At 60.2% G+C, this 46,184-nt stretch carries 32 protein-coding genes and 7 pseudogenes; 22 read left to right on the plus strand and 17 right to left on the minus strand.

The annotated features are described in order from the left end of the window. Positions 1 to 241: 241 nt before the first annotated feature. Together P775_RS29765 and P775_RS06370 are read right to left on the minus strand one after the other, a co-directional pair. Positions 242 to 379 carry a hypothetical protein gene (locus P775_RS29765; protein ID WP_425439890.1) on the minus strand — a complete coding sequence of 46 codons (138 nt, stop codon included), beginning with the start codon at positions 377 to 379 and terminating at the stop codon, positions 242 to 244. Beyond that, a complete protein-coding gene (locus P775_RS06370) occupies positions 330 to 1,211 on the minus strand; it encodes an IS5 family transposase (RefSeq protein WP_425439891.1) in 882 nt (293 codons plus the stop codon). The genes P775_RS29765 and P775_RS06370 overlap by 50 nt, the downstream gene beginning before the upstream one ends. Positions 1,212 to 2,258: 1,047 nt before the next feature. Between P775_RS06370 and P775_RS06380 the strand changes: the two genes are divergently transcribed. The 3 genes and pseudogenes from P775_RS06380 (at position 2,259) to P775_RS06390 (ending at position 4,366) form a co-directional block, all read left to right on the plus strand. Continuing rightward, on the plus strand, positions 2,259 to 2,945 hold the full coding sequence (locus tag P775_RS06380) for a hypothetical protein (protein ID WP_143520834.1): 687 nt from the start codon (positions 2,259 to 2,261) through the stop codon (positions 2,943 to 2,945). Between the two features lie 109 nt (positions 2,946 to 3,054). After that, positions 3,055 to 3,515 (plus strand): annotated as a pseudogene (locus tag P775_RS06385) (IS5 family transposase); the annotation flags it as partial. Between the two features lie 93 nt (positions 3,516 to 3,608). Then, positions 3,609 to 4,366 (plus strand): annotated as a pseudogene (locus tag P775_RS06390) (IS5 family transposase). A gap of 709 nt (positions 4,367 to 5,075) precedes the next feature. On the opposite strand, the pseudogene P775_RS06395 reads toward P775_RS06390, so the two are convergent. Both P775_RS06395 and P775_RS06400 read right to left on the minus strand, forming a co-directional pair. Continuing rightward, positions 5,076 to 5,350 (minus strand): annotated as a pseudogene (locus P775_RS06395) (transposase); the annotation flags it as partial. A 236-nt stretch (positions 5,351 to 5,586) separates the two neighbouring features. Then, positions 5,587 to 9,375 (minus strand): glycoside hydrolase family 99-like domain-containing protein, encoded by a 3,789-nt coding sequence (locus P775_RS06400; protein WP_099910205.1) that lies wholly within the window; start codon positions 9,373 to 9,375, stop codon positions 5,587 to 5,589. A gap of 260 nt (positions 9,376 to 9,635) precedes the next feature. Here P775_RS06400 and P775_RS06405 point away from each other — a divergent pair, with 260 nt between their 5' ends. Next, positions 9,636 to 11,177, plus strand: coding sequence for a sulfotransferase family protein (locus tag P775_RS06405; RefSeq protein ID WP_099910206.1), 1,542 nt, complete (start codon positions 9,636 to 9,638; stop codon positions 11,175 to 11,177). A 42-nt stretch (positions 11,178 to 11,219) separates the two neighbouring features. Here the strand turns inward: P775_RS06405 and P775_RS06410 are convergent, their stop codons facing one another. After that, entirely contained in the window at positions 11,220 to 12,611 is a 1,392-nt protein-coding gene (locus P775_RS06410; protein ID WP_099910229.1) for a phosphohexomutase domain-containing protein, read from the minus strand. A gap of 326 nt (positions 12,612 to 12,937) precedes the next feature. On the opposite strand from P775_RS06410, the gene P775_RS06415 reads away from it, so the two are divergent. Then, positions 12,938 to 15,274 (plus strand): rhamnosyltransferase WsaF family glycosyltransferase, encoded by a 2,337-nt coding sequence (locus P775_RS06415; RefSeq protein WP_245875595.1) that lies wholly within the window; start codon positions 12,938 to 12,940, stop codon positions 15,272 to 15,274. Positions 15,275 to 15,463: 189 nt separating this feature from the next. Here P775_RS06415 and P775_RS06420 read toward each other — a convergent pair whose 3' ends face one another. Both P775_RS06420 and P775_RS06425 read right to left on the minus strand, forming a co-directional pair. Further along, on the minus strand, positions 15,464 to 16,150 hold the full coding sequence (locus tag P775_RS06420) for an ABC transporter ATP-binding protein (protein ID WP_099910207.1): 687 nt from the start codon (positions 16,148 to 16,150) through the stop codon (positions 15,464 to 15,466). Between the two features lie 20 nt (positions 16,151 to 16,170). After that, positions 16,171 to 17,406: a KpsE/RkpR family capsule polysaccharide export protein gene (locus P775_RS06425; RefSeq protein ID WP_245875596.1), complete on the minus strand. Its 1,236-nt coding sequence runs from the start codon at positions 17,404 to 17,406 to the stop codon at positions 16,171 to 16,173. A gap of 110 nt (positions 17,407 to 17,516) precedes the next feature. Between P775_RS06425 and P775_RS06430 the strand changes: the two genes are divergently transcribed. Then, positions 17,517 to 18,335 (plus strand): ABC transporter permease, encoded by an 819-nt coding sequence (locus P775_RS06430; protein ID WP_099910208.1) that lies wholly within the window; start codon positions 17,517 to 17,519, stop codon positions 18,333 to 18,335. Between the two features lie 83 nt (positions 18,336 to 18,418). On the opposite strand, the gene P775_RS06435 is transcribed toward P775_RS06430, so the two are convergent. Next, positions 18,419 to 19,516, minus strand: coding sequence for a ParB/RepB/Spo0J family partition protein (locus P775_RS06435; RefSeq protein ID WP_099910209.1), 1,098 nt, complete (start codon positions 19,514 to 19,516; stop codon positions 18,419 to 18,421). A 34-nt stretch (positions 19,517 to 19,550) separates the two neighbouring features. Continuing rightward, positions 19,551 to 20,942, minus strand: a complete 1,392-nt coding sequence (locus P775_RS06440; RefSeq protein ID WP_099910210.1) for an AAA family ATPase — start codon at positions 20,940 to 20,942, stop codon at positions 19,551 to 19,553. A 492-nt stretch (positions 20,943 to 21,434) separates the two neighbouring features. Between P775_RS06440 and P775_RS06445 the strand changes: the two genes are divergently transcribed. Beyond that, a complete protein-coding gene (locus tag P775_RS06445) occupies positions 21,435 to 22,466 on the plus strand; it encodes a replication initiator protein A (RefSeq protein WP_099910211.1) in 1,032 nt (343 codons plus the stop codon). Positions 22,467 to 22,478: 12 nt separating this feature from the next. Here the strand turns inward: P775_RS06445 and P775_RS28460 are convergent, their stop codons facing one another. Both P775_RS28460 and P775_RS28465 read right to left on the minus strand, forming a co-directional pair. After that, a complete protein-coding gene (locus P775_RS28460) occupies positions 22,479 to 23,054 on the minus strand; it encodes an IS630 family transposase (protein ID WP_218967640.1) in 576 nt (191 codons plus the stop codon). Between the two features lie 16 nt (positions 23,055 to 23,070). After that, the gene (locus P775_RS28465) at positions 23,071 to 23,433 is read right to left on the minus strand and encodes a COG3415 family protein (RefSeq protein ID WP_218967641.1); all 363 of its coding nucleotides are present in this window, start codon (positions 23,431 to 23,433) and stop codon (positions 23,071 to 23,073) included. 186 nt (positions 23,434 to 23,619) lie between these two features. Here P775_RS28465 and P775_RS29770 point away from each other — a divergent pair. The 3 genes and pseudogenes from P775_RS29770 to P775_RS06465 all read left to right on the plus strand — a co-directional run. After that, positions 23,620 to 23,936, plus strand: a pseudogene (locus P775_RS29770) (DDE-type integrase/transposase/recombinase); the annotation flags it as partial. After that, positions 23,929 to 24,689 (plus strand): annotated as a pseudogene (locus P775_RS06460) (transposase); the annotation flags it as partial. The pseudogenes P775_RS29770 and P775_RS06460, both read left to right, overlap by 8 nt. 62 nt (positions 24,690 to 24,751) lie before the next feature. Then, on the plus strand, positions 24,752 to 26,173 hold the full coding sequence (locus P775_RS06465; RefSeq protein ID WP_099910212.1) for a mannose-1-phosphate guanylyltransferase/mannose-6-phosphate isomerase: 1,422 nt from the start codon (positions 24,752 to 24,754) through the stop codon (positions 26,171 to 26,173). Positions 26,174 to 26,231: 58 nt separating this feature from the next. On the opposite strand, the pseudogene P775_RS06470 reads toward P775_RS06465, so the two are convergent. Next, positions 26,232 to 26,441 (minus strand): annotated as a pseudogene (locus P775_RS06470) (transposase domain-containing protein); the annotation flags it as partial. A gap of 309 nt (positions 26,442 to 26,750) precedes the next feature. Here P775_RS06470 and P775_RS06480 point away from each other — a divergent pair. The 8 genes and pseudogenes from P775_RS06480 to P775_RS06515 all read left to right on the plus strand — a co-directional run bounded on the left by P775_RS06480 (position 26,751) and on the right by P775_RS06515 (position 34,098). Next, positions 26,751 to 27,915: pseudogene (locus P775_RS06480) on the plus strand (IS3 family transposase). Between the two features lie 109 nt (positions 27,916 to 28,024). Beyond that, positions 28,025 to 28,291, plus strand: coding sequence for a hypothetical protein (locus tag P775_RS06485; protein ID WP_143520835.1), 267 nt, complete (start codon positions 28,025 to 28,027; stop codon positions 28,289 to 28,291). 94 nt (positions 28,292 to 28,385) lie between these two features. Beyond that, the gene (gene rfbC / locus P775_RS06490; RefSeq protein WP_099910214.1) at positions 28,386 to 28,940 is read left to right on the plus strand and encodes a dTDP-4-dehydrorhamnose 3,5-epimerase; all 555 of its coding nucleotides are present in this window, start codon (positions 28,386 to 28,388) and stop codon (positions 28,938 to 28,940) included. Positions 28,941 to 28,943: 3 nt separating this feature from the next. After that, on the plus strand, positions 28,944 to 29,984 hold the full coding sequence (gene rfbB, locus P775_RS06495) for a dTDP-glucose 4,6-dehydratase (RefSeq protein WP_099910215.1): 1,041 nt from the start codon (positions 28,944 to 28,946) through the stop codon (positions 29,982 to 29,984). Beyond that, positions 29,981 to 30,832: a dTDP-4-dehydrorhamnose reductase gene (gene rfbD, locus P775_RS06500; protein WP_099910216.1), complete on the plus strand. Its 852-nt coding sequence runs from the start codon at positions 29,981 to 29,983 to the stop codon at positions 30,830 to 30,832. The genes rfbB and rfbD overlap by 4 nt, the downstream gene beginning before the upstream one ends. After that, positions 30,829 to 31,722 carry a glucose-1-phosphate thymidylyltransferase RfbA gene (gene rfbA, locus P775_RS06505; protein WP_099910217.1) on the plus strand — a complete coding sequence of 298 codons (894 nt, stop codon included), beginning with the start codon at positions 30,829 to 30,831 and terminating at the stop codon, positions 31,720 to 31,722. The genes rfbD and rfbA overlap by 4 nt, the downstream gene beginning before the upstream one ends. A gap of 7 nt (positions 31,723 to 31,729) precedes the next feature. Next, a complete protein-coding gene (locus P775_RS06510; RefSeq protein WP_099910218.1) occupies positions 31,730 to 32,668 on the plus strand; it encodes a glycosyltransferase in 939 nt (312 codons plus the stop codon). A 212-nt stretch (positions 32,669 to 32,880) separates the two neighbouring features. Then, positions 32,881 to 34,098, plus strand: coding sequence for a glycosyltransferase family 4 protein (locus P775_RS06515; protein WP_099910219.1), 1,218 nt, complete (start codon positions 32,881 to 32,883; stop codon positions 34,096 to 34,098). A 56-nt stretch (positions 34,099 to 34,154) separates the two neighbouring features. On the opposite strand, the gene P775_RS06520 is transcribed toward P775_RS06515, so the two are convergent. From P775_RS06520 to P775_RS06530, 3 genes are all read right to left on the minus strand, one after another. Beyond that, a complete protein-coding gene (locus tag P775_RS06520; RefSeq protein ID WP_099910220.1) occupies positions 34,155 to 35,438 on the minus strand; it encodes a hypothetical protein in 1,284 nt (427 codons plus the stop codon). Between the two features lie 56 nt (positions 35,439 to 35,494). Further along, positions 35,495 to 36,142 (minus strand): polysaccharide biosynthesis/export family protein, encoded by a 648-nt coding sequence (locus tag P775_RS06525; RefSeq protein WP_099910221.1) that lies wholly within the window; start codon positions 36,140 to 36,142, stop codon positions 35,495 to 35,497. Between the two features lie 157 nt (positions 36,143 to 36,299). Further along, complete coding sequence (locus tag P775_RS06530) at positions 36,300 to 38,795, minus strand: tetratricopeptide repeat protein (RefSeq protein WP_099910222.1); 2,496 nt, start codon at positions 38,793 to 38,795, stop codon at positions 36,300 to 36,302. Between the two features lie 963 nt (positions 38,796 to 39,758). Here P775_RS06530 and P775_RS06535 point away from each other — a divergent pair. Genes P775_RS06535 through P775_RS29370 form a run of 4 tightly spaced genes read left to right on the plus strand, consistent with a single transcriptional unit; the run spans position 39,759 to position 43,640 of the window. After that, positions 39,759 to 40,646 carry an ExeA family protein gene (locus tag P775_RS06535; RefSeq protein WP_099910223.1) on the plus strand — a complete coding sequence of 296 codons (888 nt, stop codon included), beginning with the start codon at positions 39,759 to 39,761 and terminating at the stop codon, positions 40,644 to 40,646. A gap of 3 nt (positions 40,647 to 40,649) precedes the next feature. Then, positions 40,650 to 42,248 (plus strand): GumC family protein, encoded by a 1,599-nt coding sequence (locus tag P775_RS06540; protein ID WP_099910224.1) that lies wholly within the window; start codon positions 40,650 to 40,652, stop codon positions 42,246 to 42,248. Positions 42,249 to 42,257: 9 nt separating this feature from the next. Beyond that, complete coding sequence (locus tag P775_RS06545) at positions 42,258 to 43,076, plus strand: CpsD/CapB family tyrosine-protein kinase (RefSeq protein WP_099910225.1); 819 nt, start codon at positions 42,258 to 42,260, stop codon at positions 43,074 to 43,076. A 21-nt stretch (positions 43,077 to 43,097) separates the two neighbouring features. Next, a complete protein-coding gene (locus tag P775_RS29370) occupies positions 43,098 to 43,640 on the plus strand; it encodes an acyltransferase (RefSeq protein ID WP_099910226.1) in 543 nt (180 codons plus the stop codon). Between the two features lie 33 nt (positions 43,641 to 43,673). On the opposite strand, the gene P775_RS06555 is transcribed toward P775_RS29370, so the two are convergent. Together P775_RS06555 and P775_RS06560 are read right to left on the minus strand one after the other, a co-directional pair. After that, a complete protein-coding gene (locus P775_RS06555) occupies positions 43,674 to 44,702 on the minus strand; it encodes an SDR family NAD(P)-dependent oxidoreductase (RefSeq protein ID WP_099910227.1) in 1,029 nt (342 codons plus the stop codon). A gap of 11 nt (positions 44,703 to 44,713) precedes the next feature. Continuing rightward, on the minus strand, positions 44,714 to 45,880 hold the full coding sequence (locus P775_RS06560) for a nucleotide sugar dehydrogenase (RefSeq protein ID WP_099910228.1): 1,167 nt from the start codon (positions 45,878 to 45,880) through the stop codon (positions 44,714 to 44,716). Positions 45,881 to 46,184: the final 304 nt, after the last annotated feature.

Genomic DNA, 46,184 nt, shown 5'->3' on the forward strand with positions numbered 1-46,184 from the left:
TGAGATGTGCCGCCCAAAAAGCCGAAGTGGTGCGCCGCGCACAGACCATGCCGGGCGTGGGACCTCCGGTCCGCGCATCGCCATGCCAGCCTGCGGTCACATCAGCGCCGCACACAGAGGCCTGATACCTGACCGCACCCGATCACACGCTTGCGCCGTTCGAAAATCACTTGCATCAACAGGGGCATCCATACATGCACAAATCAGCTGACGGACGGGGCTCCCCTTTCCCCAGACGGGTTTATCCAATGGCCTTGGTGATGGGGATGCCAAGGGCGGTGTAGCCGTTCAGGATCGCAACGCGCACCTGAACCTCGGCGACCTGGCGGTCAAAGTCGCGCGCCATTAGCCGCTGGCCCAGCAGTTTTACACAATGCATCTTTGTTTCGGCACGGCTTCTTCGGTGGTAGCCGCTCGAGTTCCGCCAGAGTGCGCGGCCCAGATATCTTGATGCACGCAGCGCGTCGTTCCTGGCGATGGCGCCGGCGGTGGTTGGCTTCCATGGCTGGGCATTTTTTCGCGGTGGGATGACCGCAGAGGTTCCACGATCGGCCCCTCTCATGCATGTAAACATGCACTGCCGGGCAGTGGATGGCGTTATGGCATCGGCGCGTGTCGTATGCGCCATCCGCGGTCACGCTGCCAATCTCCTGATCGTGCGGGATCTGGTTGAGTAGATGAAGTAGCATCGGTGCATCCCCGGTGTTGCTACCCGTGATCTCGACTGCTCTGATTTCCAGCGTTTGCTCATCAATACCGATGTGGATCTTGCGCCAGACGCGCCGTTTGGGGCCGCCATGCTTGCGGGTGTTCCACTCGCCTTCCCCTTCGACCTTGATGCCGGTGCTGTCGATCAGAAGATGTAGCGGGCCGTTCGCGCCGCGATACGGGATGTTGACTGCAAGCGTCCTTTGCCGTCGGCAGATGCTGCTGAAGTCAGGCACGGGCCAGTCCAGACCCGTCAGCCGCAGCAGGCTCTCGACGAAGACCTTTGTCTGGCGAAGCGCCATCCCGAAAAGCACTTTCATGGTCAAGCAAGTCTGGATCGTGGCATCACTGAAGGTCCGCGATCTGGCCCTCTTGCGGGAGGGTTTGGCATCCCAGTCCATCTCGGCGTCGAACCAGATCGTCAGTGACCCGCGGCGCTTTAACGCCGCGTTGTGATCAGCCCAGTTCGTCGTCTTGTAGGTCGGTGATGTCGGTTTGCTCATGCGGGCCAGCTACCACACCGGATTCACGACATGAATCCCTCACCCGCTTTGTGAAACAAAGCCGGCGCGAATACTCGCTGCGGTCTTACCTGTCACGCTGCAAGGGTGAGCACGGCTTTACTGCAACCCTGCCAGCCAAGGCAGATCAGTCGGCCCTTGAACTGCACTTTGGCGCAAGGCGTATCAAAGGAGGTGAGTTGCTCATCGTTGCCTGCTCCGAACCGCTTCGTGGATCGCGCATCCTGCGATACTAGCGGTGGCGCTGGTTCATCGAGTGCATGTTTGCTGACAGCAAAACAAAGGGGCCAAACCTCGAGGATACGAGGATGCAACTCTCCAAAAGGTTGAGCCTTCTGATGGAGGTCTGCGCGATCGCTCTCGCCATGGCATGTCACACAGCTTCCAGGCTCATGGGGTCAAAATATCTCGCCCGGAAAAAGCACGGGTACTGTTCAAAGTCGTGGTTCAGAACTGGTTTCGATGAACTGCGCCGCCGCCTTCGCACAAACGACACTCCCCTGATCACAGGCAAAAAATACGCCATCAGAAAACGCTTCAGACCGAGAATCGCTTAGTGTGACAAGACCGACCAGAGCTTCTCCGCCATGATCTACATCTCAGCCGGAATCATAAACGCACGCTGAATCTCAACAGGCCCTAGGACGTGCCTTTGCTGCCACCCTTGTCGATCCGGCAGATCGGGCAAGGCTCTGGCCCGCAGACAGCCCCGCAAGCATCCCTGCCGCCCGCGCCATCGGCCTAGCGGTGCAGACCCTGCGCGGCCCGCTCAACAAACTGCGCGATGGCCTGTCGTTCTGACGGGGCGGGATCTTTCTTAACCATTTCCACCTAGCGTTGGCGCGCCCGCAGGCTCTGCGGATGCGAACCTCGGGCAAACCCTCGCCCTGCTTTGACAATCCCTGGCGAAATGAGGATGGTTCGGAACTGACCTGCCAAGACACCTGCCCGCATCGACCGCCCATCCCTGCCAAACACGGCCCAATCATGACGCAAGACCCGTCTGAAACCAAAGACATACTGAACAAAATGAACCCAGAATTCGAAATCCTCAGGACACTGACCGTCATCAATCCCAGACAGCTCCAGTCCCGCATAGGAAACGAAACGCTGGTTGTGTGCGGCTCTCCCCGGGGCATGACATCGCTTGTGGCGTTCAGCATCTACGAACTGGGGTATTTCATCGGCCATCACCTTGGCGCCAAGAACTTCGAAGATCAGGATTTTCTGGGTGCCATTCCGCCCGCAACCTGGCTGCCTGTCTCGCTCACCAACCGAAAGAAGTTTGTGGATCTGGTGGCAGACCGAAATGCCAGCCACACGCGATGGGGATTCAAGCTGCCCCGTGCCTCTGAACATATCCCTGCGCTCAGAAAACATCTGCGCAATCCGATTTTTGTAGTTTGTGCCCGCAATCCAATGGGAATCGCCCGTTCCGTGCAGCGCCGGGAAGCTCAGTTCGACGGCACCCTGCGCGATCTGCTGACCATCGGCACACGCTATATTCAGGCCATTGAATTGTTGTCTCAGGACACGGAAACGCCGTCGATCATCGTGAATATGGACGAAGCGTCACATATCCCCGCAGTCTTTCTGCAGGAGTTGTCCGAAACACTTGGCCTGCAAGGGGACCTTGCGGCCATAAAGAACCGGATCACCGGCCGGGGCTATAAGGAAGGATCGCCGCGCGACGGTGTGACCTTCAAGAACCAGTAGCCTGCATCGCCTCCGTTGCCCGGCCCGCCTCTATCGCCTAGGTCCTGTTGAGATTCAGGATTCCCCATCGGTGTGATTTCTGATTCAAACTTCCAAAAGAGAGTTTTGAATGCGATCAGATCGTTTTGTCATCACGGATCGGATGTGGGCGCTTATGGAACCACGTTGTTTGGGTAAGAAATCCGACCTGGGTCGCACGGGCAGTGATGCCCGACTGTTTCTTGAAGCGGTTTTGTGGATTGCCCGCACCGACAGCCCCTGGCGGGATCTCCCACCGCATTTCGGCAAATGGAACACCATCTTTAAACGGTTTCGGGATTGGGTCAAAGCCGATGTTTTCAAAAGAAGTTTTGAGGCGTTGTCCGGTGAGCCGGACATGGAATACGTCATGGTTGACGGAACGATCGTCAAAGTCCACCGTCACGGTCAGGGCGCAAAAGGGGGACTCAAAGCAAGGCTATAGGCAGGTCCCGCGGTGGGTTGAGCACCAAAATACTGGCGCTGGTGGACGGGCTCGGCAACCTCGTCCGTTTCAGCGTGATGCCCGGTCAACGCAGCGAAACGACGGGGTCAGTGGGCTGATGGAAGGGATTAGGGCCCGTGGACATTCAGGATTCCCATTGGGCCTGATTTCTGATTCAAACTTCCAAAATGGAGGTTTGAATGAACGAGCATCGGTTTGTGGTGTCGGACGTCTTGTGGCAGCGGCTTGAGCCGCATCTTTCAGGTAAGGTCAGCGATGCCGGAGTCACGGCAAAGAACAATCGCCTGTTTCTGGAAGCGGTTTTCTGGCGGGTGCGCACAGGGTCGCCCTGGCGCGACCTGCCGCCTGCCTTTGGTCACTGGAACAGCCAGTTCCGGCGGTTTCGCCGGTGGGCCAGATCCGGAGTATTCGAGAGTCTTTTCAAAGCCATGAGCGAAGACCCCGACCTCGAATACGCGCTCATCGACGGAACCATCGTTCAGGTTCACCAGAAGGCAACCGGCGCAAAAGGGGGGCTCGAACTCAAGCCATCGGACGCTCGCGCGGCGGGCTGACGACCAAGATCGTGGCGTTAGTGGATGCGCTCGGCAATCTGGTGCGCTTCCTGCTGCTGCCGGGACAAGCGCATGATATGAAAGGCGTCGCGCCGTTGATCAAAGGCGTTTCTTTTGACGCACTGCTGGCGGACAAGGCGTTCGATGCGGACTGGTTGTTGCAAGACCTCGACCGGCGCGGTGCAACCGCTGTGATCCCTCCCGAAGCCAACCGCAGAATCCAGCGTGATTATGACGTGGAGGTCTACAAATGGCGGCATCTGGTGGAAAACTACTTCGCAAAGATCAAAGAGTTCAGAGGGATAGCCACAAGGTACGACAAAACCGACTGCAGCTACGCAGCGTGTTGGAACCTCGTCGCAGCACTCATAGCCTCAAGATGATTGTCCACAGGCCCTAGTTGCGCAGCCTTCCTCGCCGACAGGGCTTACGACGCGGATTGGCTGCGGGAAATGTTGACGTCACGTGGCATCGAGCACGTCATTCCCGCCAGAAAAGGACGCAAACACCCTGCGCCCCGCGATGAAGAGAAATACAAATGACGGCATCTGGTGAAAAACTACTTTCAGAAACTTTAAGAATTCAAACGCATAGCCACAAGGTATGACAAAACCGCAGACTACACTACACTGGGCACATGTTGCGGATTTTGGGGCTGGTGCCGACCGTCGAGATGGATTCTGAACACGAACTGTTTCCCTGCACACTGCGCCGCCGCCTTCGCACAAACGACACACCCCTGATCACAGGCAAAAAATACGCCATCAGAAAACGCTTCAGACCGAGATTCGCCAGTGTGGTGCTCGTCATTGGAAAGCCATTAGGCGTCCATCCGGTCTTTGGAAATATCGAGTCCAATGGTATCAGTCACTGTCTTTTCCTCACCTTGTCTTGTCATGCGGGCCCAACGCTGAAAACGGGGCCTAAGTATCCGTTCAGGTCAGTAGAAAAGACGGGTGCGACCATACTAATAGACGGCACACACCGGCCAAGAGGGTAACGGCCCGACCCCCGCCACTGCCGGGTAAAATGCCACGCCGGGCAGCGGCTCCAATCTCGCACAGGAGCCGACTTATTCATAAGACAAGAGGGGATCATGATTGTCTTGGGATCAGTGCTCTCGGCGGCCAGCCCACCATGATCCGGGCGAAAACCCCGTCATCGCTCCAGCGCTTGCAGCGATTGTAGAGGGTCTTCGCTGGTCCCTATTCCCTCGGTGCGTCGCACCACCGCAAACCATTGCGATTGATGAAGATAATGCCGCTCAGAATCCGCAGATCATCCATGCGTGGGCGGCCATGGCTCTTGGGAAAGAAGGGGCAAAGGCGCTCTATCTGCGCTTCGGTCAGCCAGAACAAGTTGCTCATCGATCAGGTCTCCTTTGCGGATCCTGAATCACGCCGAAAGCGTGAAATCAATTGGTCTGGAGCCTAGTTACGTCTTGCAAGCCATGGCCTTTAGCTGATCCTGTGTTCTTATGGGACAGATCCATCGATATGGGTCCAGCCGAAAAACCGAAACAATCGCGGCCGGACCTTCTCTGCACAAAGAGGGAGAACTGCAGAGGTACGCAGGCCCGGAACGAGGGCATGTTGGTTGACGATCATCCCGACGCAAAGAGCCCGCGACGCAAGGCGGCAAGATAGGCCCGTCCGTCTTTTTCGGTGGGCTCAAGGACAGCGCCTTCCGCCCACTCATTCCAGGCATTAACAAAGACTAGCGGGGCGGGAAGCTGGCCGTCGCGGTGCTTGCGGATGGCATGCAGGGCAGCCTGCCGCGTCCAGTCCTCGAATTTCCCGGGGGTGGAGCCCACGAGGATATTGGCCTGCCGGGCGCGTCGGGGCGAATTGTCCCAGTCCGGACAGATGCCGGGGGCAAGCTTTGGAAAGCTGTCGACCGCCTCAAGGCTCTGTACCGAGACCTGGTCATAGCTTTCAAAGAAATCTCCGCAGGCCTCGCTCGCCCCAGCAAGGCTTTCGCGGGCAAGCAGCCTGCGTTCAGAGCGCCGCGGAGTGCGATGCGGCGGGAACTGGGCAACAAAATCAACAAGCTCTTCCCATTCCGGGCGGAAGTCCGGATTCCAGGTTGTCCCCAGGACCATCTCAAGCCCGAGAGACTTGCGCAGACGCTCTCTCAAAAAATGAATCGTCCCCGGGGCGTCCGGCAGTTTGTTGAGCTGGTAGATCATCACCACCGGCTTGTCACCGATCCGGAAATACCGGCTGTCCGCGCTGGCCTCGATCAGATCCTGCGCGAAAAGGGACAGGGTATCCGTGCTGTAATCCTGCCGCAGGATCGCCTCGTGCGTCTTGCCGTCCCAGGCGCGTGTCCAGTCCTCGTTCGCCCAGCAATAAAAGAAGTTCGGCCCGCCCTCCGGCATCGAGAGCAACCGGTCGGTCACCGCCCCCATCAGCCGCTCGCTGCCGAAACGGTAGTAATAGACCGCCATGGCCGCGAGACCAAATTCCTGGGCGAGCTGCCCCTGCGCCGCCAGCGTTTCGGCTGTGCGCAGATCATAATAGCCAAGCTCGCCAGGAAGACGCGGCTGGGGATGCCCATTATATCTGGGACCGGCCTTGACAACATTGCGCCATTCCGAAAAGCCGGGACCCCAGGCGCGGTCATTGACTGCAAGCGGATGGAACTGCGGCAGGTAAAAGCCGACCGCCTGGGCACGGGGTTCGTGCCGGCAGGTGAGCGCCGGAAACCAGCTGCGCGCCAGCCCGAGTGCAGGATGGTCCTGCAGTTCCCGGACTGCCGAGGACAGCCGTTCCGCGCCGTGTTTGCGGACCAGACTTTCCCATCCAGACTGGCTGAGCACCAGCCGACGTTCGTGGCTGAAGCTTTTTGACTTGGCATGATAGACATAGGTAGACAGCGTGATGCCGCAGGTCATGCCGATATCGGAGAGGCGCAGGCAATAGTCGTTCTCTTCACCATAGCCCTGCGGGAAGGCCTCCTCATCGAAATAGCCGATCCCATCAATGACCCGGCGTTTGATCGCAAAACAAAAGCCGTTCACAATCGGGCTTTGATAGACCGCCGCTGCGGGAATGCGCTCGCAGAGGCGCGCCGCCTCGGCTAGCGAGACACCTTCGGGAAGCGCGTTGAGCGCAAAATCGCCTCTGGAATCCTTGGCAAGAGGCACCGATTGCCAGGTGGCCGCATTGGACAGCGGCCCCACGATCCCGACATCAGGATCGGCTTCGCCCGCCGTCACCAAAGCCCGCACCCAGCCGGAGGGGACAATCGTGTCGCTGTTGAGAAGGATCACATAATCTGCGCAAGAGGCTTTCAGCCCGGCATTGGCGGATCGCGTGTAGCCAAGCGCGATATCGTGTCGGATCAGGATGTCAGAGGGGCAGGACACCAGATGCCTTGCAATCACCCGGCGTGTCGCCGGTGCGGAACCGTCATCCACGATGAGCATCCGTGTACGACCGTCGCGCGCAAGGCGCGCCGAATGCAGGCAGCGCGCCACATCATCGGGGCTGTTGTGGACGCAGATGACCACATCTACTCTCAGCTGGTCACTGTCGGGGATCAGCTGGCCGGGCAAGCTTTCGCCCAGTTCGCGCAGAGGGTCGAGATGGGCGTGGCGCGTGCCGCCGTGATCGAGATAGGCAAAGCGCGGGTCCGCCCGGACCGAAAGCCCCGTGTCGATAAGCGATGTCTTTGCGGCACCGGCCTTCCAGCAGGCATAGTCGAAACTCAGCTGATCGCGACGGCTGTTGCCCTTGATCTCGCTCCACCAGATATCGAGCGCCTGTCGCGTCTCGGGCCTGCGCAAATCCATCACCATGAAGTTGGTTTCCGTCAACCCGCCATCATCGGGAAACCCTTCGGTGACATAGCGCGCCTGCTGGGCTCGCATGAGTCCGGGATCGTCCATCCTGTTGTGGATCAGCGCCGAGAGTTCCTCTGCCACGTTGGCGCGGTAAGGATGGGGCACCACGCCAAACGCCGCCCCGGCCCCGAGCGTCTGCACGATCAGCGGCGTGAGATCCCCCGTTGCGGCGATGTTTCCGTCGATCCAGACCGCGATATCGCAATCCTCAAGGACAAGATGCGGCTGCGTCTTGTGGCGGCGGGCAGTCCTGATCTGATCAGCTCCCTGAACCGCCAGGGGCCGCAGATCCCATTGCGCGCTTGGGCTAGACCCGGGTGTATCGGTGAAAAAGACGTAGCGCGCGCCGTCCACCAGGCTCTCGAAGGGAAGCGATCTCTCATAGCCTGCTGTCGCGCAGGTGAAGAAAGTGATCCTGAGCCCGGCCAAGGCCGGATTGAGCACGCTCGGTACATGGGCCATCTCACCCGTCTCAAGTCTGCGAAGACAATCAGAGGTATAGCGCGGCCCGTTAAGATAGCTGCGCGACAGCGAATGGGGTTTTTCGGCGCGGATCTGGCGGAAGGTAAAGCCGCGCCGGGCAGTGGCGAGCGGCAGCATCCGCTCGATGGCATGGGCCAGTGTCCCGTCAACCTGTCCTTCTTCGGCTTCAAACTCCGACAAGGTGAAGCCCCCCGCAAGCAGGGGCCGGATGGCCTCCGTCCGAGCGACAAAGAAGGACCCGGCCGGAAATGGGAGCAGGTCGGCTTCCGTTAAGGGGGAGGACTCTGCCCCAAGAAGCCGCAGCATTTCCTCTGCGACACGCGCGAAATTGCCCCCCCATTTAATCTGCTCGCTAACGCTCGGATGATAGACCGGAAAGGCCAGTCCAAGGCCGGGGGTATCGGCAAAGAGATTCAGAATCTGGGTGAAATGCGCTTTTGAGTGAAAGAGGTGGTGCCCCAGATGCAGGCCCCAGTCCCGCTTCGCGGCGGTATGGGCGCTTTTCTTGGAATGGAAATGGACGACAAGGTCATATCCGGCCAGACGCGGCCCAAAGCCGACAACCATCGGGGCGATGTCGCGTCCCCGGTTGGGCATAAGCTCGACATGAAGGCGCAGGAGACCCGGCAGGCTGCGCAGGGCTGCTTCGCACGGCCCTGCCGCATCCGCCTCGGCGACGCTTACATAAAGGTCGAAGGGAGCTTCTATCGACGCAAGCCAGATCTGGTACTGAAAGAGCATATCGAGATGGAAAAGATGCAGATGAACGGCCAGCCTGCCCTTAAACTGCAGAACAGGGTGCTCCTTCTCTTCAAGGGTAACCGCAGGGCCGCGGTGGCTCGATACGTGTTCGCCCAGGATCTCGAATGACGGCTGCGGTTCTACGTGGCCTCTGGCTGTCGCGGGACCCTTCGGGCGCCCGATGTGGCGTCCGATGCGGTGCCAGTGTTCTGCCGGACAGAGACCGCTCAGGGCGACGTCGGGGAATTGTGCGCCATACCAAGCCGCATCCAGGTCGGGATCAGCGTCAGCCAGAGCAAGGGGTTCAGCTGAATTTTTCATTTGGAAATATGCTCATGTCATGGGACAGAAATGACCTGAATGTCTGCTTTGTCGACAGTTCGCAGCGGCTGCCAGGGGCGGGTTCGTATTTTCCAGAGATTAGGAATTATCTGGTTAACGGGAGATTAAGAAACATCTGCTTAACGGGCTTGGTGAAGCCAATGTGGTCAGAAGAGCCTAACGGGATTGAAGATTTCAATCTGTCTCGTGCTGATCGGGCACAGAGCCTGCAACAGGGCGTGACAAGGAGTGACAGGGTAATGGCCAAGACCCCAAAGAGACCCGCCGCGAAACAGGACAAGCGCCGCGTCGCCGTCGTCATCCTCGGGATGCATCGCTCCGGAACCTCGGCGCTCGGGGGGGTTCTGGCGCAGCTCGGCTGTGATCTGCCTGCAACGCTCATGTCCGCACATGAGACAAACCCCAAGGGCTTTTTTGAATCCGCCGCGATCTGCCAACTCAATGACGACATCCTGGCTTCGGGCGGATCAGGGTGGAGTGACTGGCAGCCGTTCAACCCGACCTGGTTTGACTCACCGCGCGCCGAGGAATTTGCCGCACCCGCAGCCGAACTGGTCCACGGCGAATTCGCCAAATCCCATCTTTTCGTGATGAAGGATCCGCGCATCTGCCGCCTTCTGCCCTTTTGGACGGGGGTGCTTGAGGCGGAAGATGTCCGTCCGGTCGTCGTTCATATCCACCGCAACCCGCTTGACGTGGCAAACTCTCTGCGCACACGGGACGGGATGGAAGAGGACCTTGCCCAGCTCATATGGCTGCGCCATGTTCTAAGCGCCGAGCGCGACAGCCGCGGGTTGCCGCGCAGCTTTCTCTCCTATGACCAGCTGATGCAGAACTGGGCCGGGCTGACAGACCGCATCGCCCGCGACCTCGGGTTGGGATGGCCACGGCTTTCAGCCCGTGCGGCTGCGGATATCGGCGCCTTTCTCATGCCCGCGCTGCGCCATCATCTGCGGCCAAAAGAACAGCTTCTTGAAAACCCCTTCGCCTCCGAATGGATCCGCAAGACCTATGCCATTCTGCAGGAATGGGCCGAGGGGGGCGAAAACAGCGCCGACTATCCCAGGCTTGACCAGATCGCGCGGGAATTTGACCACAGCGCGCCGACCTTTGCCCAGCTGATCGAGACCGGACGTGCCGCGATCAGGACGGTCGGCAAAGCCGAAACCCAGCTTGCCGAGGTAAGGACCGAACTGGGCGCGTGTCAGAAGGCGCTGGACGACGGGCAGCAGGCGCATGCGGCCCTGACCGAGGAGAAGACGCAGCTTGAAGAGGCGGCCCGTAGAGCAGAGGCGGCGCACCTTGAGGAAGCCGAGGCTCTAGCCCGGGCCAGCCAGGAGGTCCGGGTACAGCACAACACGATCTCCGAACTGCAGAGCGCGCTTGCACAGCGTCAGCTTGAGGCCGAAGACTGGATGTCCGCCGCGCGCGCGGCGCAGGCAGCACTGGAAGAGCAGCAGCAAGCGGCGCAGGCAGCACTGGAAGAACAGCAGCAGGCGGCGCAGGCCCAGAGCGAAAAAGCCCTGGCGCGCAACCGCACCGCCGAGGCCAGCGTCACGCGCCTAACCACGGAAATCGCAGCCTTGTCCAAGATCCTCGTCGCGGTCGAGAACCGCGAGGCACAGCAGAAAGCCGCCCTTCAGCGCGACCGCGACACGCAGATGGCCGAGGCCGAGGCGGCACGCATCGCATGTGACGCGCTTCTTGCCAGCACCTCGTGGCGGGTGACTGCACCGCTGCGCCGGATCAGCCGGTGGCTCAGGCCATCCGGGTTTGGTTGAACTGAGGTGGTGATGCCCGGCCTATCCCTCCCTCGCCCTGAACTAGCGGCTCAGCAAGTCGCGCAGCACATCCAGACCCTTGTCCAGCGTCGCAAATGCCGAAGTCTGATCTTCGCCCTCGACATAGAGCCGCAGTTCCGGTGCGTTGCCCGAGGGGCGGATATGGATCACCATGCCCGTCTCAGAGGTCAGGCGCATCCCGTCAGTCTGGTCCAGCTCCACTGCGCGCCCGAGATTCAGGCGCCCCAGCAGATCGTCCTGCACCGCACTGTCACCAGAGAGCCGCGCGACCAGATCGCGCGACCGCTCGAGCGGCACGTTTTCCAGCCGGTCGGCGGCAGTGAAGCGCGCCGGTTCCAGCGCCACACGGGCGGCAAGGTCGATCCCGTCACCAGCCCGCGCGGCGTAAAGCGCGCCCAGAATGGGCAACATGCTGTCGCGGGTCATCAGCATCGGCAGCGTCCCGGCGGGACCCGCAGCATCATAGCCCAGAAGGAATCCGCCATTCGCCTCGTAACCGACAACCTGTGTCCCGGCCTTGTCCTCCATCGCGGCGATCACGAAGGGAGAGCCGATGCGGGTGCGGATCACCTCGGCAAAACGCCCGCCCAAATCGACTCCGCTGTTCGAGGAGACCGGGGTGACAACCACTTCTGCCCCCAGCAGCACCGCCGTGATCTGGCCCAGAACATCCCCCACCACCACGCGGCCCGTGGCATCGCTGACCAGCGGGCGGTCGGAATCGCCATCGGTAGAGACAATGGCATCGACGTCGTGTTCGACCGACCAGGCGCGCAGTTGCGCGCGGGTGGCAGCATCCACTGCCTCGGTATCGACGGGGATGAAGATGTCGGACCGGCCAAGCTCAATCACCTCAGCGCCGACCCCCTGCAGGATCTCGATCATCAGATCGCGGCCCACGGCCGAATGGGAATAGACACCGACCCGCGCGCCACGCAGCGCGTCGGCACCAAAGGCACTGAGGAACCGATCACGGTAGCGGGCCGTGGCTTCGGTACCTTCGCTTTCTTCGGCACTCAGACCCCAGGCAGGCTGGCCCAGGGCGCCCAGAATCGCTGTCTCATCGGTCTTGGTGATCTCGCCCCTGCTGGTATAGAACTTGAGACCGTTGCGATCGGCGGGGATGTGGCTACCGGTCACCATCAGCGCCCCGGCCCCAGCCTTCAGCGCTGCCAGAGCCAACGCGGGTGTGGGCAGCGCGCCGCAAAACACGACGTCTACCCCCGCATCCAGCGCGGTCGCGCGGGCCACTGCCGCCAGAGCGGGAGAGCTGTCGCGCAGGTCATGGCCTACATAAAGCGTGCCCCCAACATCACAGACCGACAGAAAGGCGCGCAGATGGTCGGTCACGATCTGATCGGTCAGTTCCACAACAAGACCCCGCAGACCGCTGGTTCCGAATTTGGCGGACATAAGGAAGGCCTCCTGGCTTTGAAAAATGCATTTTATGGCATTGCCGTAATATGGCTGCCGGTTTTCACGCCCCCTGTGACGGGTCACCGCGGATTTATGCGGACAGTAGACCGCGGTGTTCAGAGCCAAAAGACCTCTGTTGACGGTCCGGACGAAGGCTTTGCCATATGCCAAAGCCGTCAAAGACGGAGGAAACTCCCATATCCGATGTTCTTCTCGCCGGAAGGCCGGGGCCGGGACTTTGCGGCCGGAGATAGGGTGATAGGCCAGCGGGATATGCGGATACTGAGCTCCTACTGGATGCAGGGCGAAAAACAGGACATGCCATGACCCAGACCAAACCGCCGCTGATCCTGATCGTAATGGCCGTCTACCGGCCGCAACCGGCGCATCTGCGCGCGCAGCTGGCCTCGATCGCAGCACAGAGCCATAGAGCCCGTCATCTGGTGGCGGTGATTGCCGACATGCTCTCCGGCGATCTGGTGCGCGACCTTGCGGCAGAGCTAGATCTGCCCTGCACCTGCCTGGAAAGCGACACAGATCTCGATGCGGTGCGCGCGGTTGAGGCGGGGCTGGTTCAGGCGCTGGACCTGATCCCGGTCCTGACCGCGCCCAGCGATCCTGAACCGCTGATCGCCTTGTCGGATCAGGATGACATCTGGCAGGATGACCGGCTGGCGCGCGGCGTGGCCGCGCTGTCGAACAAGGGCCTGCAACTGGTGCATTCGGATGCGCGACTGGTGGGGCCGGATGGCTGTGCTGTCTGGCATGCTTCAATGTTCCGGTTTGAGCGGCGCCATCGCCATCCTAGTCTGCGCGGGCTGCTTTATCGCAACAACATCACCGGCATGACGCTGACCATGCGGGCGCGGGTGGCGCGGGTAGCCCTGCCTTTTCCGCCGCAGTCCGGCGTGCATTATTATCACGACCTCTGGCTGGGGCTGATCGCTGCGGCCACCGGCGGTGTCGGACTGATCGATGCGAAACTTGTCGACTACCGCCAGCACGGCACCAATGCCGTTGGCGCTGTGGACCGCCAGAAGGGCTGGCTGCGCGCAGGCAAACGCGCCCTGCCCGATGGCATGTGGATCCGCCACGAGGCTGCGGCCTATGCGCTGGCACGCTACCTGGCACACTCCGCTCGAAACCGGATCTCGGATGCGGTAGGGGACGGACGGCTGCCCGCCGGGGATGCACATCCCGACCCTCTGCGGCCCTATCTGCGCCGCACGTGCGGGATGGGCCAGCATGTCCGCGACAGCGCGAAACTGGCCTTCACGGGCCATCTGGCGCTGGCGCGCATCGCCGCGGGATTTGCAGTGGTGGCTCTGGGCCGCACCCTTTGGACCCTGCGCGAGGCGCTGGGACCGGGGCTGGACAAGGCGATCAGCGCTTTCGATACCCGGCTCTATTCGATGTCTCCCGGCCTTTTCCCGAAACCGGCGCGGGACGCCATCGAACAAACCCTGAAGCCACTGGATCACGACACGCTGATCGATCTGCGCAAGATCTCCCGCTGGCAGCCCCTCTTCGACGCCCCTGCCCCGGCGCTGACCGTGCTGGTGCCAACGCTGAACCCGACCGAGATCTTCGCGGGCATCGTCACGGCGCTCGATATCGGGCTGGGGCTGGCGGCGCGCGGGTTCCGAGTGCGCTTTGTCGCGACCGACCTGCCGGTCTCTTCCGTCGCCGTTTCGCGCAGCTTTGTGCTGAAGCGCTTACCGGGGATCACCCCCGAGGCTGCGGCGCGCATCTCGCTCCACTGCGGCGTACAGGGCCGCACGCTATCGGCGCACCGGGACGATGTCTTTCTCTCCACCGCCTGGTGGAGTGCGCATCTGGCCGATACGCTGATCCGTGAGCATGGCTACACGCAGGAACGGTTCGTCTATATCCTCCAGGATTTCGAGCCGAATTTCTACGCCTGGGGACCGGAATATGCCGATGCTATGGCCAGCTACGGATTCGATTTTGAACCGGTGTTCAACACCACCCTGCTGCGGGATTACTTTGCGCGTCAGGGCTTTGGCTTTGCCACACCGGACAGGCTGGCGTTTCACCCGGCCATCGACATCGCGCGGTATGCAGCCGGCGTGCGGCGCGAAACAATCGGCCCGCGCCGCCTGGTGCTGTATGGCCGTCCCGAAGTGGCGCGCAACATGTATACCACCGGGATCGAGGCACTGTCGCTGTTTATCACAGCCGAAGGTCTGGGCGCGCAGGACATCACCCCCGTCTCGATCGGGCTGCACCACGATCCGGTGCGCCTGCCCGGCGGCGTGCTCCTGGAAAGTCTGGGCAAACTGCCTTGGGAGGCTTATCCCGGCTATCTGCTAGGCACCGATCTGGGTCTGTCGCTGATGTATTCGCCCCATCCCAGCCATCCGCCAATAGAAATGGCGGCGTCGGGCGTGCGCGTGGTGACCAACCATTTCCCCCAAAAGGATCTAAGCTTGCTCAGCCCCGCGATCTTGTCTGCAAAGCCCACCGCCCGAGCTCTGGCGGCAGCGCTGTCGCAGGCTTGGCACAGCGACCCTGTCACGGCTGCCGAACGCGCCATTGACCTTACCTCCATGGGCCTGCCGCTAGAGGAAATGGTGGACCGTCTGGCAGAACGGCTGACAAGGCTTATGAGAACCGAAGCCCCTGACAATCTGAGGTAGAGTACCCTGAAGCAGACACCGCAGCGTTGAGATTTTAGGTGTTTCGGGTTTTATATGAGACAAAGAGCATATGATTTCGCGTTCAATCAAGGGCAGTGACCCATACCCGGTGTTTCACCATAAAATCAAAATGCTCTAACAGCCTTTCCCCAGCCCCATACGGGTCTTGAAAAAGAAAGGAGGCCGGTGTCATCGTCCCGACGCGACGCTGTCCGGATGGGGCTGGCGCATCAGCTCCTGATAAAATGCGATGCCCGCACCCACATCGTCAAAGACCTCCAGCAGACCGGTTTCTAGCACGCAGACCTTGTCGCACATGCGCGAGACCTCACCCAGTGAGTGGGTGATCATGATGGAGCCGCTGGTACGCATGCGTTCCCTGAACAACGCCTCGCTCTTGGACTTGAAGACGGCATCGCCCACCGCCATCACCTCGTCCACCAGATAGGTATCAAAGTGCAACCCCATAGACACGCCAAAAGCCAGGCGCGACAGCATCCCAGAGGAATAGGTCCGAATCGGCAGGTTAAAATGCTGCCCCAGTTCGGCAAAATCTGCGACAAAATCGGCCAGTTCATCCGTGTCCACGCCATAGACCCGAGCGATGAACCGGGTGTTCTGCAAACCTGTCATGTCCCCATTGAAGGATCCCGAAAACCCTACCGGCCAAGAGATTGTTCCAGTCGAGCGGACCTCGCCGCTGTCGGGTTCCATCGCACCGGACAACATGCGCATCAGGGTCGATTTGCCGGCGCCATTGCGCCCCAGGATCGCGACCGAGGCACCGGTTGGAAAAACCGCGTTGATATTCTGGGCCACCACCTTACGCCGCCCGTTCAGCACAAAGGTCTTGCACAGGTTGCGCATCTCGATCATCTGCCCGTCTCCCTAGCCGATCAACGTCTGTCGCGCAGCGAATAATATATCATCGTCCCGATCGACCAAGAGATCAGCAGAAATCCCCCGATGATGGCCATCAACACGAAGCGGCGGGGATATTGAGCCGTCTCGGCCCGGGTCGGTGCCACGTAGCTTGCAAGATAGCGCGACTGGCGCTGCGCCTTGGCCACAGCGGCATTGCGCGCCGCCAGCGCCGCGAGGAAACTCTTCTCGGCAAACTCACGATCCACCTCAAGCGACTCGTATTCTTCCAGCAGGGTGGAATAGGCGGCGTCGCCGACATCGACCGAGGCCCCTACCCCGGCAATATCCGTCCCAACGCCGCCGAACTGACTTCGCTCTTCGGCGATCTGCTTGCGGATCGCAGCGATGCGCCCGTCAAGTTGGGTCACCCGTGGATCATTCGTGCTGGTGGCGCCGTCCAGAAGAGTTTGGCGGGCCACTAGCCCTGCGGCAAGCTGGTTCTGAAGCGCATTGACCACGCCCATCTGACCTTGGATATCAGCCTTGGGATCGATAATCCCGGTACGATTGCGAAAGGCTGTCGTGGCCTGACGGGCTGTCTTGAGTCGTTCCTGAGCGCGCGCCAGCTCTTCTTCGGTATAGCGCATGACATCGGCTCGTGCGATGGCTGAGAGTTGATTGATCATCGCGCTGCTCTCGTCAAAGATCGCTGCCGCCACCGCCGTTGCATCAACCGGGTCAAAGGCCAGAACACGCACCTCTATAAGCCCTGAACCGCGATCATAAAACACCCGGACCATGCGTTGCCAGTATTTTGCCAACGCCTCGATCCGCGCATCCTCGCCCAAAGCAAAGACCGGATCATCTGGGACGATATAGATGTCGCGCAGGCCCAACCGAGCGTTTACGGCGCGTACCATCTGCTGGCTCTGGATATATTCATACAGGATATCAGTATCCGAAGAGGAGGAGCCCGAAAGCTCGGTAAGCCCGCCCAGAAACCCAAGCGACGATCCGACCTCCTCTGTGCGGACAGAAAAACCGACCTTGCTGGCATATTGATCCTTGGCGAAGGCAAACAGATACCAGCCTGTTGCCGCAAGCGGGATCATCACCCAGAGCAGAAAGGTCAGCATCAGGATCCGGTGGCGCCGACGGACGCGCGCGGGGCCAGCGCCGACGCGAACGACGGACAGTGGCCCGTTCTGGGGACTGCCCTGCGGACTGGTCGCCGGAATGCCGTCCAGACCCTGTGTTGCATGTTTCAAAATCGGCCTCTTTCAGCTGCGCCACGGGGGTCGCCCGCGCGTTAAGCAATTATTATCAGACCGCGCATTAATAATTTCTTAGCGATGCTAAAGAGAGGCCGTCCTCTGCCATGACACGATCTGTCCCCTTCCAGCTGCCGTCCCGGCCAGCACGTCCACCACACCGCCGGTTCGTGACGCTGCGCGTGATCGTGGCGCTAATGCTGCGCGAGATGTCCACCACCTATGGCAGCTCGGCGCTGGGATATCTCTGGGCCATTATGGAACCCGTTCTCGGCATCCTGCTGATGACCCTGATCTTTTCCTTCACCTTCAACGCCCCCAGCCTTGGCACCAGCTTTGCGCTGTTCTTTGCCTCGGGGATTATGCCGTTCATGGCCTACATGGATATATCGAGTAAAGTGGCCTACTCGCTCAGGTTTTCCAGCAAGCTTCTATTCTATCCGGGTGTGACTTTTGTCGATGCGATGATCGCGCGGACCCTGCTCAATGCGATGACGCAGTTTCTGATCTCAGGTTTGGTCTTTTCCGGTATTCTGGTAGCCTATGACATCGATGTGATCTTGGACATTCCGGAGATCGCACTTGGCTTTTCCATGGCGCTGTCTCTGGCCGTATCTGTAGGAACGCTGAACTGTTACCTGCTGTCGCTCTATCCGATCTGGGAACGGATATGGGCGATCCTGAACCGGCCGATGTTCATGGTGTCCTGCGTGCTGTTCACCTTTGACACCGTTCCCATGCCCTATCGCGACTGGCTGTGGTGGAATCCGCTGGTACATGTGATCGGCCAGATGCGCGGCGGAATCTATGCCACCTATGACAACAGCTATGTCTCACCGCTCTATGTGTTTGGCCTCTCTCTGACCCTATTGGCGCCGGGGCTGCTGCTTCTACGCCGCCATTACCGCAACATCATCAACATCTGAACAGGCCCCTGTGGAAAGACCGTTCCGCATGGCAGTGGCCGGATTTGTTTCGCACGCGAAACAATTGACCATATGGTCAAAATTTAAATCACCCCCCGCAGCCACTGCGTCAGCGACAGGCGCAGATCCTCGTTCAGGCCCGGGCCTGACAGGGTCAGCGCCCCATCAGAATGCCGTTGCAACCACAGACCCGGCACGATCTCTTCGCCCGCACCCTTTGAGGGAATGCCCTGTGGTACAGTCTGTGGCACCACAGGGGCAGCTGGGACCGGGGCGGGCGGCGGGGGCATAACCCGTGCCTGAGGCGTCACAGGTGCCGCCTCAGGGGCACGCGAGGCGGGCTCTTGAGGTGTAGGCTGCGGCATCAGCGCGATCTGGATCAGCCTCTGTTCCGCCTCGGGCGTTTCGGGCGGTTCAGCAGCGAGCGCCTGCATGAGGCGCCGAGCAATATCAAGATCGTCCTCAAGCGCGCGCGACAGAGTCAGGCCGGTGCGTTCGGCCAGCGCCTCGGGAAAGCGCAGGACACCATCCATCACCTCGACGATCCCCAGAAAGCTGCCGATCTTGGAGCGCTTCGCGCGGGAGGCCGCGTGAAACAGCTGCTGCAGCGCCGTTTTGCGGCTGTCAAAGACCCCCTGTTCCACCGACTTCAGCACGATACGGGCACGCTCGTAATAGCTGAGACCCACCCGGATCTCGTTCTCCTCGACCATCGCGAGATAGGCGTCCGAGGCCTGATCGGGCCGGCGCAGCAGCGCCAGCACCTGGGTAAACCGCACCTCGCCCGTCTCATCGGCCAGCTGGCGCAACGCCTGACAGCGCCGCCAGCCCGAAATCAGCCCGTAACGCCCCCCGCCCAGATCAGCGACCTCGACCGGGGTCTGCTGGCCACGTATGCGCAGCGACGCCTTCAGCGTCTCCATTTCTGCATCATCAACTGCCACACGGTCGCGCACCAGATAGCCGATGTCGATCCCCTCCAGCGGCAGGCTCAGGACCATGCGGCCCTCTGTGCGTGCCCGGGTCAGAGTATCGGCCATCTCCTCGAAGGCGGCCGAGTTGGAGGCCGCGCGGGCCACATCAGCGATCGGGGCTGACCGGGTGAACATGCCTGCCACTTGCGCCGCGGGATCCTCCATATAGACAGGGTTTGCCGGGGTCAGGCGTTTGCGCTTGGCCATCACAGGGCTCCTTGTATCTGGTGGTGCAGGGGGCTCATTCTGCAGCCTCCTCAGCGCTGAGCGCATCGCGCCGCCAAGCCCCGATCAGCAACTGCTTGAAGGCGGCATAGGTCGCGTCAAATGTTTCGCGACCGCGCACATAGGTCTCTCGGTTGAAGTCGCGGTAATCCGCCTCGTAGATGCCCTGCACTTGCTCGCTGGCCTGTCCGATCAGTGCGGTGAAATCCTGCCGGTGCGGCGACAGGGTCTGGCCGAGGTACGCCTGCATCAGCGCGGCAAGCTCGGCCTGCTGGCTGCCGTCATAGCGCGTGACCACGGCCCGCACCGCGTCCCACTGAAACGACAACTCGTCGCGCCCCAGCGCCCGAGCGGCTATGTTTTCGGCCTCTTCAATACTGGAAAAAGTCGAATGCAACATGTCAAAGAACCGTCCGGTGGAGTCAAATTCAAGGAACGATGCCCCCAGCGGCACTAGCAGGATATCCGCCGCCGCCAGCCCGTTGATGGTGAGATATCCAAGCGCGGGCGGCGTGTCGAGAAAGACCACATCGTACTGATCGAGGATCCCGTCCGCATCCAGCATCTCGGTCAGGGCATCCCAAAGCTTCCAGCCACGTCCGGACATGCGCCAGACGGGAATCTGGAACTCGGCCCAGTAGAGGTTCAGCTGCGCGCCGATCAGGTCGATATTCGGCCAGTGGGTTTTATGAATGAGGCTCTGCGCCTTGACCTCTAGAGCATCCGAAAGCGTGTCATCCAGCGGCAGCGGTGCCTCGCCCCGGTCAAGCCTGCGCTGGTTTTCCCCGCGCAGGTGCAGCGCGTAATGGCGCGCGAGCAGCGGGAAGACGGTTTGCCATTCGTCGCGCACTTTACCGCCAAAGATCGAGGTCATCGAACCTTGTGAGTCGAGGTCGATCACCAGCACTTTGTAGCCATCGAGGGCGGCGGACATCGCGAGATGTGCGGCGGTACTCGTCTTGCCCACGCCCCCCTTGAAGTTGGCCACAGCCACCATCTTGGCCGGCAGGCCCTTGGGACGGTAAGGAAGATACTCCTTGGCCTTGGAACCTTCGATGCCGAAATGTGCGCGCAGGCGCAGCACCTCGTCGAGTGTGAACCACTTGGCACCGCCATCTGTTTCGCTGCGCCCTTGTGGCAGGTCGGGGTGTTGTTTTAGCACCCGGCGGAAATGTCCTGTGGCCACGGGTATGAGATAGCGGGTGATTTCCCAAGTCGAGAACAGTCGCAGGCTACGCCCGCCGCCGCCCTCAAGACCGCGCGAAGCGAGATCAGACCGCCCGGCCTCACATGCCCGAGCGATAGCACCGAACCCCTTGGTTGAGGCAGGCTCACCCAGATGGCTCAGGGCAGCGTCCGGATCGATGTTGAAATAGGGAGGCAGCTGCCCCCGCGCGTTGGATTTCATCACTGCAGGTCCTTATAAATCCTGAGGTATCTTTGCCCAAGTCTGAGTGTTTTTTGGAGAATGTACGCCCTTTATGTTCTGATACCATAAAAAGGCTTACATTAAAGAAAAACCCGCATACGCTGTAATTTTTCAAGCAAATTCAATGATAAAATCTTGTCAGATGCCAACATGTCAGGCCCCTTTTCGGAAGAGCCAAGTTATTTTTTGTTAGTATATATGTTACGAGAAAAATTGTGCTCTTACTAAATCCCTATTTTCAAAGGCTTGAGAAAAATTTAGCCATCATTGGTGACTCTGATCCCCCGTTAGGCTGACTCTGATCCCCCGACAAGGCGACTCTGATACATGGATCGCAGCGCACCCTGCGCTGGACGCATGATGTGGATAACTCTAGGGTAGGTGTCACTGAAACCCCGATAGCGGAATAGCGCGAATAACCGGGGGCAGGCACAGCGGCAGAGCAGTCGTAGGACAGACGAGGGCAGGCAGATGGCCGGATCAGATATGATCCCGGGTGCGGACGGGGGCAGTCTTTTGCCTGACCGGTATCCGGCAGAAGACTTCTTTGTCTGCGACATGTTTGGGGCGAGCCCCAAGGATGACCTCGGCTCGATGGAGCATCCGATCTTTTCGCTGAGCACCAGGCCCGACAGGCGGGTGCTTAGTTATGAGCACAATGGCTTGCAGATCGAGGTCACCCCGTCGGTCAAGGGCCGCGCCACAATCCATGACAAGGATGTGCTGATCTATTGCGTGAGCCAGCTGATGGCCGGGCTGAACGCGGGCCGCGCGATCAGCCGCACGCTGAACCTGAAAGCGCATGACCTTCTGGTGGCCACCAACCGCGACACATCCGGTGATGCCTATACCCGGCTCAAGGAAGCCTTTGAGCGGCTGGCCGGTACGCGCATCACCACCAATATCACCACCGGCGGCCAGGAGACGACGCGCGGTTTTGGTCTGATTGAGAGTTGGGAGATTGTGCGTCGCTCACGTGGCGGGCGGATGATCAGCGTGACTGTTACCCTGTCGGACTGGCTGTTCCGCGCGGTGCTGGGCCGCTCGGTGCTGACGCTCAGCAGGGTGTATTTTCACCTGCGCAAACCGCTGGAACGGCGGGTCTATGAACTCGCCCGCAAGCATTGCGGCCGCCAGTCCGGCTGGACGGTGTCTGTGGCGGTGCTGCACAAGAAATCCGGATCCACTGCGCCGGTGCGGGTGTTTCGCGCTGCGATCCGTCGCATGATCCAGGATGCCCATCTGCCCGATTACACCATGACGGAAAAGGACGGCGATCTGATCCTGTTCGAACGCGCCGGTGCGGTGACAGAGACCCGCGGCGCGCCGGTGCTGAAACCCGACACGCTTGAGGCCGCACGCGAACTCGCTCCCGGTGCGGATGTCTATATGCTGCAGGCGGTCTGGCAGGAGTGGTGGGTTAACACCGGGCGCCCGCGGCTGGGCAATGCCGATGCGGCTTTCCTCGGCTGGGTAAGGGCGCGGGAAAAATCCTCGCGCTAGAGCGCGTCGCGTTTAATTGGTTTGGTATCCCGCGGCTTTGAAGAAGTTGTAGCATTCCTCGTCGCTGAAGAGGTCGCACACATGACCGACCGCCTGCCAAAGCTCATTGTAGGTTCGGGCGGCAGCTTTTCTGATCAAGGCCTTGAGCTTCGAGAATGCCATTTCGATGGGGTTGAGGTCGGGGCTGTAGGGCGGCAGGAACAGGAACCACGCGCCGATGTCGCGCAATGCTTTGGAGGCAGCGGGGCTTTTGTGGCTCGACAGGTTGTCGAGGATGACTACGTCGCCTTCGCGCAGCGTCGGGATCAACTGGGTTTTGATATAGAGGTCGAACATCTCGCCGTTCATCGCGCCGTCGATCACCCAGGGGGCATCGAGCCGGTCATGGCGCAGGGCGCCGATGAACGTCTGGGTGCGCCAATGTCCGAACGGTGCGTGATCGACCAGGCGCTGCCCGCGCGGAGCCCAGCCGGTGGTCTTGGCCATGTTGGTCTTCATAGAAGTTTCGTCGATGAAGGCCAGTCTTTCCAGATGGTTGGCCATGAAGGACTGGCGTTTGCCGATCCAGATGCGGCGCAGGTCGGCCACGTCACTGCGCTTCTACTCAAGCGCTTGCAAGTCTTTTTTTGTGTGACAGCCCGAGCCTGAGCAATAGCCGACCGACGGACGAGCGATGCACCTTCACCCCGTGCTCTGCGGCCAGTTCCGCCGCCACCTCGTCAATTGTCAGATCGGGCTGCGCCGTGATCCTGTTCTGCACCCAATCCGTGACACCTGTCAGCTTACCGCGTCCGGGATTGCCCTGCCGCTTCGGCGCAAGCGACCCGGTCTCGCGCCTGAGGCGCACCATGTCGTTGACGAACTTGATCGAAACACACAACCGGCGCGCCGTCTCGGTGTGCGTGTTGCCCTGCTCGACAAGCGAAACGGCCCGTTCACGCAACTCAACAGGATGCGGTTTACCCATCTCTGACCCCCATATCTGCCTCCAGGCATGGAATCACAGGAGGATCGCAATGGGAATCCAGAATCCGATCAGGGGCGACACGCTCTAACCTCGCTTTGGGCCTGCCTGTTGACTTCGTGAAAGTGATGGCACTCAACAGGGGTGTTGTCACGTTAACGCGCCTGAAGTTGCCGGTTCATTGATCTGGGCGTAGACATTTCGTAGGAGACGATCCGGCGTTGGACCGTCAAATTAGGCCCCCTGATCGCCCACGTTCTAAGGCAACGCGAGCCGTGCGCTGGCGACGTCTAGCACCTACACGAAGACGTAGTGACGATTGCGGGCGGGTCATACTGGATCTGGCACGAAGTCGACCAAAACTTTTTTTTATTGAACAAATACTTCAATCGAGGCGAGACAAGCGCGCCGCAAAGCGGCTTTTGGTCAAGCTGATGAAACGCTTGGGCTTCGTGCCCAAGAGGAACATTACGGACAAACTGCGACCCTACGGCGCCGCCACCCGCCTACGTCAAATCCTTCGTGAAGCGCCAGAGTGAGGTGGGCCGGGAAAACGATGCGGCCGATGCCGAGGCGATCTGTGAGGATTCAAGCCGTTCGCGCAGCGAGAAAACCCAAGGCGCGGCGATTGTGTTTCGCGTGCGCGAGCTTCTGATCCGGCAGCGGACCCAGGCCATCAATTCACTACGAGGGCATTTGAGCGAGTTCGGACAGGTCGTACCATAAGCGGGGGCCAACGCGACGAAGCTGATTGCAATCATCGAAGATCCAAAATGCGATCTGCCTGCCGACGCCAACCCTACGCCCAAGGTTCTGGTCGCAGCACTGGCGCAGTTGGAGGCAGAGATCGGCAAGCTTGACACCGAGATCGCCCTTCGTGCCAAGGAGAACGAATTGGCGCGGCGGCTGATGACGGTGCCCGGTATCGGCCCGCTGATCGCGACGGCCATCGAGACCCTTGCGCCGCCGCCCGAGACCTTCCGCAAGGCCCGGGATTTTGCGGCGTTGTGCTGAAAACACGCCTCTGGCGTGAGGCCACGACGACCCTCTCGGGACATTGCGTGCCGCAATGCTTTGCCGAGATGTTGTCACGCAAGGCGCCAATGCTGGTACAGGTGGCGCTCGCGAAAAAAATGGCGTGCATCGTCTGGGCCCTGATGGCCCGGGGCGGCGTTTATCCGGGGCCGATCAGGCAAGGCATTGGGGGATCTGGTATCGTTGCCATCACGATGCAGATGGCTGACAATGACAGGACTTGAGTTTCTATCTTGGCAACAGAAAATTAGATGTAAGGTCACATCTCATTGAGAAAGGCTCGCAGATGATCACTCCCATTCTGCTTTGTGGAGGCTCCGGCACGCGTCTCTGGCCGCTGTCTCGCAAATCCTACCCCAAGCAATTTGCCAAGCTCATGGGCGATGAAAGCCTGTTTCAGGCTTCTGCCAAACGTCTGTCCGGCGAGGGGTTCACCGCGCCCATGGTGGTGACAGGCGATCCCTTCCGCTTTATCGTGACCGAGCAGCTGGCGGCGATCAAACAGGCGGCGTCGGTCATTATGATCGAACCCGAAGGGCGCAATACCGCGCCCGCGATTCTGGCCGCCGCGCTGTTTCTCGAATCGCAGGATCCAGAGGCGCTGATGCTGGTGGCACCCTCGGATCACGTCATCCCGGATGAGTCTGCTTTTCGCGCTGCCGTGATGGCCGCCGTGCCGCGTGCTAAAGGCGGCGATCTGATCACCTTCGGCATCAGCCCGGACCGACCAGAGACCGGTTATGGCTATCTTGAACTGGCCGCGGGGGCGAGCGCCGAGGCCGATGCGCCACAGAAGCTTGCACACTTTGTCGAGAAACCTGACGCGGCCCGAGCGGCCGAGATGATGGCCGCTGGCAACTTTCTCTGGAACGCGGGGATCTTTCTGTTCACGGCGGCGACCATTTGCGCCGCTTATGAAAAACATGCGCCTGAACTGGTCACGGGTGTGCGCGCCGCCCTAGACGGGGCAATGATCGATCTTGGCTTTACCCGACTTGCGCCGGATCCGTGGGGGAAGATTGCGGATATCTCAGTCGATTACGCGATCATGGAAAAGGCCGACAACCTTGCCGTGATGCCCTATCGCGCGGGTTGGTCGGATCTGGGTGGCTGGGATGCAGTCTGGCTGGGATCCGGCCCTGATGCAGAGGGCAATGTCGCAGCTGATCGCGCAACGGCGATCGGCTGTTGCGACACGCTGCTGCGCTCGGAATCCGAGCGCCTGCAGGTGGTGGGAATAGGACTCAAGGACATCATCGTGGTGGCCATGGATGATGCCGTTCTCGTGGCGCATAAATCCGAAGCCCAGCGGGTGAAAGAGGCGGTCACAGCGCTCAAGGCCAAAGGAGTGGTTCAGGCGGTGCAGCTACCGCGCGATTATCGCCCCTGGGGCTGGTATGAAAGCTTGGCCATCGGCAACCGGTTTCAGGTCAAGCGCATCGTCGTGCATCCCGGTGCTGCGCTGAGCTTGCAAAGCCACCACCACCGGTCGGAACACTGGATCGTGGTCGAAGGCACGGCAAAGGTGACCGTGAACGAGACCGTGAAGCTCGTGACCGAAAACCAGTCGGTCTATATCCCGCTGGGCGCTGTGCACCGGATGGAAAACCCCGGCAAGGTTCCGATGGTGCTGATCGAGGTGCAGACAGGCTCCTATTTCGGCGAGGATGACATCATTCGCTATGAAGACGTCTACGCGCGCAGCTGAGGCGTGAGACATGTGGCGGTGGGGCACAGATGTTCCGTAAGCGGGAAGGCATGGCCGTTTAGGCGTTGTAGTTCCATGGTATGAGAGCATCGATTTCCGCACTGGGCCACTGGTTGGCTATGCTCCCCAAGGCCAGGGTCAGCCAGGCGACAGGGTCGACGTCGTTCATTTTACAGGTCTGTAGCCGCGTCGCGATTGTGGCCCATATCCGGCCACCACCGTCCGACCCGGCGAAGAAGCTGTTCTTGCGTGTGATGGCCAGTTCCCGTTCATTCTGCCCATGTCGGGCAGGTTTATTGGGTTCATTATTCATGGCATGCCTATTTTGGCGCGGATGTGAAGGTTTTCCGGACCCTCAATCGCGGTGATGGACAACATGTCGGTCTTGAGCGCGATTCAGGTATTGCGATCCTTGCACCCGCCTCGATTCTGGGTGCTTCAGCATGTCAGAGTTTCGAGCTTGGCGAACCCGTGGTGTCCACGGAGGCGCTTTTTGATCTGAGGTGCCCCCGAAAGCTGGACACTGACGTAAGCTCTGATTTGCTGTCTGGTGATCTTCACACGAAGGAGATCGAAGATGTCGAAACGAAAGCAGCACGCCCGTGAATTCAAGGCGAAGGTGGCGCTGGAGGCGCTGAAAGGCGAGGAGACGGTGTCGGAGTTGGCGAGCCGGTTCGGCGTGCATCCGACGATGATCAATCAGTGGAAACGCGCGCTGCTAGAGGGCGCATCCGGCGTTTTCGAGCGCGGCAGCCGCAAGGCACCGGTTATCGATGAAGACCAAGTCAGGGACCTGCACGCCAAGATCGGGGAGCTGGCGGTAGCCTACTCTTTTTTGGAAAGAAAGCTCAAGCCCTGGGGCGGGAAGTGAGGCGTGGTATGATTGAGCGCGGCCATCCGGACCTGTCTATCGGTCAGCAGTGTGCGTTGCTAAAGATCCCTCGGTCTTCGTTCTACTACGCGCCGCAGGGTGAGACGGACCAAAACCTCGCGCTGATGCGGTTGATCGACGTGCAGTTTTTGGAAACGCCCTTTTTTGGCGTTCGTCAGATGACATGGCACCTGCGCAACGAGGGCCATGCGGTAAACGAAAAACGCATCCGTCGGCTCATGCGCCTGATGGGACTCATGCTGATCTATCAGAAGCCGAACACCAGCAAGCCGACGAAATGGCACAAGACCTACCCTTACCTCCTGCGCGGGCTGCGGGTGGACCGGCCCAATCAGGTCTGGTGCGTGGATATTACATACTTGCCGATGCGTCGCGGGTTCCTCTATTTGGTGGCGATCATGGACTGGCACACCCGAAATGGTCCTGTCATGGCGGATCTCGAACACGCTGGACGCGCACTTCTGCGTCGACGCGCTGAACGAAGCCATCTATCGGTTCGGACCGCCGGACATCATAAACAGCGATCAGGGATCTCAGTTCACGTCATTTGTCTGGACTGACTGTCTGCGTCGGTCCGGCGTCGGCATCTCCCCTCTCATGTATGGACGGGAAGGGTCGTTACCTGGACAACATCTTCATCGAGCGTTTGTGGCGCACCCTGAAATACGAGTGCGTTTATCTGCACGCTTTGTAGCCCGGATCTCAAGCCCCCGCCGGTGTTCGAAAGTGGATGGAGTTCTATAATCAGCGCCGACCGCACAAAGCCCTTGGCGTCCAGCCACCAGCGGTGGTTTACTCACTGCAAGTCGAAGCGACGCAACCCGATCAGCAGGAGCAGATCAAAGCTTAAAAATCGCCAGATCCTGTCCAAGGAATAGGGAGCACCTCACTCGGCGATAGAGAAAACCCACCAAGACAATTCTGTCTCGGAAAAAATCTTTGATGCCTTTGCGCCCGGGGTGGGACCGCTTTACATTGGCGGTCCCACCCACCGGGTAAGTGATGTGGTGCCGGAGGCGAGCTTCCTCAATCTTTACGGTCTGGGCGCGGAGAAAGCGGTCGGCAGAATTGCCAATTTCACTCTGACCGATGACCGGCTTCAGGCACATCTCTTAACGCAAGAGAGGCTTGCTACGCTTTTCGCCAGCACCGCCGCCCTTTTGGATGAACGCGAACGCCTGCGTGCCGCGCTCGTGCGGGAGCTGGAACAGGTGCTGTCAGGGTAACACTTGCGCAGTGTCTGTCCTTTGGCACTGGTGGCGGAGAACAGTTTTTGGCAACACTTGCCCATAAGTAAACAGTAACCCGTAAGAGGCTCCATTGCAGATTGAACAGACCTCCCTTTCCGGTGTCGTTATTCTGACCCCCGCCCGCCATGGCGATGCACGTGGCTTCTTTTCCGAAAGCTGGAATGCGCAGCGCATGGCCGAGGCAGGTCTGGACTATGCCTTTGTGCAGGACAATCATTCGCTGTCGGCCCAGGGCGGCACGGTGCGCGGGCTGCATTTTCAGGCGCCGCCCCATGCCCAGGCGAAACTGGTGCGCTGCGGGCGCGGCGTGCTGTTCGATGTGGCGGTGGACATCCGACGCGGATCGCCCACCTACGGGCAGTGGGTCGGGGTCGAGCTGAGTTTTCAGACTGGCCGACAGCTGCTGATTCCCGCAGGTTTCCTGCATGGTTTCATCACACGGGCGGCGGATACCGAAATCGTCTATAAATGCACCGATTATTATGCGCCTGATTGTGACGGCGCGGTGCGCTGGGACAGCTGCGGCATCGACTGGGGTTTTGAGGAAATGCCTGTCCTGTCGGACAAGGACGCCCGCGCCCCCGCGCTTGCGGATTTCGAGTCACCCTTTGTCTGGGAGGGCTGAGCAATGAAGCTTCTGGTCACCGGCGGTGCCGGGTTCATCGGATCCGCAGTGGTGCGTTTGGCCATCGCGCGCGGCTATGAGGTCGTGAACCTTGATGCGCTGACCTATGCCGCCTGTCTCGACAACGTCGCCTCGGTGGCGGACAGCCCAAACTATGCCTTCGTGCAGGCCGACATCTGCGACCGCGCGGCGCTGGATGCGGTGTTTGTGCAGCATCAGCCCGACGCGGTGATGCATCTGGCCGCGGAATCCCATGTGGACCGGTCGATTGACGGTCCGGGCACCTTTATCGAAACCAACGTTCTGGGCACCTTTCACCTGCTTGAGGCGGCGCGCGCATATTGGGTGGGCCGCGACAGGCCGAAGGATTTCCGCTTTCACCATATATCTACCGATGAGGTGTTCGGCTCTCTGGGTCCCACCGGGCAGTTCAGCGAAACCACGCCTTATGACCCGCGCAGTCCCTATTCAGCGTCCAAAGCCTCATCCGACCATCTGGTGCGCGCCTGGGGGGAAACCTATGGCCTGCCGGTGGTGCTGACCAATTGTTCCAACAATTACGGCCCCTATCATTTCCCTGAAAAGCTGGTGCCAGTGGTGATCCTGAACGCGCTGGCGGGCAAGGACATCCCGATCTACGGTGCGGGTCTGAACGTGCGCGACTGGCTTTATGTCGAGGACCATGCCGATGCCCTGCTGCTGGTGCTGGAAAAGGGCATTCTGGGCGAAAGCTACAATATCGGTGGAGAGAACGAGCGCAGCAATCTCGATCTCGTGCGCACGATCTGCACGCTGCTCGATGCCAAGCGCCCGCGCGACAGAGGACCCTACAGTGATCTTATCACCTTTGTCGCAGACCGCCCGGGCCATGATGCGCGCTATGCAATCGATCCGAGCCGCATCCGCAACGAACTTGGCTGGCAGCCCTCGGTGACAGTCGAGGAGGGGCTGGAGAAGACCGTGCAATGGTATCTCGAAAATGAGCTTTGGTGGCGCGCCTTGCAGGACCGCGCCGGCGTGGGCCAGCGGCTGGGCACGGCATGAAGATCCTGATGTTTGGCAAGACCGGTCAGGTGGCGAGCGAGGTGCAGCGCCAGGCCGATATCATCGCGTTGGGGCGTGACAGCGCCGATCTGTCCGACCCCGCCGCCTGCGCCGCCGCGATTGCTGCGCACCGACCTGATGCGGTGATCAACGCTGCCGCCTGGACCGCCGTTGATCGCGCTGAGGCGGAAGAGGTCGCCGCAGGTGTGATCAACGGCGACGCCCCCGGTGCCATGGCGCGGGCCTGTGCCGATCTGGGTATTCCTTTTGTGCATATCTCGACTGATTACGTCTTTGACGGCTCTGGCACAGCGCCTTGGCGGGAAACGGACACTGTGTCCCCGCAGAACGCCTATGGCCGCACCAAGCTGGCGGGTGAGGAGGAGATCGTGGCGGCGGGTGGGACCTATGCGATCCTGCGCACCTCCTGGGTGTTTTCGGCCCATGGCACGAATTTTGTGAAAACCATGCTGTGCCTGTCAGAGACCCGTGATGCGCTGAACGTGGTGGACGACCAGATCGGCGGGCCGACCCCTGCGGAGGCCATCGCTGCCGCCTGCCTGAGCATCGCGGCACAGTTGCAGCAGGATGCATCAAAATCTGGCATCTACCACTTCGGTGGCCAGCCTGGGGTTAGCTGGGCGGAGTTTGCCCGCGCGGTGTTTGAACGGGCCGGGCGGAGCGTGCGGGTGAGTGGCATCCCCACACGCGACTATCCGACACCGGCGGCACGGCCGCTCAATTCCCGGCTGAACTGTGGCGCGGTCAAGACGGCTTTCCGCATCGACGCGCCGGACTGGCAGGCCGGGCTGGACCGGGTGCTGAAAGAGCTGGAGAGAACGACATGAGCAAACCCCGCAAGGGCATCATCCTGGCCGGCGGCTCGGGCACGCGGCTCTATCCCGTGACCATGGGTTTGTCGAAACAACTGCTGCCGGTCTATGACAAGCCGATGATCCACTATCCGATCTCGGCGCTAATGCTGGCCGGCATTCGCGAAATCTGCATCATCACCACGCCGCAGGATCAGGACCAGTTTTGCCGCGTTCTGGGGGATGGTTCCCAATGGGGGCTGGACTTCAGTTATGTGGTGCAGCCTTCGCCCGATGGCCTTGCTCAGGCCTATCTTCTGGCCGAGGACTTTCTTGATGGTGCTCCCTCCGCGCTCGTTCTGGGGGACAACATCTTTTACGGCCATGGCCTGCCCGAGCAGCTGGCGGCGGCAGATGCCAAGACGGTGGGCGGAACCGTCTTTGGCTACCGAGTGGCCGATCCCGAACGCTATGGCGTGGTGGATTTCGACGCGGATGGCCGCGCCGTGTCGATCGTGGAAAAGCCCAAGGCGCCTGCGTCGAACTATGCTGTGACCGGGCTCTATTTCCTCGACGGCGAAGCCCCGGCACGGGCCCGTCAGGTCACGCCCTCGGCGCGCGGAGAGCTTGAGATCACTACCCTGCTGGAAATGTATCTGCATGACGGCACGCTCTCGGTGGAACTGATGGGCCGCGGCTATGCTTGGCTCGATACCGGCACCCATGGCAGCTTGCTGGATGCGGGCAATTTCGTGCGCACGCTGCAAACTCGGCAAGGCCAGCAGGTCGGTTGCCTGGACGAGATCGCCTTTGCCCAAGGCTGGATTGACGAGGCGGCGCTGATGGAGCGGGCAGCGCTGTTTTCCAAGAATGACTACGGCGCTTACCTTGCCAGTCTGCCGGCTCAGAGCCGCAGGCAGCCCTGATCATTGTATGACGGATGGGGCGCCGCATATCGGTATTCTGATGGCGGTCTACAACGGTGGGCGCCATCTGCGCGAACAGCTCGATAGCATCGCCCTTCAGGACCACAGGGACTGGCAGGTGCTTGCGAGCGACGACGGATCGACAGATGGCAGCGACTCTGAACTCGACCGCTTTGCCGTGGCACATCAGCTGACCCGCATGGAGGGCCCACGTCGGGGCAACTCTGCCGACAATTTCCTGTCACTGATCCGCCGCGCCGGGGATCACCTGCTCGAGGGTGCCTGGATCTCCTTTTGCGATCAGGATGACGTTTGGCTCCCCGATAAGTTGTCGCGTGGCGTGGCCGCACTGTACGATCTGCCCAAAGGGCGCCCGGGGCTCTATTGTAGCCGGACCTGGATCACCGACGAGACGCTGACCACACGCCGTCTGTCGAGGCCGCGTCCGCGTCCGACGGGGTTTCGCAACGCGCTGGTCCAGAATATCGCTTCGGGCAACACGATCCTGCTGAACCCAGCCGCTGCGGCGCTGGTTCGTGCGGCGGCGGCTGAGGTCAAGGAGGTCGTGGTGCATGACTGGTGGCTTTATCAGATCGTCACCGGTGCAGGGGGCTGGGTGGCGCATGACGATGCGCCGTCGCTGCTCTATCGTCAGCATGGGGTGAATCAGATCGGCGCCAATGACACAACTTGGGCGCGCCTCTGGCGGATATATCAGCTGTTGCGAGGCGATTTCCGCAAGTGGAACCGGATCAATATCGCCGCGCTCACCGCCTCTGCCCATCGGCTGACGCCGCAGAACCGCGCCCGGCTGGAACGCTTTGCCAAGGTGCATAATTCTGGTCTCTGGGGGCGCCTGTCCGGCCTTGCGCGGCTGGGTCTCTATCGTCAGAACCATGCAAGCACCATCGCGCTATGGGTCTCTGCGCTTTTGGGTCGGCTCTGAGGGGGGTCCGTTCGGGCAGCGGTCAAGCCTGATCATTGGCCGATCCTTGGATCGCCATCATTCTGGCTGTCAGGGCGCAGATGATGCCATAAGTCTGCCCAGAACCCCGCCCAGCGCAGGCTGCAGGTGCGAAAGCGCTTTCATCCTGAAACCCAGTCTTTTACTGATTGGGGTAGAGCTAGTTCACCCCTTTTATGATTTCAGGAAACCCGATGACAGCGACCAAAGCCCGCCATATTCTGATTGTCGTCGAGAATCTGCCGGTTCCGCTGGATCGCCGTGTCTGGCTGGAGGCGACCACGCTCGTCAACGCGGGCTACGACGTGTCGGTGATCTCGCCCATGGGGCGGGGCTGGACCAAGCCCTTTGAGGTGATCGAGGGGGTGAACATCTACCGCCACCTCGAACCCCCTGAGGCCCATTCCGGCGCCCTGGCTTATGCGCGCGAATGGGGGCAGGCGGTCTGGCACTGGTTCCGGCTGGCGCGGCAGGTCTGGAACACGCAGAAATTCGACGTGATCCAAGGCTGCAATCCGCCGGACCTGATCTTTGTTCTGGCGCTCTGGTACCGGCTCTGGGGCGTGCGCTACATGTTCGACCATCACGACGTCTGCCCCGAACTGTTCGAGGCCAAGTTCGGCAAGCGCGGCCTGCTGTACGGTGTGATGCGGGTCTGGGAATGGCTGACCTTCAAGACCGCCACCGTGTCTATGGCCACCAACGGCAGTTTCCGCGACATCGCGATCCGGCGCGGCGGCATGGCACCCGAGGATGTGTTTGTCGTCCGCTCTGCTCCGAAGATCGAGACGTTCACGCCCGGTCCCGGCAATGCCGAGATGCGCCGCGGTGCCGGGGCGGTGATGGGCTATGTCGGTGTAATCGGCCAGCAGGAGGGGATGGACCTTCTGGTGCAGGCGGGCGAACACCTGATACACACTCTGGGCAAAACGGATGTGCATTTCATCATCGTCGGCTTTGGCCCGACGCTGGAAGAGGTCAAGCAGGACGTGACCAACCGGGGGTTAGACGCTTATTTCACCTTTACTGGCGCACTTTATGGCCCTGATCTGCTGGCAGCGCTGAACGTGATCGATATTGGCGTGTCGCCGGATCCCAAGAACCCGATGAACGACATTTCGACCATGAACAAGGTCATGGAATACATGACCTTGGAAAAGCCGGTGGTGCAGTTCGACCTGACCGAGGGGCGCGTTTCCGCAGGCGAGGCGTCGCTTTATGCCCGGGCCAATGATCCGATGGATTTCGCCACCAAGATCGCTGAGCTTATCGAGGATCCAAACCGGCGCGCCCGGATGGGGGCGCAGGGACGTGCCCGGGTGCTGAACGACCTGTCTTGGGCACATACCACGCCTAGGCTGCTGGCAGCATATGAGCGGATCTTTGCGAAGATGGGCCGCAAGGCGCAATAGCGTCAGGACCCGATGGGGCGTGCGGCAGAGACAGGTTGCGCAGCCCGCAGGGCCGGTCAGAAACGGGTGACGAAGCTGCGCTGCATCTGCAGGAAGACCCGGTTTGAACGGGCTGTATCGCCGGCGTCATCTTCGCGGATGCGGTGATTATAACCTGTTGCGAAGGTCCAGTCGCTGGGGAGTTCGCGGTTGTAGGTTACGCCAAAATTCGCGTTTGATGACTGAGCGCCGTTGTCGGTTTCTTCAGATTTGCTGAGGTTTAGACCAAAGCGTATCCCTGAGATGGGCGTCAATTCCTGCGTCAGTCCCATCGAGGCCTGGGTGCGCAGCACTTCGGTGTCATCCGTGTCGCTGGAGGAGACGGCACGGGACAGACCGAACGTCAGTTTGCCGCGTGCCAGATCGCGGCTCAGATCCAGCCCGCCACTCAGGTAGGTGTTGCCGCTGACGCTGCTGTTCAGGCCGATCTGTCCGGAGACCTGTCCCGATGGCATTTCAAGCGACCGGCCCAGGGTGGCGCCGTAACGCTCTCCCTCTTCGGTGCTGGTGGCGTTAAGCCCGAGGGTCAGGGCGCCACGAACAAGCTCCTGCGTCAAGGTGCTGTTCAGCGACAGCGTTTCGCGGCGGTCGGGGATGGTGTCCTGTTCGAAATCGCTCCATGTCAGGCCCAGATCAAGGCGCCGCGCCGCATCCAGATCCATGCGGGACGTGGCGCCCAAGGTGCGGCGTGTGCTGTCATCCAGAGCCGCACCGTCCAGCCCGCTGGCGGTGCCATCGCGATAAGTGGTCGTGGCGATCCGGGCGAAGGTACCGAAGCCCAAGGAGCTGTCCTCGCCCCAGTTCAGGCTGGCTTCGGCATTTGTCAGACGACGGGTGGCGGTGCCGGTGACATAATCGAGCCCATCTGCATCCAAATAATCCTGCGACAGCTCTGACTCGCGCAGAGAGGCGCTGAGGCCCAGGCGGGCACTGGCGCTGCTGCGTCCATAGGAGAGGGACACGCCCGGGGTGTCAAAGCCATTGTTTTGCGACGTATCATCGGGTGTGTCGATCGCGCGCAGGGTTCCGCTTAAATCCAGAGCAAGGCGGGAGACCTGTGTTTCGCGAAGCAGCCCGAACGACAGACGTGCCTGCGCTTCGGTACTGTTCCCCGCGCTTGTGGTCTCCAGCGCGCGATTGTCTTCGGACGAGACGCTCAGCTCGACTCCGGTGGTCAGCTCGATCCCGCCCGTGTCGAAAACTTCACCCGTGTCATAGGACTGGGCGGAAACCGACAGATTCAGGCCTCCTGCCGCAATCAGCGCGAGGGGCAGTGCGAACATCTTGATGGGAGACTGCATCACCCGGAACTCCCTGATTTTCTGGCACGGTCCCTGCAGAGGGGCCGGTTGCTGCGTCACTCGAACAGGTGGCGCTGGGGCACGACGATCACATCGCCATCCAACAGGGTGGTAAGCCCGTTCCCGCCGGTGCCAGACTCGATCGCCGAGTAGTTCAGCTTGTAGATCATTTCCTTGCCGCTGATGGGATCAGTGCGGCGCAGCTGGACCCGCTTGGTTGCGGCAAATTTGGTGAAACCACCCATCATCGCGAACATCTGCAGCACATTGGTGCCGGGCTCGACCTCGATCCGGCCAAGCGTGTTCGCTTCGCCCATCACATAGACGCCGATGAGCTCATCAGTCGGAGATTGCACGGACGGGGCAAGCCTGGGAGCCAGCTGTTCAAGTGAGACATAGACATTGGGCGTTGCGGCAAAGGCGCCAGACAGACGGCTTGTCAGCTCGCCCTGAATCGCATCGACCGTGCGACCAGAGGCATTCAGATTGCCGGCCTGAGGCATGGAGATACGCCCGTCCGGGCCCACCAGCACCGTCCGGTTGAGGCTGGGATCCTCCAGAACCTCAATACGCAACGTATCGCCGGGCTGAACGCCGTAGCCCTGCGCCTTGGCAAGTTCCGCGGTGGTTAACACGGCAATCCCCAGTGCGAGCAGCAGGGTGCGTGTGGCGCGGCCTGTCAGAACCGATTTAAGAAAGGTCATTCTGATCCGTCTCCCCGGGGCCTGCGCCCTCTTGAGTTATAAGCTAAATTTTAAGGTGTATGTGTCGATAAGTTCAAAGGAATTCCGACATAGGGCGTCCCAGACCCCCTGATCCTGTCCCGATTGTGCCGAGGGGGCAACAATCTGAATAGAAAAATCAGGGGTTGGGCGGTGTCGCAGGCCCTGAAAGTTCGGCCAGAGTCTTTCGCGCCTGCTCGAACTGCGGCAACGGGCTGCCGCCCGCCATGTCCAGCGTTCGGGTCAGGGCCGTGATCGCATCCGCATCGCGTCCAAGCTTGGCATAGACCATGCCCAGATGGTACTGGGCCATCGGGTCGGTGGAAAGCCCTGCCGCGGCCGGTTCGAGATAACTCAGCGCTTCCTCGAAATTGCCGCGCAGATATTCGATCCAGCCATAGGTGTCCTGGAAGGCCGGCACCTTGGTGTCACGCAGGCGCCGGGCGATGGTAAACCCCCGCTCAAGGCTTTGCGGATCGTCGCGGTGCGCCGTGATCAGGCTGGCGAGGTTGTTGGCGATCACGATATTGCTGCTGTCGCGGGCATAGAGCATCTCGTAGACTTTGATCGCGCCGTCGAAATCGCCGTCACGCTCCAGAAGACTGGCCTCTATCCAGAGCAGGTTGGCGGCCTCCGGCATCCGCTGAAGTGCTGCCTGCAGCACTTCAGAGATCTGATCCTGGCGTCCGGTGGCTGACAGCACCCCCAGCAGCAGGCGCACCGGCAGGTCATTCTGCGGAAAACGGTCGATCAGGGCGCGATAGCCAGCCTCTGCCTGGTCCATATCACCCATCAGGGCATGCAGGTTGGCATCAAGCAGTTGCAGGTCCGGATTGTCGGGGGATTTTTCCAGAATTCCGTTCAGATAGGCACGCGCTTCCTCGATCTTGCCACCCCGGATCTGGGTCTGAACGATCTGCACCACGGACCGGGTGGCCTGCCGGTCTGCGGCCGAGACGTTTTCGCCGACCTCTGCCTGCAGCACGGCCAAGCTGTCCTCTGTGCGGTTCTGGCCCTGCAGGATTGCGGCTTGAAGCGTCGGCGCTGCCTGCCGTGCCTCGGGTGTGTTGATTACACGCAAGGCGTCCACGATGCCCTGCGCCTCAGGCCAGGAACGGGCGCGCAGGTGAACCTCCGCCAGCAGCATAAGCACCTCAAGGTTCTGTGGCGCGCGCTGGCGGGCGTCCTCTAGCACGGAGATGGCCACCTGATCGCGCCCCTGTTTCAGCAGGAACCGGGCGTAGCGCAGGGCCTCCTCTGGCGCGGAGTCCGACACCTGAACCGCCAGAGCTAGACGTTCGCCCACAAGCTCCGTATCGCCGTCGCGTTCATGCGCCATGGCCATCAATGTCAGAGTTTCGGCATCCTGCGGATTCTGGTTCAGCGCCGTGCGCAGGGCGATGATTGCCTCACCTGGCTTGTCAGCGTCGATCAACTGTCCGGCCCGCAGCTTGAGTGCCGCCACATTGCTTGCATCTTCTGAAAGAACTTGGTTCAGCAGTGTGTCTGCCTCGGCAGGCGCACCGGTGGCGAGCAGCATGCGCGCCAGAATCACCTGCAACTGCCGGGTCTGTGCGCTGGGTTCCGCCCCCTTGAGGGCTGTGCGCATGGCTGCAACTGCGCCCTCGGTCTGACCGGTCTGGAAATTCATCGAGGCCAGCATCGCCGTATAAAGCCGCGCATTATCCGTCTCGCCATTGGCTGCGATCAGGCGGGTCAGTTCGGCGCGTGCCGCATCGTCGCCACGGGCAGTCTGCAGCAACTGGACCACATTCAAATGGGCCGTGGTATCGCTGGTGTCCTCGCCGGCAAGTTGGCGCAGAAAGGCCTCTGCGCCGTCGATATCATTCTGCGCCATGTACCAGTTTATCTGTGCCTGCTGGATTTCGCGGTTGTCCGGGAACATCTCGATCATGCGCTGCAGCTGTGCACCGGTGGCCTCGGTGTCACCGGACTGCGCCAGAATCTGGGCCTTCATGACGTTCAGGTCCAGCGCCTCGGGCGAGCGGGACAGGGCGGCGTCAATGGCGGGCAGGGCTGCGGTCGGATCTTCGCCCGAACCGAGATTGTCGATCACGATACGCACCAGCGCCATGTTGTCCGGCCCGTTCCCTTCCCGCAGGCTGGCCAGCAGATCTGCAGCCTCAGCCGCGATCCGGTCGCGGGCGGACTTGTCTTGGTCTACCGAAGCCTGCCGGTAGTCCAGCGCCAGTCCGATGGCCCGGGTCTGAGGATCGTCGGGCGTCAGCGCGAGTGCGGCCTTTCCGTGGCGTTCCGCTTCGTCCCAGTTGCCGTTCTGAATGGACATTTCGGCAAGGGTGCGACGCACTTCGGCGGTGTCGGGATATTGTTCGATCAGCCGCAAATACTGGCTGTAGGCCTCCTGCAGCTTGCCTTGCTTGACCAGGATGTCGGCATAGGTCTTGCGGGCTTCTTTGTGAGAGCCATCATATTTGAAAACGTTGCGGAATTCGATCAGCGCGCGGTCTTCATCACCTGCTTCCAGCAAGGCCATGCCAGACTGGAAATAGCGCTGCGCCTTCTCCTCGGAGCTTTCACAGGCTGCCAGAAACAGACTGCTGCACAGGACAAAAAGGAGAGGAATAGAACGGAAGCGCTTTATATTGGTACTCATGTCACTCAATTACTGTGTTTCAGGGAACTTGGAACAATACATTATCTGTACGTCTAGCCTTAAATGCTTTCTGGGAAATACTGAATTGGAAAAGTGTCGCAAGGGTCTGCGGATATTCATAATGATGTGACCCCGGGCTGGCGGCGCCAGAGCTGTTCATTGCGCGTCTGCGCTTGCTAGGCCAAGTTTCAGATGCTCATAGATCTTGGTCTCGGGGCGGAGTTCCGTCTGGCAGCAGTGCATCGGACGCCGTTCGGCAAAAGAGCATGTCGCGCCACAGCAGTTTCCACGGCTGTTCGCTTGTTCAGAGACTCGTCACGCAGGATTAGGCCCGAAGTGGGTGATTCGCGGATCATGACGCCGCCTCTGTCGGCGGAGCCATCTGGCCCCGAGGCGAGGCGGCTTTCCTTCGCATCTGCCTGAAAAATGATCGGCTGCACTGCAGCCCCACCAAAATATGAGGTCGGCCCCAAGACGAAATGCAACTGGCGCGCGCTGCTAAGTGAGGTCCGCGAACGCTGCTAGAGTTGCATTGTTGATGGAAGGCGCAATCCCTTCCAGCCTTTTTGATCTGGGCGCTACAGGACCACAGGAGCTGCTGCCTGCATGTTTCAAGCGCATATCCAGACCTGGGGCGGGTTAACGATAAAAACAGAGTTAGAGTTCGCGCGTCACATTAGAAATGGGGGCTGCTTTCCTTGGCGGATGGTAAACATATGCCGCTAAAAATGAAGAGAAATCATACGGCTTTGCAGTTTTTAGCGTCCAGGTTTGATGCGATTTCTGCTTCCCGTTGCGCTCTGATTCCAGATATCTGGATTATGCGGTCGCAGGCTGCGTCTCGCGCTTGTCCGGAGGTATTATACAAGGTAGGTGAAACAAACCCTGTTTGGTCTTAAGTTACGGTCACAGTTTAACGCGTTCACTGAGGTATAAGGTTCTGCGACAGATTTCAGGCTTGGCATGAACAGCACTCTCGACATTTACACCGCCTACTTCAAGCTTTCGGAAAGACCCTTTTCGCTGGTACCGGATCCGGACTTCCTGTTCTGGTCTGATCAGCACAAGCGGGCCTATGCCATGCTTGAATATGGTATAATGACCCGTGCCCCGATCACTCTGATCACTGGAGAGGTTGGAGCGGGCAAGACCACGTTGTTGCACCATTTGCTGCGCTCAATCGGTGAAGATGTGCGCATAGGGCTGATCGCCAATGCCCATGGTGATCGGGGCGAGTTGCTGCGCTGGGTGCTGCAATCGCTGGACCAGCCAGCCGGGGCGCAGGATAGCTATGTCGATCTGTTCGGACGGTTCCAGACCTTCCTGATCGCTGAATATGCTGCGGGACGGCGGGTCATTTTGATTTTCGACGAAGCGCAGAACATGTCGCGCGAATCGCTGGAAGAGCTGCGGATGTTCACCAACATAAACGCCAACAAGGATGAGCTGCTGCAGCTGGTGCTGGTGGGGCAGCCGGAACTGCGCGACATGATACATCGCCCAGACCTACGTCAGTTTGCACAGCGGGTGTCGTCGGCCTTTCATCTGTCGACGATGGATGCGGACACGGTGCAGAAATACATCATCCATCGGCTGATGGTGGCCGGAGCCAAAACAGAGATCTTTACCCCTGAGGCCTGCGTGCTGATCGTCGCGGCGACGGGTGGCGTGCCGCGGCTGATCAACCAGCTGTGCGATCTTGCGATGGTCTATGCTTTCACCCGGGACGAACAGAAGGTGACAGCGGTGACGGTGCAGCAGGTGCTGGATGACGGCGTGTTTTTCCCCAGCCAGACAACGGCGGCAGTGCTGGTTCTGGAACAGCATCAGAAGATAAAGGCGGACGAGTAAATCATGGACCTGAAGTTCTATCTTTCCCTGTTTCTGCGACGCCTGCACTGGTTCCTGCTGTTTCTGGTGATTGGCTCTACCATCGGTCTGACCCTCGCCAAGGTTCTGCCGCCGGTTTACGTCGCCAAGGCGCGGCTGCTGGTGGAATCCGAACAGATCCCCGATGATCTGGCGGCTTCGACCGTCAAGACCGAAGCCACCGAACAGCTTGAAATCATCCAGCAAAGGATCCTGACCCGGGACACGCTGCTCGAGATGGCCAACCGCCTGCAGGTCTATGCGCCCCAGTCGGGACAGTCGCAGCAGGCTTTGGATGCCGACAGCCTGGTCGAAGACATGCGTAAGCGGATTTCGATTGTTACCACAGGAGGAACGGTTGCGCGCGGCCCGGCGCGCGCAACCTTGGTTGCCGTCAGTTTCGAGGCGCCCTCAGCAAGCCTGGCTGCCAGCGTTACCAACGAGCTTGTCACACAGATCCTGCGCGAGGATGTGGCCATGCGGACGCGTGTCGCCCGCCAGACGCTGGAATTCTTCGAGCAGGAAGTGGCACGTCTGGACAAGGAACTTGCGCAGCGTGGCGCCACGATCCTGTCCTTCAAGGAGAAAAACCAGGAGGCCCTGCCCGACAGTCTTGATTTCCGGCGTACGCAGCAAGCTGCCAGCCAGGAGCGTCTGCTCCAGCTTGAACGGGAGGCCGCGTCTCTGAAAGACCGTCGCAGCCGCGTTGTCAGCCTGCGCGAAACGACCAACTCCATGCAAGGCACCACCCCGTTTCAGGACCAGAGTCCTGAACAAAGGCAGCTGCAAAGCCTTCGGGACGAACTGTCCGGACTCAGGGCGGTTTTGTCCTCCGAAAACCCCAAGATCAAACTGCTTGAAACGCGCATCGCCGCGGTAGAGGCGGTGGTCGAGAACCAGATTGCCCGTGCCGGGGTGTCTGGTGACGGCGCGCCGATGAGCCTGTATGATGTCGAATTGGCGGATATAGACGGCCAGCTTGATTTCAACGCTGCACAAAGGGCCCAAGTGGAGGCAACGCTTGCAGATCTTGCCAACTCGATCGAGGCAACGCCGGGAAATGCGATCACACTCGATACGCTCGAACGCGACTATGCCAACGTGCGCACGCAATATGATCAGGCTGTGGCAAACAAGGCCCGCGCTGAAACCGGTGACGTGATCGAGGCGCTGTCCAAGGGGCAGCGGATTTCAGTCATCGAGCAGGCGGTGGTCCCACAGGAACCCGAACGCCCCAACCGTGCCATGATCGCGGCCGGCGGGGTTGGTGGTGGCATTGCGTTGGGTCTGGGTATGGTGGTGCTGCTGGAACTGTTGAATGCAGGGATCCGCCGACCTGCCGATCTGACCGCAAAGTTGGGGATCCAGGCCTTTGCGACGCTGCCTTACTACCGCACTCGCCATGAGGTGCTGCGCCGCCGCAGTCTGATCATTATCATCCTGGGTACCTTTCTGATAGGAATTCCCATTACGCTCTGGGCGGTGGACACATGGTATATGCCGCTGGACCAGCTTCTGAATGCTGTTGGACGGCGTATCGGTCTGGCAAATCTCGCTTTGCCAACGTCGGCTGCGCAGGCCTGAGGGGAAGATATGGACAAGATACAAAGCGCCATCGCAAAGGCACGTGCCGCCCGCGGGAACGCCCCGTCCTCTGGCAGTCGAGCATCGGAGCCACCACGGGAACCCTCTGGGGATGTCAGGGCCGCCTGGCAGGCGCTGCCCGGGCTGACGCTGAGCGGCGATCAGATGGAACGAAAACGTATTGTCGCCTTCCGGGGCGGTAGCACAGCGACAGATGTCGACATGATGCGCACGCGTGTGCTGCAGCAGATGCGGGCCAACAACTGGCGCCGACTGGCCATCACCTCGCCTTCTGCGGGCTGCGGCAAAAGTACGGTGGCGCTCAACTTGGCCTTCAGCCTAGCGCGTCAGCCCGATCTGCATACACTACTGCTCGAACTTGATCTGCGGCGGCCCAGGCTTGGCAGCACCTTGGACGTGAGACGTGACATCAGCTTTGCAGCGGTGCTGGAAGGGACGGAGCCGTTCGAGAAGAACGCGATGCGTCATGGCGACAATCTCGCGATTGCGACCAATCCTGGCCCCAGCCGCAATCCGGCCGAACTGCTGAATGGCCCGCATGTGGCAGAGGTGCTGGCTGAGATCGAAGCGCGCTATGATCCGACGCTGACGATCTTTGACATGCCGCCAATGCTGATGACCGACGATACGATGGCCTTTGTCGGTCAGGTCGACTGCGTGCTTCTTGTCGCGGCGGCCGAGACGACCACAATAAAGGAAATCGATCTGTGCGAACGTGAACTGGCCAGCCAGACGAACGTGATGGGCGTGATTCTGAATAAATGCCGTTATATGGGTCAGGAATACGGTTACGGTTATCACGACTGAGCCGAAAACAGGGACGGGGATATGGCATTGGAAAAAAATGGCCTGATGACGCGGCTGGGGCGTGTCCTACGGTCTTTCGTCCATCCCCAAGTACTGATCCATCCCTTCCGGATACTGCATTACTACGGCTACAGCCATGCGCTTCAGCGTCCTCGCTTGACGATGGGCCGGGATGTGCGGCTGGCGCCAAACAGCTCTTTTCGCAACGGTGAAAGGATCGCGCTTGGTGAAAAGGTACAGGTGGGGGAATACTGCGCCCTCTGGGCCGGACGCAGCAGCAGCTGGATCCGCGTGGGGGCCCGCACGACCTTTGGTCCGGGGTGTTTCATAACCGCTGCCGATTATGGGCTGGCGGCAGATCAGCGGATCACGGATCAGGACATGGTCGAACGGGACGTGATCATCGGTGCGGACTGCTGGATCGGAACAAAGGCGGTCATCACGGCTGGCGTTACGCTGGGCGATGGCTGCGTGATCGGCGCGGGGTCGGTGGTGACCAAAGATGTGCCTGCAGGGGCCATTGCGGCTGGAATCCCTGCCAAGGTCATCCGCATGCGTACATGAGCTTGTGCTGGAGCCTGTAAGCGCTGGTACGCCTTACGACGAAGCGCCCGCCTCGTTCGGGCGGTAATAGTCGCGGTACCAAGCGACGAACTTGGCCACGCCCTCCGCCACATCCGTGCCGGGTCTATAGTCCGTCAGCGTTTGCAGAAGCGTTGCATCCGCCCAAGTGGCGGGCACATCCCCCGGCTGCATGGGCATCAAATTGCGAGTCGCCGACATGCCAGTCGCGGCCTCGATTGCGGCAATAAAATCCAGCAGCTGCACAGCATTGGAATTTCCGATGTTGACGACACGGTGCGGTGCTACGGGAGAGAGGCTGTCGCCGTCGGGCACGATGCCATCCTGGGGCCGCTCGGGAACCGCGTTCATCAGCAGCCGGATCGCATGCACCAGATCGTCGATATAGGTGAAATCCCGCTTCATGTCGCCGTGGTTGTAGACATCAATCGGCTTGCCTTCGAGCACCGCCTTGGTGAACTTGAACAGGGCCATGTCCGGACGCCCCCAGGGCCCGTAGACGGTGAAAAAACGGAACATCGTGATCGGGAGATCAAATAGATGCGCATAGCTGTGCGCCATGTTCTCCATTGCTTTCTTGGTGGCGGCGTAGAAGGACATCTGGTGGTCCGCCTTGTCGGTTTCTCTGTAGGGCATCTGCGTGTTGGCGCCGTAAGCCGAAGAGGTCGAGGCCAGCAGCATGTGTGTGGGCGGATAGGCCCGGGCCGCTTCGAGGATTTCGAAGGCACCGGTGATGTTGCTTTCCAGATAGGAGCGCGGATTTTCGATCGAATACCGCACCCCCGCCTGCGCCGCGAGGTGTACGACGTAATCCGGCCGATGTTCCTCGAACAGGCTCATGACTAGCCCCGGCTCTTCGACACGCCCGATCACCGGAGTGAACGCTTCACCTGCGAGCATGGCGTGCCGCGCCTCCTTGAGCGAGATATCGTAATAATCAGTCAGTGCATCCAGGCCGACAACGCGAAAACCATCCGCCAGCAGTCTCTTGCAGAAATGATATCCAATGAAGCCTGCGGATCCGGTGACAAGCACTGTCTGCATGGTCAAATCCCTCAATCCCCGCCGAACAGATCGCGGGTGAAGACTTTGTCTTTTACGTCTGCAATGTCGTCGGTCAACCGGTTGGCCACGATCAGATCCGCCTCGGCCTTGAAGGCCGCGAGATCCGCGATCACGCGCGATTTGAAAAACTCTGTCTCCTCAAGCACCGGTTCATAGACGATGACTTCGATGCCTTTGGCTTTCAGGCGCTTCATGATTCCCTGAATGGAGCTTTGGCGAAAGTTGTCTGACCCCGCCTTCATCACCAGCCGATAGATGCCCACAACCTTGGGGCTGCGCAGCAGGATCTGGTCGGACAGAAAGTCTTTGCGCGTGCGGTTCGCATCGACAATGGCGCGGATGAGGTTCTGCGGCACCTGATCGTAATTCGCCAGAAGCTGCTTGGTGTCCTTGGGCAGGCAGTAGCCGCCATAGCCGAAGGAGGGGTTGTTGTAATGCCCGCCGATGCGGGGATCGAGGCTGATACCGTCGATGATCTGGCGTGAATTCATTCCGCCAGCCATCGCATAGCTGTCCAGCTCGTTGAAGAACGCCACCCGCATCGCGAGATAGGTGTTGGCGAACAGCTTGATGGCCTCGGCCTCGTCCGGATCCGTGAACAGCACATTCACATCCGTCTTTTCGGACCCTTCGAGCAAGAGATCGGCAAAGATCCGGGCCCGTTCGGAACGCTCGCCCACTATGATCCGCGAGGGATGCAGATTGTCATAGAGCGCACGGCCCTCGCGCAGGAATTCCGGGCTGAAGATCACCTGATCCGTCTCCATTTCCCGTCTGATGTGGCGGACATAGCCGACGGGGATCGTCGATTTGATGACGATGGTGGCCTTTGGGTTGACGGCCATCACATCCGAGATCACCGTCTCGACGCTGGATGTGTCAAAATAATTGTTCTGTGAATCATAGTTTGTGGGCGTTGCTACGATCACGTATTCGGCGTCGGCATAGGCTGATGCGGCGTCTGTTGTGGCTTTGAGCTGCAAAGGACGGTTGGCCAAAAAATCCTCAAGCTCGCTATCCACGATGGGGGACTTGCCGACATTGACCATCTTCACCCTGGCTTCGGAGATATCTACCGCCATCACGGGATGGTTCTGCGCCAGAAGGACGGCGTTCGAAAGGCCGACATAGCCGAGGCCTGCAATTGCAATCTTCATGTCCCATGCCTCCTAGCATCGACTGAGTAGGATTTTTCTAATGTTGTGATAAGCTTAAGTTGTCACAGCCAATACATGCACCCAGTCTGTATAGACACAACTACCGGTGACCGCAATTGCACACCTCCATCATATCTTGCCGGCTCTGATGGGCATCGATGATGTGATTGCCCCCCCGTCGGCATTGATGTGCCATATGTGGACGGCCCTCTCCTCGCAAGAACTCTTTGATGAATTTGATTGGCTTTGTTGATGGCGTGGATGCCCCTCCTGACGGCATCGCAATGTGCCATTGTGGTGAGTG

The organism is Puniceibacterium antarcticum (genome assembly GCF_002760615.1).
Classification (GTDB): domain Bacteria; phylum Pseudomonadota; class Alphaproteobacteria; order Rhodobacterales; family Rhodobacteraceae; genus Puniceibacterium; species Puniceibacterium antarcticum.

Excerpts from the sequence above, each read along its gene's own strand:
- P775_RS29765 (WP_425439890.1), bottom strand. The coding sequence starts at position 379 with ATGCATTGTGTAAAACTGCTGGGCCAGCGGCTAATGGCGCGCGACTTT.
- P775_RS06370 (WP_425439891.1), bottom strand. The coding sequence starts at position 1,211 with ATGAGCAAACCGACATCACCGACCTACAAGACGACGAACTGGGCTGAT.
- P775_RS06380 (WP_143520834.1), top strand. The coding sequence starts at position 2,259 with ATGAACCCAGAATTCGAAATCCTCAGGACACTGACCGTCATCAATCCC.
- P775_RS06400 (WP_099910205.1), bottom strand. The coding sequence starts at position 9,375 with ATGAAAAATTCAGCTGAACCCCTTGCTCTGGCTGACGCTGATCCCGAC.
- P775_RS06405 (WP_099910206.1), top strand. The coding sequence starts at position 9,636 with ATGGCCAAGACCCCAAAGAGACCCGCCGCGAAACAGGACAAGCGCCGC.
- P775_RS06410 (WP_099910229.1), bottom strand. The coding sequence starts at position 12,611 with ATGTCCGCCAAATTCGGAACCAGCGGTCTGCGGGGTCTTGTTGTGGAA.
- P775_RS06415 (WP_245875595.1), top strand. The coding sequence starts at position 12,938 with ATGACCCAGACCAAACCGCCGCTGATCCTGATCGTAATGGCCGTCTAC.
- P775_RS06420 (WP_099910207.1), bottom strand. The coding sequence starts at position 16,150 with ATGATCGAGATGCGCAACCTGTGCAAGACCTTTGTGCTGAACGGGCGG.
- P775_RS06430 (WP_099910208.1), top strand. The coding sequence starts at position 17,517 with ATGACACGATCTGTCCCCTTCCAGCTGCCGTCCCGGCCAGCACGTCCA.
- P775_RS06435 (WP_099910209.1), bottom strand. The coding sequence starts at position 19,516 with ATGGCCAAGCGCAAACGCCTGACCCCGGCAAACCCTGTCTATATGGAG.
- P775_RS06440 (WP_099910210.1), bottom strand. The coding sequence starts at position 20,942 with ATGAAATCCAACGCGCGGGGGCAGCTGCCTCCCTATTTCAACATCGAT.
- P775_RS06445 (WP_099910211.1), top strand. The coding sequence starts at position 21,435 with ATGGCCGGATCAGATATGATCCCGGGTGCGGACGGGGGCAGTCTTTTG.
- P775_RS28465 (WP_218967641.1), bottom strand. The coding sequence starts at position 23,433 with ATGGGTAAACCGCATCCTGTTGAGTTGCGTGAACGGGCCGTTTCGCTT.
- P775_RS06465 (WP_099910212.1), top strand. The coding sequence starts at position 24,752 with ATGATCACTCCCATTCTGCTTTGTGGAGGCTCCGGCACGCGTCTCTGG.
- rfbB (WP_099910215.1), top strand. The coding sequence starts at position 28,944 with ATGAAGCTTCTGGTCACCGGCGGTGCCGGGTTCATCGGATCCGCAGTG.
- rfbD (WP_099910216.1), top strand. The coding sequence starts at position 29,981 with ATGAAGATCCTGATGTTTGGCAAGACCGGTCAGGTGGCGAGCGAGGTG.
- rfbA (WP_099910217.1), top strand. The coding sequence starts at position 30,829 with ATGAGCAAACCCCGCAAGGGCATCATCCTGGCCGGCGGCTCGGGCACG.
- P775_RS06510 (WP_099910218.1), top strand. The coding sequence starts at position 31,730 with ATGACGGATGGGGCGCCGCATATCGGTATTCTGATGGCGGTCTACAAC.
- P775_RS06515 (WP_099910219.1), top strand. The coding sequence starts at position 32,881 with ATGACAGCGACCAAAGCCCGCCATATTCTGATTGTCGTCGAGAATCTG.
- P775_RS06520 (WP_099910220.1), bottom strand. The coding sequence starts at position 35,438 with ATGCAGTCTCCCATCAAGATGTTCGCACTGCCCCTCGCGCTGATTGCG.
- P775_RS06525 (WP_099910221.1), bottom strand. The coding sequence starts at position 36,142 with ATGACCTTTCTTAAATCGGTTCTGACAGGCCGCGCCACACGCACCCTG.
- P775_RS06530 (WP_099910222.1), bottom strand. The coding sequence starts at position 38,795 with ATGAGTACCAATATAAAGCGCTTCCGTTCTATTCCTCTCCTTTTTGTC.
- P775_RS06535 (WP_099910223.1), top strand. The coding sequence starts at position 39,759 with ATGAACAGCACTCTCGACATTTACACCGCCTACTTCAAGCTTTCGGAA.
- P775_RS06540 (WP_099910224.1), top strand. The coding sequence starts at position 40,650 with ATGGACCTGAAGTTCTATCTTTCCCTGTTTCTGCGACGCCTGCACTGG.
- P775_RS06545 (WP_099910225.1), top strand. The coding sequence starts at position 42,258 with ATGGACAAGATACAAAGCGCCATCGCAAAGGCACGTGCCGCCCGCGGG.
- P775_RS29370 (WP_099910226.1), top strand. The coding sequence starts at position 43,098 with ATGGCATTGGAAAAAAATGGCCTGATGACGCGGCTGGGGCGTGTCCTA.
- P775_RS06555 (WP_099910227.1), bottom strand. The coding sequence starts at position 44,702 with ATGCAGACAGTGCTTGTCACCGGATCCGCAGGCTTCATTGGATATCAT.
- P775_RS06560 (WP_099910228.1), bottom strand. The coding sequence starts at position 45,880 with ATGAAGATTGCAATTGCAGGCCTCGGCTATGTCGGCCTTTCGAACGCC.